We start from the raw sequence: 48,778 nt of genomic DNA, 5'->3' as shown, positions 1-48,778 counted from the left end.
CCGAACAGGACCGTGAAACGACTCCACGCCGATGATAGTGCGGATTGCCCGTGTGAAAGTAGGTAATCGTCAGGCTCCCCCACAAGCCAGAAACCCCACCCCCAGCGGTGGGGTTTTTGCGTTTACGGAAAGCTAACAGCCAATCACTATATAAGTGAGAGCTTTGCGATCGGAACGGTCAAGCAGGTCTTGACAAAACGACGTTGTTCCCCCATAATCGTTAGTTCTCTGCGGAGGGGTGCCCGAGTGGCTAAAGGGGGCAGACTGTAAATCTGTTGGCTTACGCCTACGTTGGTTCGAATCCAACCTCCTCCACCAGAATGCAAGTTGTAGCAGTTGTTGGGAATCCATGGCCTTGCGGGTGTAGCTCAATGGTAGAGCAGAAGCCTTCCAAGCTTACGACGAGGGTTCGATTCCCTTCACCCGCTCCAGCAACACAGATGTAACGCCCATGTGGCTCAGTGGTAGAGCACTCCCTTGGTAAGGGAGAGGTCGGCAGTTCGATCCTGCCCATGGGCACCAGAAGTACTCGGTGATTGTTTGCGCCCGGCGCAACGTACGGAAAATCCTCTTAGGAGTCGAAAATGGCCAAGGGTAAGTTTGAGCGGACCAAGCCGCACGTGAACGTGGGCACGATCGGTCACGTTGACCACGGCAAGACCACGCTGACGGCAGCGATCACGACGGTTCTGACGCAGAAGTTTGGCGGCGAGGCGAAGGCCTACGACCAGATCGACGCGGCGCCGGAAGAAAAGGCACGTGGCATTACCATCAATACCGCGCACGTCGAGTACGAAACGGCTAACCGCCACTACGCACACGTCGACTGCCCGGGCCACGCTGACTACGTGAAGAACATGATCACGGGCGCGGCACAGATGGACGGCGCGATCCTGGTGTGCTCGGCTGCTGACGGCCCGATGCCGCAAACGCGTGAGCACATCCTGCTGGCGCGTCAAGTTGGCGTTCCGTACATCATCGTGTTCCTGAACAAGTGCGACATGGTGGACGACGCCGAGCTGCTGGAGCTCGTCGAGATGGAAGTGCGCGAACTTCTGTCGAAGTACGACTTCCCGGGCGACGACACGCCGATCATCAAGGGTTCGGCCAAGCTGGCGCTGGAAGGCGACAAGGGCGAGCTGGGCGAAGTGGCGATCATGAACCTGGCCGACGCGCTGGACACGTACATCCCGACGCCGGAACGCGCGGTTGACGGTTCGTTCCTGATGCCGGTGGAAGACGTGTTCTCGATCTCGGGTCGTGGCACGGTGGTGACGGGCCGCGTCGAGCGTGGCGTGATCAAGGTCGGCGAGGAAATCGAGATCGTCGGTATCCGGGCAACGGCCAAGACGACCTGCACGGGCGTGGAAATGTTCCGCAAGCTGCTCGACCAGGGTCAGGCCGGCGACAACGTTGGTATCCTGCTGCGCGGCACGAAGCGTGAAGACGTGGAGCGTGGTCAGGTTCTGGCCAAGCCGGGTTCGATCAACCCGCACACCCACTTCACGGCTGAAGTGTACGTGCTCAGCAAGGACGAAGGCGGCCGTCACACGCCGTTCTTCAACAACTACCGTCCGCAGTTCTACTTCCGTACGACCGACGTGACGGGCTCGATCGAGCTGCCGAAGGACAAGGAAATGGTGATGCCGGGCGACAACGTGTCGATCACGGTGAAGCTGATCAACCCGATCGCGATGGAAGAAGGTCTCCGCTTCGCAATCCGCGAAGGTGGCCGTACGGTCGGCGCTGGTGTCGTCGCAAAGATCATCGAGTAACGCCAGACAGTTCTCGATAATCGGCTGTATCGGGGTTGGCGGTGTCGTCAACCCCACATGGTTTAGGGGTATAGCTCAACTGGCAGAGCGTCGGTCTCCAAAACCGAAGGTTGGGGGTTCGATTCCCTCTGCCCCTGCCAACTATCGCGTCGTAGTGGCGCTCGTTAAGGTGTTATGGCGAATCCTTCCGTCGAAACTGTGAATACATCCGGCGACAAGATGATGTTGATCGCCGGTGTGTTGCTGGTCTTGGCCGGGTTCGTGGGGTTCTTCTGGCTTAGTGGCCAGGAATGGTACATCCGCGGAGCCGCCTTGGCTGTTGGTGCGATCGCGGGTGTCGCAGTCGGGCTTCTCTCAGCGCCGGGCAAGGGTTTCATCGCTTTCGCCAGAGACTCGTACAAAGAAGTCCGTAAGGTCGTTTGGCCGACTCGCAAAGAAGCCACCCAAACGACGCTTGTAGTGTTCGGCTTCGTAGTCGTGATGGCCATCTTCCTCTGGATTTGTGATAAATCCATTGAGTGGGCGATTTTCTCGGCGATTCTGGGTTGGAAATGATATGAGTGATACTCCGGCATCCCCGAGCGGCAAACGTTGGTACGTGGTGCACGCATACTCAGGTATGGAGAAGAGTGTGCAGCGAGCGCTCCAAGAGCGCATTGAGCGGGCTGGCATGCAGGATCAGTTTGGCCAGATCCTCGTTCCCACAGAAGAAGTTGTTGAGGTAAAGGGCGGTCACAAATCAGTGACGGAACGCCGTTTCTTCCCCGGCTACGTTCTAGTCGAGATGGAAATGACGGATGAAACGTGGCACCTGGTGAAGAACACGGCCAAGGTGACCGGTTTTGTAGGGGGGGCGCGCAACCGCCCTAGTCCGATTTCCCCGCGGGAAGTCGAAAAAATCATGTCGCAAATGCAGGAGGGCGTGGAGAAGCCACGTCCGAAGACCCTGTTCGAAGTGGGCGAGATGGTGCGGGTAAAAGAAGGCCCGTTCACAGATTTCAACGGCAGCGTCGAAGAAGTGAACTACGAAAAGTCGCGAGTCCGTGTTTCCGTTACGATCTTCGGCCGGGCAACGCCGGTCGAGTTGGAATTCGGTCAGGTCGAAAAGTTGTAGTCCTAGTTTTACGGAACGCACCGCTGGGTGCGTTCCGTATTTCGCGCTTACGGTCCGCGTAATGGCCGTTGAGGAGCGTAATTAGCCAAGCGTCGGCGAACACGCGCTACTACTCACTGAGCGTCCGCACGTAGGTCGGCGTTCCAAAGAGGTTCTCGAAATGGCAAAGAAAATTATCGGCTTTATTAAGCTGCAGATTCCTGCAGGTAAAGCCAACCCGTCGCCGCCGGTTGGTCCGGCACTGGGTCAGCGCGGCCTAAACATCATGGAGTTCTGCAAGGCGTTCAACGCGCAGACTCAAGCAATGGAGCCGGGTCTGCCGATTCCTGTTGTGATCACGGCATTCGCAGACAAGAGCTTCACATTCGTTCTGAAGACGCCGCCGGCAACGGTTTTGATCAAGAAGGCAGCGAAGCTCGACAAGGGTTCAAGCAAGCCGCATACCGACAAGGTCGGCAAGATCACCCGCGCTCAAGCCGAAGATATCGCCAAGACCAAGATGCCCGATCTGACGGCTGCTGATTTGGACGCAGCGGTTCGTACGATCGCTGGTAGCGCCCGCTCGATGGGCATCACCGTGGAGGGCGTGTAAATGGCTAAGCTTTCGAAGCGTCTGCAAGCATTTGCAGCCAAAGTGGATCGTCAGAAGCTGTATCCGATCGAGGATGCTTTGTCGCTCGTGAAGGAATGTGCAAGCGCGAAGTTCGACGAGTCGATCGACGTCGCCGTGCAACTCGGCATCGACGCAAAGAAATCGGATCAAGTGGTTCGTGGCTCGGTCGTGCTGCCGGCTGGTACTGGTAAGTCGGTCCGTGTCGCTGTGTTCGCGCAGGGCGACAAGGCTGAGCAGGCTCGTGCGGCTGGTGCTGACGTCGTCGGTATGGAAGACCTCGCTGAACAGGTCAAGGCCGGCAACCTGAACTTCGACATCGTGATCGCTTCGCCGGACACGATGCGTATTGTCGGTACGCTCGGTCAGATCCTCGGCCCGCGCGGTCTGATGCCGAACCCGAAGGTCGGCACGGTCACGCCGGACGTCGCGACCGCGGTCAAGAACGCCAAGGCGGGTCAGGTGCAATTCCGTGTCGACAAGGCCGGTATCATCCACGCAACGATCGGCCGTGCTTCGTTCGAACCGGCAGCTCTGCGCAACAACCTGAACGCGCTGATCGAAGCGCTGCAAAAGGCGAAGCCGGCAACGAGCAAGGGTGTGTACCTCCGCAAGGTCGCTCTGTCGAGCACGATGGGTGTTGGCGTTCGCGTCGACCAAACGTCGATCGCTGCACAGTAATGAATTTGGCCGCTCCGGTGCGAATCGGAGCGGTTTTTATGGGCTTTGGGCGGTTGCGAGGTGGCAGTCTGCACTGCGCAACCGGTTGTCAAAGACCGTTGGCGGGCACGCAGCAGGTAGGCGGGTCCTTAATGTAAAGCCAACGCAGATGGCGAACCCGAAAAGGTTTTGTAGTGATGAAGCCGTCGGATGTCCGTGGGAATGCGGGCTTCGGACGGTCGAAATACTCCTGACTGGTCGGACGCCGTTATTGAATGCGGTACACATGGCGCACGCTGCGTGTATCGAATCTGGAGGTTAACCGTGCCACTCAACAAAGAAAGCAAGCAGGCCGTCGTCGCTGAGGTTGCCGCGCAAGTCGCGAAAGCTCAGACCGTGGTTCTGGCTGAGTATCGTGGAATCGCGGTTGGCGATCTGACCAAGCTGCGCGCGAAAGCGCGTGAGCAACAGGTTTACCTTCGCGTGTTGAAGAACACGCTGGCGCGTCGCGCCGTTGAGGGTACCCCGTTTGCTCCGCTGGCAGAGCAGATGACTGGCCCCCTGATCTACGGCATCTCCGAAGATGCAATTGCTGCTGCTAAGGTCGTCAATGACTTCAGCAAGAGCAATGACAAGTTGGTCATCAAGGCTGGTTCCTACGAAGGCAAGGTGATGGACAAGGCGGGCGTGCAAGCGCTGGCAAACATCCCGAGCCGCGAAGAACTGCTCTCCAAGCTGTTGTTCGTTATGCAGGCACCTGTTTCTGGCTTTGCGCGCGCTCTGGCCGCGCTTGCAGAAAAGAAACAAGGCGAAGAAACCGCTGCGTAATGCACTTCAGTCGAGCGTAATTGATCGCTGGCTGTATCCGAATTCAATTTAGGAGTATTTCAAATGGCAATCGCAAAAGAAGACATCCTCGAAGCCGTAGGCTCGATGTCGGTTCTGGAACTGAACGAGCTGGTCAAGGCGTTCGAAGAAAAGTTTGGCGTGTCGGCAGCTGCTGTTGCAGTGGCAGGCCCGGCAGGTGCAGCCGGCGGCGCAGCTGCTGCTGAAGAGCAGACCGAATTCACGGTCATCCTGGCTGAGACCGGTGCAAACAAGGTTTCGGTCATTAAGGCTGTTCGCGAACTGACGGGTCTCGGCCTGAAGGAAGCGAAGGATCTGGTCGACGGCGCACCGAAGCCCGTTAAGGAAGCGGTGCCCAAGGCTGCTGCTGAAGAAGCCAAGAAGAAGCTGGAAGAAGCCGGCGCGAAGGTTGAAATCAAGTAAGCTTCAGCGCGCTGTGCGAAGGCTGGCGGTTTTCCACCGCCGGCCTTTTTGTGCTTTGTGGAGGACGCGTTTTTGCAGGTGTATGCCAGCAGGAATGTGATTTCCAGAAGCCAAAGAGAAACGCCCTCGGTAATATTGACCGGCGTTTCTCTTTGTCTTCTGAAGCGACTGCAGAAGGCAAGTTTGGTCGGGTAGCGGGCAACACAGGCATCCGCTGCCGTCAGCCAGCGGTTGGTAGCGGCCAACCACCAAGCTTCTAGGCTCGTTCAAGCCATCGGACGGCCATCGGGTCTCAGTCGGTGAACACTCGGGTTGTCTCATCAAGGTATCCTGCCTCGACAACTATGCCCGCCGTGATTCGGAGATCGTATGCAATATTCCTTCACCGAGAAGAAGCGTATTCGCAAGAGTTTTGCGAAGCGCCCCATCGTTCACCAAGTACCTTTCCTGCTGGCTACCCAGCTTGAATCATTCAGCACGTTTCTGCAAGCAGATACGTCGTCTACTCAACGCAAGCCGGAAGGCCTGCAGGCCGCGTTCACTTCCGTTTTCCCGATCGTTTCGCACAACGGTTTCGCGCGTCTCGAGTTCGTCAGCTACATGCTGTCTCCGCCGGCATTCAACATCAAGGAATGCCAGCAGCGCGGTCTGACGTACTGCTCGGCGCTGCGCGCCAAGGTGCGTCTGGTGCTGCTCGACAAGGAATCGCCGAGCAAGCCGGTCGTCAAGGAAGTGAAGGAACAGGAAGTATACATGGGCGAAATTCCGCTCATGACACCGACCGGTTCGTTCGTCATCAACGGCACGGAACGTGTGATCGTTTCGCAGCTGCACCGTTCGCCGGGTGTGTTCTTCGAACACGACAAGGGCAAGACGCACAGCTCGGGCAAGCTGCTGTTTTCGGCACGTATCATTCCTTACCGTGGCTCGTGGCTCGACTTCGAGTTCGACCCGAAGGACGTGCTGTACTTCCGCGTCGACCGCCGCCGCAAGATGCCGGTCACGATCCTGTTGAAGGCAATCGGCCTGACGCCGGAACAGATCCTCGCAAACTTCTTCGTGTTCGACAATTTCACGCTGATGCCGGAAGGCGCGCAGATGGAATTCGTGCCGGAGCGTCTGCGCGGTGAAGTCGCGCGCTTCGATATCACGGACCGCGACGGCAACGTGATCGTCCAGAAGGACAAGCGGATCAACGCCAAGCATATTCGCGACCTGGACAACGCGAAAACCAAGTTCATCTCGGTACCGGAAGACTATCTGCTCGGCCGCGTGCTCGCGAAGAACGTGATCGACGGCGATACGGGTGAAGTCATCGCGAACGCGAACGACGAAATCACGGAATCCGTGCTCGAGAAGCTGCGCGAAGCGAAGATCAAGGACATCCAGACGCTCTATACGAACGATCTAGACCAGGGTCCGTACATCTCGTCGACGCTGCGTATCGACGAAACGGCCGACAAGATGGCCGCGCGCATCGCAATCTACCGCATGATGCGCCCGGGCGAGCCGCCGACCGAAGAAGCGGTCGAGGCGTTGTTCAACCGCCTGTTCTACAGCGAAGAAGCGTACGACCTGTCGAAGGTGGGTCGGATGAAGTTCAACCGCCGCGTCGGCCGTGACGAAATCGTCGGCCCGATGACGCTGCAGGACGACGACATCCTCGCGACGATCAAGATCCTCGTCGAACTGCGCAACGGCAAGGGCGAAGTGGACGACATCGACCACCTCGGTAACCGTCGTGTGCGTTGCGTCGGCGAACTCGCGGAGAACCAGTTCCGCGCGGGCCTCGTGCGTGTCGAACGTGCTGTGAAGGAACGCCTCGGCCAGGCCGAAAGCGAAAACCTGATGCCGCACGACCTGATCAACTCGAAGCCGATTTCGTCGGCGATTCGCGAGTTCTTCGGTTCGTCGCAGCTGTCTCAGTTCATGGACCAGACCAACCCGCTGTCGGAAATCACGCACAAGCGTCGTGTTTCCGCACTGGGCCCGGGCGGTCTGACGCGTGAGCGCGCAGGCTTCGAAGTCCGCGACGTGCATCCGACCCACTACGGCCGTGTGTGCCCGATTGAAACGCCGGAAGGACCGAACATCGGTCTGATCAACTCGCTCGCTCTGTACGCGCACCTGAACGAATACGGCTTCCTCGAAACGCCGTATCGCAAGGTTGCCGACGGCAAGGTGACCGACCAGATCGATTACCTGTCGGCGATCGAAGAAGGCCGTTACGTGATCGCCCAGGCGAACGCGGCGGTGGCCGACGACGGCACGCTGACCGACGAACTCGTGTCGTCGCGTGAAGCGGGCGAAACGCTGATGGTCACGCCGGACCGCATCCAGTACATGGACGTGGCGCCGTCGCAGATCGTGTCGGTCGCAGCTTCGCTGATCCCGTTCCTCGAGCACGACGACGCGAACCGCGCATTGATGGGCTCGAACATGCAGCGCCAAGCTGTGCCGTGTCTGCGTCCGGAAAAGCCGGTCGTCGGTACGGGCATCGAGCGCACCGTGGCGGTCGACTCGGGCACGACGGTTCAGGCACTGCGTGGCGGAGTGGTCGATTACGTCGACGCGGGCCGTATCGTGATTCGCGTGAATGACGACGAAGCGGTCGCAGGTGAAGTCGGTGTCGACATTTACAACCTGATCAAGTACACGCGTTCGAACCAGAACACGAACATCAACCAGCGTCCGATCGTGAAGATGGGCGACAAGGTTGCGCGCGGTGACGTGCTGGCTGACGGCGCATCGACCGATCTGGGCGAGCTCGCGCTCGGCCAGAACATGTTGATCGCGTTCATGCCGTGGAACGGCTACAACTTCGAAGACTCGATCCTGATCTCGGAGAAGGTGGTTGCGGACGACCGTTACACGTCGATCCACATCGAAGAACTGAACGTCGTTGCTCGCGACACGAAGCTCGGACCGGAAGAAATCACGCGCGACATCTCGAACCTCGCGGAAGTGCAGCTTGGCCGTCTCGACGAGTCGGGCATCGTTTACATCGGCGCGGAAGTCGAAGCGGGCGACGTGCTGGTCGGCAAGGTCACGCCGAAGGGCGAAACCCAGCTGACTCCGGAAGAGAAGCTGCTGCGCGCGATCTTCGGTGAGAAGGCGTCTGACGTGAAGGACACGTCGCTGCGTGTGCCGTCGGGCATGAGCGGTACCGTGATCGACGTTCAGGTGTTCACGCGTGAAGGCATCCAGCGCGACAAGCGCGCCCAACAGATCATCGACGATGAACTGAAGCGCTATCGTCTCGACCTGAACGACCAGCTGCGTATCGTGGAAGGCGATGCGTTCCAGCGTCTCGCGCGTATGCTCGAAGGCAAGGTCGCGAACGGCGGTCCGAAGAAGCTCGCGAAAGGCACGAAGATCGAGCGCGCTTACCTTGAAGATCTGGACCACTACCACTGGTTCGACATCCGCCTCGCGGATGAAGAAGCAGCAGCCCAGCTCGAGGCGATCAAGAACTCGATCGAAGAGAAGCGTCACCAGTTCGATCTCGCGTTCGAAGAGAAGCGCAAGAAGCTGACCCAGGGCGACGAACTGCCGCCGGGCGTGCTGAAGATGGTGAAGGTGTATCTGGCGGTGAAACGCCGTCTGCAGCCCGGCGACAAGATGGCAGGCCGTCACGGTAACAAGGGTGTCGTGTCGAAGATCGTGCCGATCGAAGACATGCCGTACATGGCCGACGGCCGTCCGGCTGACGTCGTTCTGAACCCGCTCGGCGTGCCGTCGCGGATGAACGTGGGTCAGGTTCTCGAAGTGCATCTGGGTTGGGCCGCGAAGGGTCTCGGCTGGCGTATCGGCGAAATGCTCCAGCGTCAGGCGAAGATCGCAGAACTGCGCGAATTCCTGATCAAGATCTACAACGAATCAGGCCGTGCCGAAGAGCTGGATAGCTTCAGCGACGACGAAATCCTCGAACTGGCGAAGAACCTGCGCGAAGGCGTGCCGTTCGCAACGCCGGTGTTCGACGGTGCGACGGAAGAAGAAATGTCGCGCGCGCTGGATCTGGCGTTCCCGGACGACATCGCTGAAAACCTCGGCATGACGCCGTCGAAGAACCAGGTGCGTCTGTTCGACGGCCGCACGGGCGAGATGTTCGAACGTACGGTGACGGTCGGCTACATGCACTACCTGAAGCTGCACCACCTGGTCGACGACAAGATGCACGCGCGTTCCACGGGCCCATACTCGCTCGTGACGCAGCAGCCGTTGGGCGGTAAGGCGCAGTTCGGTGGCCAGCGTTTCGGTGAGATGGAAGTGTGGGCGCTCGAAGCGTACGGCGCATCGTACGTGCTGCAGGAAATGCTGACGGTGAAGTCGGACGACGTGACCGGCCGGACCAAGGTTTACGAGAACCTGGTGAAGGGCGATCACGTGATCGATGCCGGCATGCCTGAGTCGTTCAACGTGTTGGTGAAGGAAATCCGGTCGCTGGGTATCGACATCGACCTGGACCGGAACTAATCGGACTACTGGAGAGAAGCGATGAAAGCTTTGCTCGATCTATTCAAGCAAGTCCAACAACCTGAAGTTTTTGACGCGATCAAGATCGGTCTGGCCTCGCCTGACAAGATCCGTTCGTGGTCGTTCGGTGAAGTCAAAAAGCCGGAAACCATCAACTACCGCACGTTCAAGCCGGAGCGCGATGGTCTGTTCTGCGCGAAGATCTTTGGTCCGATCAAGGACTACGAATGCCTTTGCGGCAAGTACAAGCGCCTGAAGCACCGCGGCGTGATCTGCGAGAAGTGCGGCGTCGAAGTGACGCTCGCGAAGGTGCGTCGCGAGCGCATGGGCCACATTGAACTGGCCTCACCGGTCGCGCACATCTGGTTCCTGAAGTCGCTGCCGTCGCGTCTGGGCATGGTGCTCGACATGACGTTGCGCGATATCGAGCGCGTGCTGTACTTCGAAGCATACGTGGTGATCGATCCGGGCATGACGCCGCTCAAAACGCGGCAGATCATGACCGAAGAGGATTACTACAACAAGGTCGAGGAATACGGTGACGAATTCCGTGCCGAAATGGGCGCGGAAGGTATTCGCGAGCTGCTGCGTGCGATCAACATCGACGAGCAGGTCGAAATGCTGCGCACGGAACTGCGCAACACCGGCTCGGAAGCGAAGATCAAGAAGTACGCGAAGCGCCTGAAGGTGCTTGAGGCGTTCCAGCGTTCGGGCATCAAGCCGGACTGGATGGTCCTCGAAGTGCTGCCGGTGCTGCCGCCGGAACTGCGTCCGCTGGTGCCGCTCGACGGCGGCCGTTTCGCGACGTCGGATCTGAACGACCTGTATCGCCGCGTGATCAACCGTAACAACCGGTTGAAGCGTCTGCTCGAGCTGAAGGCACCTGAAATCATCGTCCGCAACGAAAAGCGGATGCTGCAGGAAGCCGTCGACTCGCTGCTCGACAACGGCCGTCGCGGCAAGGCGATGACCGGTGCGAACAAGCGTCCGCTGAAGTCGCTCGCTGACATGATCAAGGGTAAGGGCGGTCGCTTCCGTCAGAACCTGCTCGGTAAGCGTGTCGACTACTCCGGCCGTTCGGTGATCGTGGTCGGCCCGACGCTGAAGCTGCATCAGTGCGGTCTGCCGAAGCTGATGGCACTCGAACTGTTCAAGCCGTTCATCTTCAACAAGCTCGAAGTGATGGGTGTCGCTACCACCATCAAGGCTGCGAAGAAGGAAGTCGAGAACCAGACGCCGGTGGTGTGGGACATCCTCGAAGAGGTGATCCGCGAACATCCGGTCATGCTGAACCGTGCGCCGACGCTGCACCGTCTCGGCATCCAGGCTTTCGAGCCCGTGCTGATCGAAGGTAAGGCAATCCAGCTGCACCCGCTCGTCTGCGCGGCGTTCAACGCCGACTTCGACGGTGACCAGATGGCCGTTCATGTGCCGCTGTCGCTCGAAGCGCAGATGGAAGCGCGCACGCTCATGCTCGCGTCGAACAACGTGCTGTTCCCGGCAAACGGGGATCCGTCGATCGTGCCGTCGCAGGACATCGTGCTCGGCCTGTACTACGCGACGCGCGAAGCGGTGAACGGCAAGGGCGAAGGCCTGACGTTCACGGGCGTGTCGGAAGTGCTGCGCGCGTACGAGAACAAGGAAGTCGAGCTTGCCTCGCGCGTCAACGTGCGGATCACCGAAATGGTCCACAACGAAGACAAGTCGGAAGGCGCGCCGGCGTTCGTGCCGAAGATCACGCTGTACGCGACCACGGTTGGCCGCTCGATCCTGTCGGAAATCCTGCCGCCGGGTCTGCCGTTCTCGGTGCTGAACAAGCCGCTGAAGAAGAAGGAAATCTCGCGTCTGATCAACACCGCGTTCCGCAAGTGCGGTCTGCGTGAGACGGTGATTTTCGCCGACCAGTTGATGCAGTCGGGCTTCCGTCTGGCAACGCGCGCTGGTATTTCGATCTGCGTCGACGACATGCTCGTGCCGCCGCAGAAAGAAACTATCGTCGGCGATGCCGCGAAGAAGGTGAAGGAATACGACCGTCAGTACATGTCGGGTCTCGTCACCGCCCAGGAACGCTACAACAACGTGGTCGACATCTGGTCGGCAACGTCGGAAGCAGTCGGCAAGGCGATGATGGAACAGCTGTCGACGGAACCGGTCACGGACCGTGACGGCAACCAGACGCGTCAGGAGTCGTTCAACTCCATCTACATGATGGCGGACTCGGGCGCTCGTGGTTCCGCGGTTCAGATTCGTCAGCTGGCAGGTATGCGCGGCCTGATGGCGAAGCCGGACGGCTCGATCATCGAGACGCCGATTACGGCGAACTTCCGCGAAGGTCTGAACGTGTTGCAGTACTTCATCTCGACCCACGGTGCACGTAAGGGTCTGGCTGATACGGCGCTGAAGACCGCGAACTCGGGTTACCTGACGCGTCGTCTGGTCGACGTGACGCAGGATCTGGTCGTCGTCGAGGAAGATTGCGGCACGTCGAACGGCGTGGCGATGAAGGCGCTGGTGGAAGGCGGTGAAGTGGTCGAAGCGCTGCGTGACCGTATTCTGGGTCGCGTGGCCGTGGCTGACATCGTCAACCCGGAATCGCAGGAAACGCTGTTCGAAGCGGGCACGTTGCTCGACGAAGACGCGGTCGAAGATATCGAACGCCTCGGCATCGACGAAGTGCGCGTGCGCACGCCGCTCACCTGCGAAACGCGCTACGGTCTGTGCGCGGCCTGCTACGGTCGCGACCTCGGCCGCGGCTCGCTGGTGAACGTCGGCGAAGCGGTCGGCGTGATCGCGGCGCAGTCGATCGGTGAACCGGGCACGCAGCTCACGATGCGTACGTTCCACATCGGTGGCGCGGCGTCGCGTGCGGCGGTGGCTTCGTCGGTCGAAGCGAAGTCGAACGGTACGGTGCGTTTCACGTCGACGATGCGTTACGTCACGAATGCGAAGGGCGAACAGATCGTCATCTCGCGTTCGGGCGAAGCGATGATCACCGACGATCACGGCCGCGAGCGCGAGCGTCACAAGGTGCCGTACGGCGCGACGCTGCTGCAGCTCGACGGTGCGCAGATCAAGGCCGGCACGCAACTGGCCACGTGGGATCCGATGACGCGTCCGATCATCACCGAGTACGGTGGTACGGTGAAGTTCGAGAACGTCGAGGAAGGCGTGACGGTCGCGAAGCAGATCGACGACGTGACGGGTCTGTCCACGCTCGTCGTGATCGACGTGAAGCGTCGTGGTTCGCAGGCGTCGAAGACGGTGCGTCCGCAGGTCAAGCTGCTCGATGCGAACGGCGAGGAAGTGAAGATCCCGAACACCGAGCACTCGGTGCAGATCGGCTTCCAGGTCGGCGCGCTGATCACCGTGAAGGACGGTCAGCAGGTGCAGGTCGGTGAAGTGCTTGCACGTATCCCGACCGAATCGCAGAAGACGCGTGACATTACCGGTGGTCTGCCGCGTGTGGCGGAACTGTTCGAAGCACGTTCGCCGAAGGACGCAGGTATCCTGGCGGAAGTCACGGGTACGACGTCGTTCGGTAAGGACACGAAGGGCAAGCAGCGTCTCGTTATCACGGACCTCGAGGGCAACCAGCACGAGTTCCTGATCGCGAAGGAAAAGCAGGTTCTGGTGCACGATGGTCAGGTCGTCAACAAGGGCGAAATGATCGTCGACGGACCGGCGGATCCGCACGACATCCTGCGTCTGCAGGGCGTCGAGGCGCTGTCGCGTTACATCGTGGACGAAGTGCAGGACGTGTACCGTCTGCAGGGCGTGAAGATCAACGACAAGCACATTGAAGTGATCGTGCGTCAGATGCTGCGCCGCGTGCAGATCACCGACAACGGCGATACGCGTTTCATCCCGGGCGAACAGGTCGAGCGATCGGACATGCTCGACGAGAACGACCGTATGATCGCGGAAGACAAGCGTCCGGCAACGTACGAAAACGTGCTGCTTGGTATCACGAAGGCGTCGCTGTCGACCGATTCGTTTATCTCCGCGGCGTCGTTCCAGGAAACGACCCGCGTGCTGACCGAAGCGGCGATCATGGGCAAGCGCGACGACCTGCGTGGCCTGAAGGAAAACGTGATCGTCGGCCGTCTGATTCCGGCCGGTACGGGTCTCGCGTTCCACAAGGCGCGCAAGAGCAAGGAACTGGCCGACCGCGAGCGTTTCGATCAGATCGCAGCGGAAGAGTCGTTCGAATTCGGTACGCCGGAAACCCCGGCCGCCGAACAGCAGCACTCGGGCGAGTAAGTGCTGGCGGCGCAAGCCGCCTTGCCTGACGCGCCACCAAAGCCGCTCAGTTTCGACTGAGCGGCTTTTTTTTGCTCATTTTTTGCGCGTGCATCGGCGCCATGCGCGGGAGCACCCCTAGGCCGGATGGCCAAGGTTGTCGCAAAGCGCGGGCGCGGCGCAAATGCGTTGGTAAAATTCGTCTCACCGCCTGCGTGCCGTTCCCTTCGCCGTCTCTGTCAAATACATGTCCCGTCCGCTCGAAATCCTCAACGAAGTCTTTGGTTATCCCGCGTTCAGAGGGCAGCAGGGCGAAATTGTCGAGCACGTCGCCGATGGCGGCGATTGCCTCGTGCTGATGCCGACGGGCGGCGGCAAATCGCTGTGCTATCAGATTCCGTCGCTAGTGCGGCGCGAACGCGGCTTTGGCACCGGCATCGTGGTGTCGCCGCTGATCGCGCTGATGCAGGATCAGGTGGCCGCGTTGACCGAAGTCGGCGTGCGGGCCGCGTATCTGAATTCGACGCTGTCGAGCTCGGAGGCGATGGCCACCGAACGGGCGCTTCGCGACGGCGACATCGATCTGCTCTACGTCGCTCCGGAGCGACTGATGACGTCGCGCTTCCAGGAACTGCTCGAGCGCACGCGCATCGGCCTTTTCGCGATCGACGAAGCGCACTGTGTGTCGCAATGGGGACACGATTTCCGGCCCGAATATATCCAGCTGTCGGTACTGCACGAGCGCTTTCCTAATGTGCCGCGCATCGCGCTGACGGCGACCGCCGACGCGATCACGCGCGACGAAATCATTCACCGTCTCGCGCTCGAGGACGCGCGCGTGTTCGTGTCGAGTTTCGATCGGCCGAACATCCGCTATCGCATCGCTGAAAAAGACAACGCGCGCACGCAGCTGCTCGACTTCATCCGCGCCGAGCACACGAGGGCCGACGGCACGACCGACGCGGGCGTCGTCTATTGCCTGTCGCGCCGCAAGGTCGAGGAGACCGCGGAGTGGTTGAAGGAAAAGGGCATGCGCGCGCTGCCATACCACGCCGGCATGGAATTCGAAGTGCGCCAGAAGCATCAGGAAATGTTCCAGCGCGAGGAAGGCATCGTGATGTGCGCGACGATTGCGTTCGGCATGGGCATCGACAAACCCGATGTGCGGTTCGTCGCGCATCTGGATTTGCCAAAGAGCGTGGAAGGGTACTACCAGGAGACCGGCCGGGCGGGCCGCGACGGCCTACCGTCGAATGCGTGGATGGCCTACGGGCTCGGCGACGTCGTGCAGCAGCGCAAGATGATCGACGAATCCGAAGCCGATGACGCCCACAAGCGCGTCCAGACCGGCAAGCTCGATGCGTTGCTCGGTTTGTGCGAAACGGCGACCTGCCGGCGGGTGCGCCTGCTCGCGTACTTCGGCGAAACGAGCCAACCGTGCGGAAACTGCGACAACTGCCTCGAGCCGCCTCCGACCTGGGATGCGACGCGCGAGGCGCAGATGGCGCTGTCGTGCGTGTTTCGCGCGCAGCGTGCGAGCGGCTTTCATTTCGGCGCCGGACACTTGATCGACATTTTGCGCGGCAACCGCAGCGAGAAAATCCTGCAGCGCGGGCACGAGAAGCTGACCACGTTTGGGATTGGCGCGGCACTCGGTGAGCCGGAATGGCGTGCGATCTTCCGTCAGCTAGTCGCATTCGGCTACCTGACGGTCGACCACGAGGGCTTCGGGTCGCTCGTGCTCACGGAGGCGAGCAAGCCGGTGCTCAAGGGCGAGCAGAAGGTGACGATGCGGCGCTACGTCAAGCCCACACGCACGCGTCAATCGTCGGGGCGCACGAGCGAACGCGCCGATCCGACCATTGGGATGGGCCCTCGCGAGCGGGCCCGCTGGGAGCGTCTACGCATGTGGCGCACCGAAACCGCGAAGAGCGACGGCGTGCCGGCTTATGTGATTTTCCATGACGCGACGCTTGCGGAAATTGCCCGTCTCGGCCCCGATTCGATCGAAGATCTGCGTGGGATTCCAGGCATGGGCGCCCGTAAACTCGACCGTTTCGGTTACGAACTGCTGAACGTCGTAGCGGCCGACTGACCCCATCTGGCTATTTCGCCGGATTGACAGCGATGCGAAACATCGCAACCTGTTGACTCCCTTAGTATTTTCGGAATATTATGCTAGGTTCCGGTTCTTGGGATGCGTGCGCGCGGCTTCAGTTCGTGCGTAGGTAGGCCAACCGGAAGTTCGATGCGCAGGCGTTTCCGCTTTGCCCGGAAACAGATGCGTCGATTTTGTTCAATTTCAGGAATAAACAATGCCAACCATCAATCAACTGGTTCGCAAAGGCCGCACGTCGGAAACGACGAAGAGCAAGAGCCCGGCTTTGCAGGACTGCCCCCAGCGTCGCGGCGTGTGCACCCGTGTGTACACCACGACGCCGAAGAAGCCGAACTCGGCACTCCGTAAGGTCGCCAAGGTTCGTCTGACGAATGGCTTCGAAGTCATTTCGTACATCGGTGGTGAAGGCCACAACTTGCAGGAACACTCGGTCGTGCTGATTCGCGGCGGCCGTGTGAAGGACTTGCCGGGTGTGCGTTACCACATGGTTCGTGGCTCGCTGGATACCCAGGGCGTCAAGGACCGTAAGCAGGCTCGCTCGAAGTATGGTGCGAAGCGTGCTAAGGCTGGCAAGTAATTAGTCGGTCAATCGTAGTTTCAGGTCGCCTGCAAAGGCGGTAATAGCGATGGTGCCGGAATCGCCGGTGCTGTCGAGTAAGTGGTCACCCGACCAGGCTGGTTAGTCTTACGGATGAATCGGGTTAGTTGGTGGCCGCGGGGCTGCAAGCAGCTCCAACTGAAAAAGTAAAGGAAGAAACATGCCGCGTCGTCGCGAAGTCCCCAAGCGGGAAGTGTTGCCGGATCCGAAGTTCGGCAACGTTGATGTAGCAAAATTCATGAACGTGCTGATGCTCTCCGGCAAGAAGTCGGTTGCCGAGCGTATCGTGTACGGCGCTTTCGAACAGATTCAGACCAAGGGTGGCAAGGACCCGCTGGAAGTGTTCACGGTGGCGCTCAACAACGTCAAGCCGGTGGTCGAAGTGAAGAGCCGCCGCGTTGGTGGTGCGAACTATCAGGTTCCGGTCGAAGTGCGCCCGTCGCGTCGTATGGCATTGGCGATGCGTTGGCTGCGTGAAGCCGCGAAGAAGCGCAGCGAGAAGTCGATGGCCCTGCGTCTGGCAGGTGAACTCTCCGAAGCGGCCGAAGGCCGTGGCGGCGCGATGAAGAAGCGCGACGAAGTTCACCGGATGGCAGAAGCCAACAAGGCGTTCTCGCACTTCCGTTTCTAAGCTTTCCCGACCCCGGGTTTAGCGGAAAAGCGGAAAGAAATTCCGGGCGGGTGCGCTTCAAAGGCGCCTCGCCCGTTTGTGTTACAGCGCGATGGGCATCTCACGCATCGCGTCATCCCAATAGAGGATCAAAGTGGCTCGCAAGACTCCTATCGAGCGCTACCGTAACATCGGTATTAGCGCTCACATCGACGCCGGCAAAACGACGACGACCGAGCGCATTCTGTTCTACACGGGCGTGAACCACAAGATTGGTGAAGTTCACGACGGCGCTGCCACCATGGACTGGATGGAGCAGGAACAGGAACGCGGCATCACGATTACTTCCGCTGCTACCACGGCATTCTGGAAGGGCATGGCGGGCGACCGCGCCGAACACCGTATCAACATCATCGACACCCCGGGCCACGTCGACTTCACGATCGAAGTCGAGCGCTCGATGCGTGTGCTCGATGGCGCGTGCATGGTGTACTGCGCTGTGGGCGGCGTGCAGCCCCAGTCGGAAACCGTGTGGCGTCAGGCTAACAAGTACAAGGTCCCCCGTCTCGCGTTCATCAACAAGATGGACCGTACCGGCGCGAACTTCTTCAAGGTCTACGACCAGCTCAAGCTGCGTCTTAAGGCGAACCCCGTTCCGGTCGTCGTGCCTATTGGCGCGGAAGAGAACTTCACGGGCGTCGTCGATCTGTTGAAGATGAAGGCGATCATTTGGGACGACGCGTCCCAAGGCACCAAGTTCTCGTACGAAGACATCCCGGCAGAACTCGTCGACACGTGCAACGAATGGCGTGAAAAGATGGTCGAGGCTGCGGCTGAGGCGAACGAAGACATGATGAACAAGTACCTCGAGTCAGGTGAGCTGACCGAAGAGGAAATCATCAAAGGTCTGCGCGACCGTACGATCGCTTGTGAAATCCAGCCGATGCTGTGCGGCACCGCGTTCAAGAACAAGGGTGTGCAGCGCATGCTGGACGCCGTGCTCGACTTCCTGCCGTCGCCGATCGACATTCCGCCGGTTACCGGCGAACTGGAAAACGGTGAAAAGGCTGAGCGCCGCGCGGCCGACGACGAAAAGTTCTCGGCACTGGCATTCAAGATCATGACCGACCCGTTCGTCGGCCAGCTGATCTTCTTCCGTGTGTACTCGGGCGTCGTCAATTCGGGCGACACGGTGCTGAACGCGACCAAAGACAAGAAGGAACGTCTGGGTCGTATTCTGCAGATGCACGCGAACCAGCGCGAAGAAATCAAGGAAGTGCGCGCTGGCGACATCGCTGCTGCGGTCGGCCTGAAAGAGGCGACCACGGGCGACACGCTGTGCGATCCGCAGAACCCGATCGTGCTCGAACGCATGATTTTCCCGGAGCCGGTGATTTCGCAGGCTGTCGAGCCGAAGACCAAGGCTGACCAGGAAAAGATGGGTCTGGCACTGAACCGCCTGGCTCAGGAAGATCCGTCGTTCCGCGTTCAGACGGACGAAGAATCGGGTCAAACGATCATTTCGGGTATGGGCGAACTGCACCTCGAAATTCTGGTCGACCGGATGAAGCGTGAATTCGGCGTGGAAGCGACCGTCGGCAAGCCGCAGGTGGCTTACCGCGAAACGATCCGCAGCACGGCGGCTGACGTTGACGGCAAGTTCGTCAAGCAGTCGGGCGGCCGCGGTCAGTACGGTCACGCAGTCATCACGCTCGAGCCGAACGAACAAGGCAAGGGTTACGAATTCCTCGACGAGATCAAGGGCGGCGTGATTCCGCGCGAATACATTCCGGCAGTCGACAAGGGTATCCAGGAAACGCTGAAGGCTGGCGTGCTGGCAGGCTTCCCGGTCGTTGACGTTAAGGTTCACCTGACGTTCGGTTCGTATCACGACGTTGACTCGAACGAAAATGCGTTCCGCATGGCCGGTTCGATGGCGTTCAAGGAAGCAATGCGTAAGGCAAGCCCGGTCATCCTCGAACCGATGATGGCTGTAGAAGTCGAAACGCCGGAAGATTACATGGGCAACGTGATGGGCGACCTGTCGGGCCGTCGCGGTATCGTTCAGGGCATGGAAGACATGGTTGGTGGCGGCAAGATCGTTCGCGCCGAAGTGCCGCTGTCGGAAATGTTCGGCTACTCGACGTCGCTGCGTTCGCTGACGCAGGGTCGTGCAACGTACACGATGGAGTTCAAGCACTACGCTGAAGCTCCGCGTAACGTGTCGGAAGCGATCATCAACGCGAAGTCGAAGTAATCGCGCGGCAAAGTCATTCAACGATTAACTTACTGAAAGAAGAGAAACATGGCTAAAGGTAAATTCGAACGGACCAAGCCGCACGTGAACGTGGGCACGATCGGTCACGTTGACCACGGCAAGACCACGCTGACGGCAGCGATCACGACGGTTCTGACGCAGAAGTTTGGCGGCGAGGCGAAGGCCTACGACCAGATCGACGCGGCGCCGGAAGAAAAGGCACGTGGCATTACCATCAATACCGCGCACGTCGAGTACGAAACGGCTAACCGCCACTACGCACACGTCGACTGCCCGGGCCACGCTGACTACGTGAAGAACATGATCACGGGCGCGGCACAGATGGACGGCGCGATCCTGGTGTGCTCGGCTGCTGACGGCCCGATGCCGCAAACGCGTGAGCACATCCTGCTGGCGCGTCAGGTTGGCGTTCCGTACATCATCGTGTTCCTGAACAAGTGCGACATGGTGGACGACGCCGAGCTGCTGGAGCTCGTCGAGATGGAAGTGCGCGAACTTCTGTCGAAGTACGACTTCCCGGGCGACGACACGCCGATCATCAAGGGTTCGGCCAAGCTGGCGCTGGAAGGCGACAAGGGCGAGCTGGGCGAAGTGGCGATCATGAACCTGGCCGACGCGCTGGACACGTACATCCCGACGCCGGAGCGCGCGGTTGACGGTTCGTTCCTGATGCCGGTGGAAGACGTGTTCTCGATCTCGGGTCGTGGCACGGTGGTGACGGGCCGCGTCGAGCGTGGCGTGATCAAGGTCGGCGAGGAAATCGAGATCGTCGGTATCCGGGCAACGGCCAAGACGACCTGCACGGGCGTGGAAATGTTCCGCAAGCTGCTCGACCAGGGTCAGGCCGGCGACAACGTTGGTATCCTGCTGCGCGGCACGAAGCGTGAAGACGTGGAGCGTGGTCAGGTTCTGGCCAAGCCGGGTTCGATCAACCCGCACACCCACTTCACGGCTGAAGTGTACGTGCTCAGCAAGGACGAAGGCGGCCGCCACACGCCGTTCTTCAACAACTACCGTCCGCAGTTCTACTTCCGTACGACCGACGTGACGGGCTCGATCGAGCTGCCGAAGGACAAGGAAATGGTGATGCCGGGCGACAACGTGTCGATCACGGTGAAGCTGATCAACCCGATCGCGATGGAAGAAGGTCTCCGCTTCGCAATCCGCGAAGGTGGCCGTACGGTCGGCGCTGGTGTCGTCGCAAAGATCATCGAGTAAAATCGTAGAGTGCTGTAGCAGTATCTAGCGCCCGGGCTCGGGCGCTCGCTCTCCGCCAGCGCCCGAGCCTACGTTCTTTTTCTATTCGGCGGTGCAATACCGCCTCGCTCTTTCTAAGGAATTTGTCATGCAGAACCAGAAAATCCGCATTCGCCTGAAGGCTTTCGACTATCGCCTGATCGATCAATCGGCAGCTGAAATCGTCGACACGGCAAAGCGGACTGGCGCAATCGTTCGTGGCCCGGTGCCCCTGCCGACCCGCATTCAACGCTTCGACATCCTGCGTTCGCCGCACGTCAACAAGACGTCGCGCGATCAGCTCGAAATCCGCACGCACCAGCGTCTGATGGACATCGTCGACCCAACGGACAAGACCGTTGACGCGCTCATGAAGCTTGATCTGCCGGCTGGCGTGGACGTTGAAATCAAGCTGCAATAAGGCCTCAGCCGTTGTCCGGCGATCCGGACACCGCTAAGTCTTTGATTGCTTGCGGAAAACGAAAAGGCTCGCTATACTAGTGAGCTTTTCGCGCATTTGCGTAAAAAGTCGGCGTGCCGCAGCATGGTCTCATGTCCGAAACGGCGCCGACATTTTGTAAATTAGCCCCGACCAATCGCAGTCGGGAATGGAGAAAACGATGAGCCTTGGACTCGTAGGTCGCAAGGTTGGCATGACCCGTATCTTCACGGCTGAAGGGGATTCGATTCCCGTCACCGTGCTGGACGTGTCCGACAACCGCGTGACGCAGATCAAGACTGTTGAAACCGACGGCTACACCGCCGTGCAGGTTGCCTTCGGTACGCGCCGTGCATCGCGCGTGACGAAGCCGTTGGCAGGTCATCTCGCCAAAGCTGGCGTTCAAGCCGGCGAAATCCTCAAAGAATTCCAGGTCGATGCCGCTAAGGCTGCCGAACTGTCGAACGGCACTGTGGTTGGTCCCGAGTTGTTCGAAGTGGGCCAGAAGGTCGACGTGCAAGGTGTGTCGATCGGTAAGGGCTACGCCGGTACCATCAAGCGTTACAACTTCTCGTCTGGCCGTGCATCGCACGGTAACTCGCGCTCGCACAACGTGCCGGGCTCGATCGGTATGGCGCAGGATCCGGGTCGTGTTTTCCCGGGTAAGCGCATGACCGGTCATATGGGTGATGAGAAGGTAACGGTGCAAAACCTCGAAATCGCTCGTATCGACGCTGACCGCAAGCTGCTGCTGGTCAAGGGCGCCGTTCCGGGTGCGAAGGGTGGCAAGGTATTCGTTACGCCGGCCGTGAAGACGCGTGCCGTGAAAGGAGCGAAATAATGGAACTTAAGCTCCTGAATGCCAATGGTCAGGAAGGTGCGGGCGTTAGCGCGTCGGACGTCGTGTTCGGCCGCGATTACAACGAAGCCCTGATTCACCAGGTGGTGGTTGCGTACCAGGCGAATGCACGTAGCGGCAATCGCGCGCAGAAGGATCGTGAGCAGGTCAAGCACACGACCAAGAAGCCGTGGCGCCAGAAGGGTACGGGCCGGGCTCGTGCCGGTATGTCGTCGAGCCCGCTGTGGCGCGGCGGTGGCCGTATCTTCCCGAATTCGCCGGAAGAAAACTTTTCGCACAAGGTCAACAAGAAGATGCATCGCGCAGGTCTCTGCTCGATCTTCTCGCAGCTGGCCCGCGAAGGCCGCATTTCGGTGGTCGACGAGCTGACGCTCGAAGCGCCGAAGACGAAGCTGCTGGCCGAAAAATTCAAGGCGATGGGTCTCGACTCCGTGCTGGTGATTACCGACACGGTTGACGAAAACCTGTACCTCGCGTCGCGCAACCTCGCCCACGTGGCGGTTGTCGAGCCGCGTTACGCCGACCCGCTGTCGCTGATCTACTTCAAGAAGGTCCTGATCACGAAGGCTGCGGTCGCCCAGATCGAGGAGTTGCTGTCATGAGCGAGATTCGCAAGAACGATCATCGTTTGATGCAGGTCCTGCTCGCGCCGGTGGTCTCCGAAAAGGCGACGCTGGTTGCCGACAAGAACGAGCAGGTAGTGTTCGAAGTCGCGCCGGATGCCACGAAGCAGGAAGTGAAAGCTGCAGTCGAGCTGCTGTTCAAGGTGGAAGTTGATTCCGTCAATGTGCTGGTCGCGAAGGGCAAAGCCAAGCGCTTTGGTCGCTTCATGGGCAAGCGCAAGGACGTGAAGAAGGCGTATGTCTGCCTGAAGCCCGGCCAGGAAATCAACTTTGAAGCGGAGGCCAAGTAATCATGGCAATCGTGAAAGTTAAGCCGACTTCGCCGGGCCGCCGCGCGATGGTCAAGGTGGTCAACAAAGAACTGCACAAGGGCAAGCCGTTTGCGGCACTGCTCGACACGCAGTCGTCGACTGCCGGCCGTAACAACAACGGGCACATCACCACGCGTCACAAGGGTGGTGGTCACAAGCATCACTATCGTGTCGTCGACTTCCGTCGCACGAAGGATGGTATTCCGGCAAAGGTCGAGCGTCTTGAGTACGACCCGAACCGTAGCGCGAACATCGCGCTGGTTCTGTACGCGGACGGCGAGCGCCGCTACATCATCGCTCCGAAGGGTGTCACCGTCGGTCAGCAACTGATGTCGGGTTCGGAAGCACCGATCCGCGCAGGTAACACGCTGCCGATCCGCAACATTCCGGTCGGTACGACCATTCACTGCATCGAAATGCTGCCGGGCAAGGGCGCGCAAATGGCGCGTTCGGCTGGCACGTCGGCGATGCTGCTTGCTCGCGAAGGCGTCTACGCGCAGGTTCGTCTGCGTTCGGGCGAAATCCGCCGCGTGCACGTTGAATGCCGCGCGACGATCGGTGAAGTGGGCAACGAAGAGCACAGCCTCCGTCAAATCGGTAAGGCTGGCGCGAACCGCTGGCGCGGCATCCGCCCGACCGTGCGTGGCGTTGCAATGAACCCGGTCGACCACCCGCACGGTGGTGGCGAAGGCAAGACTGCGGCAGGCCGCGATCCGGTGAGCCCGTGGGGCACGCCGACGAAGGGCTATCGCACCCGCAGCAACAAGCGCACGACGAGCATGATCGTCCAGCGCCGTCACAAGCGTTAAGGAGTAGGCAATGGCACGTTCTATTAAGAAAGGTCCGTTCTGCGACGCCCATTTGCTGAAGAAGGTTGAGGCGGCTGCAGCATCGCGTGACAAGAAACCGATCAAGACTTGGTCGCGTCGCTCGACGATCCTGCCGGACTTCATCGGCCTGACGATCGCCGTGCACAACGGCCGTCAACACGTTCCGGTGTATGTCACGGAAAACATGGTCGGCCACAAGCTTGGCGAGTTCGCACTGACCCGTACGTTCAAGGGTCACGCGGCCGACAAGAAGGCCAAGAAATAAGGGGCAATCAAGATGGAAGTGAAAGCAATTCATCGCGGTGCCCGCATCTCGGCGCAAAAAACGCGCCTTGTGGCTGACCAGATCCGCGGTTTGCCGGTCGACAAGGCGCTGAACGTTCTGACGTTCTCGCCGAAGAAGGCTGCGGGAATCGTGAAAAAGGTCGTGCTGTCGGCGATCGCGAATGCGGAGCACAACGAAGGCGCCGATATCGACGAGCTCAAGATCACGAGCATCTACGTCGACAAGGCAGCGTCGCTGAAGCGTTTTACCGCGCGCGCCAAGGGCCGTGGTAACCGCATCGAGAAGCAATCCTGTCACATCACTGTGACGGTCGGGAATTAAGGGGTCATACGATGGGACAGAAAATTCATCCGACTGGCTTCCGTTTGGCCGTCAGCCGCAATTGGGCTTCGCGTTGGTACGCGAACAACAACAATTTCGCGGCGATGTTGCAGGAAGACATCGGTGTTCGTGAATACCTGAAGAAGAAGCTGAAGAACGCGTCCGTCGGCCGCGTTGTGATCGAGCGTCCCGCAAAGAACGCGCGTATCACGATTTTCAGCTCGCGTCCGGGTGTCGTGATCGGTAAGAAGGGTGAAGACATCGAACTGCTGAAGTCCGAGCTGCAAAAGCGCATGGGCGTTCCGGTTCACGTCAACATTGAAGAAATTCGCAAGCCGGAAACCGACGCGCAACTGATCGCTGATTCGATCACGCAGCAGCTCGAGCGCCGGATCATGTTCCGTCGCGCGATGAAGCGTGCGATGCAGAACGCGATGCGTCTGGGTGCTCAAGGCATCAAGATCATGAGCGCAGGCCGTCTGAACGGTATCGAAATCGCTCGCACGGAATGGTATCGCGAAGGTCGCGTGCCGCTTCACACGCTGCGTGCAGATATCGACTACGCAACGTCGGAAGCAAAGACGACGTACGGCATCATCGGCGTGAAGGTGTGGGTCTATAAGGGCGATACGCTCGGCCGCAATGACGCACCGGTGGTCGAAGAAGTCGCTGAAGAAAAGCGTCCGCGCCGCAACGCACGTCCGGGTGGCGATCGCCGTCCGCGTCGTGATGGTGAAGGTGGTGGCCCGGCAGGTGCACGCCGTGGCGCTCCTCGTCGTACTGGCGGTGCCGGCGGCGACGGGAAGACTGGAGAATAACGATGCTGCAACCGAAACGCAGAAAGTATCGCAAAGAGCAGAAAGGTCGTAACACCGGCGTTGCTACCCGCGGCAACGCGGTGTCGTTCGGTGAGTTCGGCCTGAAGGCTGTCGGTCGCGGCCGTCTGACCGCGCGCCAGATTGAAGCGGCGCGTCGTGCAATGACGCGTCACATCAAGCGCGGTGGCCGCATCTGGATCCGGATCTTCCCGGACAAGCCGATCTCGACCAAGCCGGCGGAAGTGCGTATGGGTAACGGTAAGGGTAACCCGGAATACTACGTCGCTGAGATTCAACCGGGCAAGATGCTGTACGAAATGGACGGCGTAACCGAAGAACTGGCGCGCGAAGCGTTCCGTCTGGCTGCAGCCAAGCTGCCGCTGAAGACGACGTTTATCGTACGTCAGCTCGGCGCCTAAGGAGCAAATGATGAAGGCTTCCGAACTTCACCAGAAAGATCAGGCCGCGCTCAACAAGGAGCTGTCGGACCTGTTGAAGGCGCAATTCGGCCTGCGCATGCAACTCGCGACCCAGCAGCTCACGAACACGAGCCAACTGAAGAAGGTTCGTCGCGACATCGCACGTGTGCGGACCGTCCTGACTGAGAAGGCGAACCAGAAATGAACGATAGCGTAAAAACCTCGCTCAAGCGGACGCTGGTCGGCAAGGTCGTCAGCAACAAGATGGACAAGACGGTTACCGTGCTGGTCGAGCACCGCGTGAAGCACCCGATCTATGGCAAGTACGTCGTGCGTTCGAAGAAGTACCACGCGCATGACGATGCGAACTCGTACAACGAGGGTGACCTCGTTGAAATCCAGGAAACTCGTCCGATTTCGAAGACGAAGGCTTGGGTTGTGGCTCGCCTGGTCGAGGCTGCTCGCGTCATCTAATGTCGCAAAGCTGTAGAAGTAGTTGAAATCGCAGTAAGTTTCGCTTGCAAGACCGGGATTATTTGATATAATCTCGGTCTTCCCTCTTTATGGGAGCCCCGTCGCGGGCGAAGTTGGTGGGGGAAGCGGTCCGGGCGCCAGCCTGTGCCGAAGGATTCACCGGATTGCGATGGCGGGTTTCGTTTGCCGTCGCTGCTGTTCTAACCCAAGCAGCCGATCGGCTGACGGGACCAAGACTGACCGGGAAGCACCATGGTGGTGTGACCGGATTAAGTTGGGAAAGATAAACCATGATCCAGACCGAAACTCGGCTTGAAGTGGCCGACAACACGGGTGCACGTGAAGTCATGTGCATCAAGGTGCTCGGCGGCTCGAAGCGTCGTTATGCCAGCATTGGCGACATCATCAAGGTGACTGTCAAAGAGGCAACGCCGCGCGGGCGCGTGAAGAAAGGCGAAATCTACAACGCCGTGGTGGTTCGCACCGCCAAGGGCGTGCGCCGTCAGGACGGCTCGCTGATCAAGTTCGACGGCAATGCAGCTGTGTTGCTCAACACCAAGCTCGAACCGATCGGCACCCGTATTTTCGGGCCAGTCACGCGCGAGTTGCGTAGCGAACGATTCATGAAGATCGTTTCGCTGGCGCCTGAAGTGCTGTAAGGAGTCGCGATGAACAAGATTCGCAAGGGTGACGAAGTTATCGTCATCACCGGCAAAGATAAGGGCAAGCGTGGCGTTGTGCTGGCCGTTCACGGCGAGACCGTGACCGTCGAGGGCATCAATCTCGTCAAGAAGCACGTCAAGCCGAACCCGATGAAGGGTACGACGGGCGGCGTGGAAGCCAAGACGATGCCGCTGCAAATTTCGAACGTCGCATTGGTCGACGCGAATGGCAAGCCATCGCGTGTAGGCATCAAGGTCGAAGGAGACAAGAAAGTCCGTTTCCTGAAGACGACCGGTGCCGTGCTGAGCGCCTGACGCTGCGGAGTAAAAAATGGCTCGTTTGCAAGAGTTTTACAAAGAAAAGGTTGTACCCGGCCTCATCGAGAAGTTCGGTTACAAGTCCGTGATGGAAGTGCCTCGCATCACCAAGATCACCCTCAACATGGGTCTTGGCGAAGCCGTCGCCGATAAGAAGATCATCGAAAACGCCGTTGGCGATCTGACGAAGATCGCAGGCCAGAAGCCGGTGATCACGAAGGCACGCAAGGCAATTGCTGGCTTCAAGATCCGTCAGGGCTATCCGATCGGCGCCATGGTCACGCTGCGTGGTCAGGCAATGTACGAATTCCTCGACCGTTTCGTGACGGTTGCGCTCCCCCGTGTGCGCGACTTCCGTGGCGTGTCGGGTAAGGCGTTCGATGGTCGCGGCAACTACAACATCGGTGTGAAAGAGCAGATCATTTTCCCCGAAATCGATTACGACAAGATCGACGCACTGCGTGGGCTGAACATCAGCATCACGACGACTGCGAAGACTGACGACGAAGCAAAGGCTCTGCTCGCCAGCTTCAAGTTCCCGTTCAGAAACTGAGGTTACCGTGGCTAAACTGGCACTGATCGAACGTGAAAAGAAGCGTGCTCGCCTCGCCGCCAAGTACGCTCCCAAGCGTGCTGCACTGAAGGCAATCATTGGCGACACGAGCAAGTCGGAAGAAGAGCATTACGCAGCACGTCTGGAACTGCAGCAACTGCCGCGCAACTCTAACCCGACCCGTAAGCGCAACCGTTGCGCAATTACCGGTCGTCCGCGCGGCACGTTCCGTAAATTCGGCCTGGCGCGTAACAAGATTCGTGAAATCGCGTTCCGCGGCGAGATCCCTGGCCTGACCAAGGCGAGCTGGTAATAGGAGAAACATAAATGAGCATGAGTGATCCTATCGCCGATATGCTGACTCGCATCCGCAATGCGCAGATGGTCGAGAAGGTTTCGGTGACTATGCCCTCGTCGAAAGTCAAGGTTGCGATTGCGCAGGTCCTGAAGGACGAAGGTTATATCGACGATTTCGCAGTGAAGTCCGAAGGTGCGAAGTCGGAATTGAACATCGTGTTGAAGTATTACGCTGGCCGCCCGGTCATCGAGCGCATCGAACGCGTCTCGAAGCCTGGTCTGCGTGTGTACCGCGGCCGTAACGACATCCCCGTGGTCATGAATGGCCTGGGCGTGGCAATCGTATCGACGCCCAAGGGCGTGATGACGGACCGCAAGGCACGTGCAACGGGCGTTGGCGGCGAAGTCATCTGCTACGTCGCTTAAGGCCGAAAGGAGAGAAACATGTCTCGAGTAGGTAAGAGCCCGATCGCGCTGCAAGGCGCGGAAGTGGCCCTGAGCGCCGACAGCATCACTGTCAAGGGTCCGCTGGGTACGATTTCGCAGGCTGCCAACAGTCTCGTGAAAGTGGTGAACGACAACGGCACGCTGAAGTTCGAGCCGGTCGACGAAAGCCGCGAAGCGAATGCGATGTCGGGCACGATGCGCGCACTGGTTGCGAACATGGTGTACGGCGTGACGAAGGGTTTCGAGCGCAAGCTGACGCTGGTTGGCGTCGGTTATCGCGCACAGGCGCAAGGCGACAAGCTGAACTTGTCGCTGGGTTTCTCGCACCCGGTGGTGCACCAGATGCCGACTGGCGTCAAGGCAGAAACCCCGTCGCAAACCGAAATCGTGATCAAGGGGATCAACAAGCAACAAGTCGGTCAAGTCGCTGCAGAAGTGCGCGGCTACCGTCCGCCGGAGCCTTATAAGGGCAAGGGCGTGCGTTACGCCGATGAGGTTGTGATCCTCAAAGAAACGAAGAAGAAGTAAGGGTGCGCAATCATGGATAAGACTCAATCTCGCCTGCGCCGCGCTCGTCAGACGCGTATCAAGATCGCTGAGCTGCAGGTCGCGCGTCTCGCCGTGCATCGCACGAACACGCACATCTATGCGCAAGTGTTCTCGCCGTGCGGCACCAAGGTGCTCGCCAGCGCGTCGACGCTCGAAGCCGAAGTGCGTGCGCAACTGGCCGATCAATCGGGCAAGGGCGGCAACGTTGCTGCTGCAACCCTGATCGGCAAGCGCATTGCAGAAAAGGCTAAGGCTGCCGGCATCGAATCCGTCGCCTTCGACCGTTCGGGTTTCCGTTACCACGGCCGCGTGAAAGCGCTGGCTGATGCGGCGCGCGAAGCCGGACTCAAGTTCTAAGGGAAGAATTCGTCATGGCAAAGATGCAAGCTAAAGTTCAGGCTGACGAACGCGACGACGGCCTTCGTGAAAAGATGATTTCGGTCAACCGCGTGACCAAGGTCGTGAAGGGTGGCCGTATTCTCGGCTTCGCTGCACTGACCGTGGTTGGCGACGGTGATGGCCGCGTCGGTATGGGCAAGGGCAAGGCGAAGGAAGTGCCGGTCGCTGTCCAGAAGGCGATGGAACAGGCTCGCCGCAACATGTTCAAGGTGCCGCTGAAGAACGGTACCCTGCAACACGAAGTGCATGGTAAGCACGGCGCATCCACGGTTCTCCTCGCTCCGGCGAAGGACGGTACCGGCGTGATCGCTGGCGGTCCGATGCGCGCAGTGTTCGACGTGATGGGCGTGCAGAACGTCGTGGCCAAGAGCCACGGTTCGACGAACCCGTATAACCTCGTTCGTGCGACGCTCGACGGCCTGCGCAAGCAGTCCACGCCGGCCGACATCGCTGCGAAGCGCGGCAAGTCCGTCGAAGAAATTCTGGGCTAAAGGTGGACACCATGTCTGATAAAACTGTCAAGGTCCTGCTCGTCAAGAGCCTGATCGGCACCCGTGAATCGCACCGCGCAACGGTGCGTGGCTTGGGCCTGCGCCGACTCAACTCGGTTAGCGAGTTGCAGGATACGCCGGCTGTGCGCGGCATGATCAACAAGGTTTCGTACCTCGTTAAGGTCATCAGCTAAGCGGCTGACCAGGACTCAAGGAGTTGATAATGGAATTGAATAACCTGAAGCCGGCTGAAGGCGCGAAGCACGCAAAGCGTCGCGTTGGTCGCGGCATCGGCTCCGGCCTCGGCAAGACCGCTGGCCGTGGTCACAAGGGTCAGAAGTCGCGTTCGGGCGGCTTTCACAAGGTTGGCTTCGAAGGCGGTCAAATGCCACTGCAACGTCGCCTGCCGAAGCGTGGCTTCACCTCGCTGACGAAGGAATTCGTCGGTGAAGTGCGTCTCTCGGATCTGGAGAAGCTGCCGGTCGACGAAATCGATCTGCTGGCTCTCAAGCAAGCCGGCCTGGTCGGCGAACTGATCCGTAGCGCCAAGATCATCGGGACGGGCGAGCTCAAGCGCAAGGTCGTTGTGAAGGGTCTGGGTGCGACGAAGAGCGCACGCGCTGCCATCGAAGCAGCCGGTGGCTCGTTTGCCGAGTAACGCGCAAGTTATTTGCCGTCACTAGCATTTGCATCGGAGAAGGTACTTGGCTAACAGCCCGAGTCTCGCAAAACCCGGTCGCAGCGCGGCGAAGTTTGGCGATCTGCGTCGGCGAGCAGTGTTCCTGCTGCTGGCGCTGGTCGTCTACCGCATCGGCGCGCATATTCCGGTGCCGGGTATTGACCCGGACCAACTGGCGAAGCTGTTCCAAAGCCAGTCGGGCGGCATCCTTGGCATGTTTAACATGTTCTCGGGTGGCGCACTTTCGCGGTTCACCATTTTCGCGTTGGGGATCATGCCGTACATTTCGGCGTCGATCATCATGCAGTTGCTGGCGATTGTCTCGCCGCAACTCGAAGCGCTGAAAAAGGAAGGGCAGGCAGGTCAGCGGAAGATTACGCAATACACGCGGATCTTCACGGTCGTGCTGGCGACATTTCAGGCGTTCGGTATTGCCGTGGCGCTGGAAAATCAGCCTGGCCTCGTGATCGATCCGGGGATGGTATTCCGGTTGACGACGGTCGTGACGCTTGTGACCGGCACGATGTTCCTGATGTGGCTGGGTGAGCAAATCACGGAGCGCGGGCTTGGCAATGGTATCTCGATCATCATTTTTGGCGGTATTGCGGCGGGCTTCCCGAACGCAATCGGTGGTCTCTTTGAACTAGTGCGAACTGGCTCGATGAGTATCATCTCGGCGATTATCGTCGTCGCGCTGATTGCGGCTGTGACGTATCTGGTGGTGTTCATCGAACGCGGCCAGCGCAAGATTCTTGTGAATTACGCAAAGCGGCAGGTAGGCAACAAGATTTACGGCGGCCAGTCTTCTCATTTGCCGCTGAAGCTGAACATGTCGGGCGTGATTCCGCCGATCTTCGCATCGTCGATCATTCTCTTCCCGGCAACTATCCTGAACTGGTTCAGTTCGGGCTCGCGTACCAGCTGGTTCGCAGACACGTTGCACAATGTGGCCGAAGCCCTGAAGCCCGGTCAACCCGTGTACGTGTTGCTGTACGCGTTGGCGATCGTTTTCTTCTGCTTCTTCTACACCGCATTGGTGTTCAACAGCAGGGAAACGGCCGACAACCTGAAAAAGAGTGGCGCTTTCGTCCCTGGCATCCGCCCGGGCGATCAAACGGCGCGATATATCGACCGCATCCTTACGCGTCTCACGCTGGCCGGTGCGATCTACATCGTGTTCGTTTGCCTGCTGCCCGAATTTCTGGTGCTGCGCTGGAACGTGCCGTTTTATTTTGGTGGAACGTCGCTGCTGATCATTGTCGTCGTCACAATGGATTTCATGGCGCAGGTGCAGTCGTACGTTATGTCGCAACAGTATGAATCGCTGCTGAAGAAAGCTAATTTCAAAGGCGGCGGCGTCCCGATGCGTTGAAAGGACTTATGGCCAAAGACGATGTGATCCAGATGCAGGGCGAAGTAATTGAGAACCTGCCTAACGCTACCTTCAGGGTGAAGCTGGAAAACGGCCATGTCGTGTTGGGACACATATCCGGCAAGATGCGGATGCACTACATCCGAATCCTGCCGGGCGACAAGGTGACGGTTGAATTGACGCCTTACGATCTGTCGCGTGCGCGGATCGTGTTCCGGGCGAAGTGATTTGAAAAAAGGGTAATATCATGAAAGTGATGGCATCGGTTAAGCGCATTTGCCGCAATTGCAAGATCATCAAGCGCAAAGGCGTTGTGCGCGTGATTTGCAGCTCTGATCCGCGCCACAAACAGCGTCAAGGCTGAACGCCGCGCTTTTGCTTGCGCTTTTTGTTTGAGGAAAAACAATGGCTCGTATCGCAGGGGTTAACATCCCGAATCACCAGCATACTGAAATCGGCCTGACGGCTATTTACGGTATCGGTCGCACGCGCTCGCGCGACATTTGCGTCGCTGCTGGTGTGGCATTTTCGAAGAAGGTCAAAGACCTGACTGACGCAGACCTCGAAAAGCTGCGTGAAGAAGTCGGCAAGTTCATCGTTGAAGGCGATCTGCGCCGTGAAACGACGATGAACATCAAGCGCCTGATGGATCTCGGCTGCTATCGTGGCGTGCGGCATCGTAAGGGTCTACCCCTGCGCGGCCAGCGTACGCGTACGAATGCCCGTACGCGCAAGGGTCCGCGTCGTGCAGCGCAATCGCTGAAGAAGTAAGCGGAACTGACAGTTACAGGAAAACGTAATGGCTAAGGCTTCGAACAACTCCGCGGCGCAACGCGTTCGCAAGAAGGTCAAGAAGAACGTCGCCGAGGGCGTGGTTCACGTTCACGCGTCGTTCAACAACACCATCATCACGATCACCGACCGTCAAGGCAACGCGCTTGCCTGGGCAACGTCGGGTGGTCAGGGCTTCAAGGGTTCGCGTAAGTCGACTCCTTTTGCAGCTCAGGTCGCAGCTGAATCGGCTGGCCGCGTGGCGATGGAATACGGCGTGAAGAACCTCGAAGTGCGGATCAAGGGCCCCGGTCCTGGCCGCGAATCGGCGGTGCGCGCGTTGCATGGTCTTGGGATCAAGATCACCGCGATCTCCGACGTGACGCCGGTCCCGCACAACGGCTGCCGTCCGCCGAAGCGTCGTCGTATCTAAGACGACGGTTTCGCGAGCGCCTGTTGCCGCCTTGCGCGGCGGCGGGCTGCGCGCATTATTTAAATGACTAAGCCCACCGTTCGAACCAAAGGGTTCGGACTAGCGCGAGTGGAAGCATTCGCGTGATAAATCACAGAAGGAATCAACGTGGCACGTTATATCGGCCCCAAGGCCAAGCTGTCCCGCCGTGAAGGCACTGACCTCTTCCTGAAGAGCGCACGCCGCTCGCTCGCTGACAAGTGCAAGCTGGACAGCAAGCCCGGCCAGCACGGCCGTACCTCGGGCGCGCGTACGTCCGACTATGGCACGCAGCTGCGCGAGAAGCAAAAAGTAAAGCGTATCTACGGTGTCCTCGAGCGCCAGTTCCGTCGCTACTTCGCTGAAGCAGACCGTCTGAAGGGCAACACGGGTGAAAACCTGCTGCAACTGCTCGAGTCGCGTCTGGACAACGTCGTGTATCGGATGGGCTTCGGCTCGACGCGTGCTGAAGCACGTCAGCTGGTCGGCCACAAGGCGATCACGGTGAACGGCGTCGTGACGAACATCCCGTCGATGCAAGTCAAGGCTGGCGACGTCGTCGCCGTGCGCGAACAGAAGCGCAAGCAGGCTCGCATCATCGAGGCGTTGTCGCTCGCTGAACAAGGCGGCATGCCGAGCTGGGTTGCGGTCGACGCGAAGAAGTTCGAAGGTACCTTCAAGCAGAAACCGGAACGCAGCGACATCGCTGGCGACATCAACGAAAGCCTGATCGTCGAATTGTATTCGCGGTAATCGGATTGACGGCCGGGGCGCCCTGATTGCGTTGCGCAAGGGGGCGTCTCGGCTGTTTATTTTCAGGTTGTTACCGGTCAGCCTTATCGGTGTAACGAGCCGAGGGTATTGAAAAGGAAAACCTATGCAAACCAGTTTGTTGAAGCCCAAGATCATTGCAGTTGAATCGCTTGGCGAGAGCCACGCGAAAGTGGTCATGGAACCGTTTGAACGCGGTTATGGCCACACCTTGGGTAACGCGCTTCGGCGCGTGCTGTTGTCGTCGATGGTTGGCTATGCCCCGACCGAGGTGACGATTGCAGGCGTCGTGCACGAGTACTCGACGCTCGACGGTGTGCAAGAGGATGTGGTCAACCTGTTGTTGAACCTGAAGGGCGTCGTCTTCAAGCTGCATAACCGTGACGAAGTGACGGTTACGCTGCGCAAGGAAGGCGAAGGCGTGGTTACCGCCGGCGATATCGAACTCGCACACGATTGTGAAGTAATCAATCCGGATCACGTGATTGCGCATCTGTCGAAGGGTGGCAAGCTCGACGTGCAGATTAAGATTGAAAAGGGCCGCGGCTATGTGCCGGGCAATGTGCGTCGCTACGGTGAAGAGTCGGCCAAGATCATCGGCCGAATCGTGCTGGACGCGTCGTTTTCGCCGGTTCGTCGCGTGAGCTACGCGGTCGAAAGCGCTCGCGTCGAGCAGCGCACCGACCTCGACAAGCTCGTGATGAACATCGAAACCAACGGTGTGATTTCGCCGGAAGAAGCGATCCGCCAATCGGCGCGCATTCTGGTCGATCAGCTGTCGGTCTTCGCGGCGCTGGAAGGCACCGAAGCAGCGGCGGAAGCGCCGTCGCGCGCACCGCAGATCGATCCGATCCTGCTGCGCCCGGTCGACGATCTGGAACTGACGGTTCGTTCCGCGAACTGCCTGAAGGCCGAGAACATCTACTACATCGGCGACCTGATCCAGCGTACCGAGAACGAGCTGCTCAAGACTCCGAATCTGGGTCGCAAGTCGCTGAATGAGATCAAGGAAGTTCTGGCATCGCGCGGACTGACGCTCGGCATGAAGCTCGAGAACTGGCCGCCGGCAGGTCTCGACAAGTAAGCGGACAACTCGGTCGGGTGTAACCCGCGAATTGCACTGCTGCACTAGACTGGCAAAGACGCGGATTTTCCTTTAAAATCCGCGTCTTGTCTTTTTTAACTACCGGCCCGTGCGCTCACTGTGTGCTGCCAATGCTGCAGAACGAGTGCGATAGAAGAGCTGGACCAAAACTTTGAACTGAAGGAATTAACATGCGTCACCGTCATGGTCTGCGGAAACTGAACCGCACGAGCAGCCACCGTCTGGCAATGCTCCGTAACATGTCCAACTCGCTGATCGAGCACGAAGTCATCAAGACCACCCTGCCGAAGGCGAAGGAACTCCGTAAAGTCGTCGAGCCGTTGATCACGCTCGGCAAGAAGCCGTCGCTCGCAAACCGTCGTCTGGCTTTCAACCGCCTGCGCGACCGTGACTCGGTCACGAAGCTGTTCGACGTGCTCGGCCCGCGCTACGCAAACCGTCCGGGCGGTTACCTGCGCGTGCTGAAGTTCGGCTTCCGCGTCGGTGACAACGCGCCGATGGCACTGGTCGAACTGCTCGACCGTCCGGAAGTTGAAGAAACGGAAGTGCAAGAAGCTGAGTAAGCTTTTTGGTTTCGACGAAAAGCCAGGCGCATCGCCTGGCTTTTTTGTTTCTGTCGGCGATTTTTTCATCGATGCCGAAAGCCGTGTCGCGGTGACCAAATGCCGCGGCCGCGCCGCGGGGCGCTCTGCGGGGCGACATGGCCAGGTGATACGATATCGGGATCGAAATCCTGCGCCGCCGGAGCCTGGTGTGAGTGTGAATGTGACCTTGGTGCTGACGACGGTGCCGGATGTGGCCGTCGCGGAAAAGCTCGCCGCCGACGCGCTCGCCGCGCGCCTTTGTGCATGCGTCACGCAGCTGGGCAGCGTGCATTCGAGCTATCACTGGCAGGGCGCGATCGAAACCGCGCAGGAAATCCAGTTGCTGTTCAAGACCAGCGCCGCTCGCGCGCTCGAATTGGAACAATACCTTCAGGCTCACCATCCCTACGACACGCCGGAAATACTCTCCTGGCAAGCGACGGCCTCGGCCGCCTACGGCCAGTGGATCACTGCTGAAACCCAACGCCCTCTTCATGTTTAACGGTCTCGACCAGCGCGCGCGCGCTGCGCTGCGCACTGCATTCTTTCTGCTCAGCTGCGCGTTCCTCGCGCAATTCGCCACGCTCGCACGGGCCGCGGACGACTTCCTCGACCCGTCGGTCGCATTCCGGTTCAGTGCGACCGAGCAGCCCGGGCAAGTCGTCGTCACATACAAGATTGCGGACGGTTACTACATGTACCGCGAGCGCTTCGCTTTCGCGACCCGGAATGGCACCGCGACGCTTGGCGAGCCTCAACTGCCCGACGGTCACGTGAAGTTCGATCAGACGTTCAACAAGAATGTCGAGACGTATCGCAACGAGCTGACGATTCATATTCCGGTCAAGCAGGCTGCCGGACCGTTCGATCTCGCGGTGACGTCGCAGGGCTGCGCCGACGCTGGCATCTGCTACCCCCCGATGGAGCGCGTTTATCACGTGAGCGGCGTGGCGCTGCAGTCGGCTGGCGGCGCGGCAGCGGGTCCAACCGCGCAACAATCCGCGCACACTGAGGACGAGCCGTGGTACGAACGCGCGACCAGCGCCGACTACGCGCAGACGCTGCTACAGCGAGGCGGTTTCTTTGCGATCGTAGGGCTTTATTTTGTTGCGGGCGCAATTCTGAGCCTGCTGCCGTGCTCGTATCCGATGATTCCGATCCTGTCTGCGATCATCATCGGTGAGGGGGCGCGCGTCACACGTGGGCGTGGTTTCGCGCTGTCGCTCGCATATGTAATCGGGATGGCGCTCGTCTACACGGTGCTGGGCGTCGCGGCGGCACTCGTCGGGCAGAGTCTCGGCGCATGGCTGCAGAATCCGTGGGTGCTCGGCGCGTTCGGCGGCCTTCTGACGATTTTCGCGCTGCTGCTGATCGCTGGTGTGGATCTCGAACTGCCGCCGCGCTGGCGCGATCGGATGTCGAGCGTGTCAGCGGGACGCTCGGGCGGCAAATTTACCGCGGTCGCCGTGATGGGCGCGCTGTCGGCGCTGGTTGTCGGCGCCTGCATGACCGCGCCGCTTTTCGCGGTGCTCGCGTTCATCGCGCACACCGGCAATGCCGTGCTCGGTGGCGCGGCGCTGTTCTCGATGGGGATCGGCCTCGGGCTGCCGCTACTGATCATCGGCCTCGGCGCGGGCACGCTGCTGCCGCGCGCGGGCAAGTGGATGGACAGCGTAAAGGTGTTTTTCGGCGTGGTTCTGCTCGCCGCGGCGCTGTGGATCATTTGGCCGGTGCTCGGCGGCCCGGCGACGATGCTGTTGAGTGCCCTCTGGCTGCTGATCGCTGCGGTCGCCCTCGGCCTGTTTTCCAGGTCGGCCGCGGGTGGCTCGATATGGCACCGGCTAGGCCGGTCGGTCGGCGTCGTGATGGCGGTCTGGGCGGCCGCGCTTGTGATTGGCCTCGCCGCGGGATCATCGGACCCACTGCGCCCGCTGGCCGTGCTCGCTGCTCGCGCCGGCAGTCAGGCGGGCATCGCGAAAGATGGTTCTAGCGAGGCCGCAACGGCGTCGCAAAGCGATTTGACGTTCGCACCGGTTCGTTCATCGGCGCAGCTTGACCAGGCCGTCAAAACGGCGGCACAGCCTGCCATGCTCGATTTTTACGCGGACTGGTGCGTGAGCTGCAGGGAAATGGAGAAATTCACCTTCAGCGACCCGCGCGTTCAGGCGAAGCTGAAGCAGATGAATCTGCTGCGCGCCGACGTCACTGCGAACAATACCGACGATCAGGCGCTGCTCAAGCGCTTCAACCTGTTCGGGCCGCCGGGGATTATTTTCTTCGATCAGGATGGCAAGGAGGTGCTGCGGGTGGTCGGCTACGAATCGGCGGATAAATTCCTGCGCACACTGGATCGAGCGAGCGCGTCGGGGGTGTAATCGAACGCCGGGGGGGCGTTGCAGGCCGCGGCGGCGAGAATGAGCAGCACAAAAAAACGGAGGCGAAACCCTAAGGTTCGCCTCCGTTTTCTTCTCACGGCAGCCGCGTGCCAAGCCTCGTGCTGATTTATTTCTGCGAACGCAGGATCTTCGCGGCATCTAGCGCGAAATACGTCAGCACGCCGTCCGCGCCGGCACGCTTGAACGCCAGCAGCGATTCCATCATGACCTTGTCGTGATCGAGCCAGCCGTTCTGCGCGGCGGCCTTCAGCATCGCGTATTCGCCGCTTACCTGGTACACGTAGGTAGGAAACTGGAACTCGTCCTTCACGCGACGCACGATGTCCAGATACGGCATGCCCGGTTTGACCATCACCATGTCCGCGCCTTCATTGATGTCGGCCTGCACTTCGCGCAGCGCCTCGTTCGAATTGGCCGGGTCCATCTGGTAGGTCATCTTGTTGCTCTTGCCGAGGTTCGTCGCGGAACCGACGGCATCGCGGAACGGGCCGTAGAACGCTGAAGCGTACTTCGCCGCGTACGCCATGATGCGCGTGTGGACGTGGTCCTCGCTCTCGAGCATTTCGCGGATCGCACCAATGCGGCCGTCCATCATGTCCGACGGCGCGACGATATCGACCCCGGCTTCCGCCTGCGCACGCGCCTGCTCGACGAGGATCTCGACGGTCTCGTCGTTCATCACGTAGCCAGCTTCGTCGAGCACGCCGTCCTGACCGTGGCTCGTGTACGGATCGAGCGCGACGTCGGTGAGTACGCCGAGCTCCGGAAAATTCTTCTTCAATTCACGCACCGCGCGCGGGATCAAACCCGCCGGGTTGGCCGCTTCGCGGCCGTCGGGCGTCTTCAGCGAGGGCTCGATCGCGGGAAACAGCGACAGCACCGGCACGCCCAGTTCGACGCACTGCTCCGCGACGCCCATGAGCAGATCGACCGACACGCGCTCGACGCCCGGCATCGACGGCACGGCTTGTCGAACGTTGGTGCCTTCGACGATGAATACGGGGTAGATCAGGTCGTTAGTGGTGAGGATGTTTTCGCGCATCATGCGGCGCGAGAAGTCGTCACGGCGCATGCGGCGCGGACGGTAGTGCGGGTAGAAGCTCATATCGAATCGAAGATCGTGGATAGGTGGAGTGGACAAACGGCACCTGGCTCCGCTCCCGGAAACTTTTCGAGACAATGGTATATCATACCGATCGAGCAAGGCGCCTAGCGCTGACCTCCCCGCTTCTCCTCCCTGAGCGGGTGCCTGTCGTTTTTCGATTAGGCTGTTTGACCCGCCGTTCAAGCGGCGGGTTTTTTTATGGGTGGCCAGAAATGCGCTCTGATACGGGTATTCAATGCGACTCCCGCGTCACACGCGCGGCGGGACTCGGGCATCGACAGTGACTCAGCCCGCGGCCGGCTTTTCACCTGCTTCGTCCACTGCGCCCGGGATCAGCCAGCTCTCGATCAGTTCATGCGCTTCGTCTAGGCCCGTGCGTTTGAGCGCGGAAAAGAGCTGTGCGCTCAACTCACCGCGATAGCCCGCCGCCCGATATTCGGCGAGTCCCTTCTGCGCGGTGCGCAATGCGTTCGTGCTTTCCTGCCGCGTCAATTTGTCGCATTTGGTGAGCAGCGTATGGATCGGCTTGCCGGTCGGCGCGAACCACTCGATCATGCGTCGATCGAGATCCGTCAGTGGGCGGCGCGAATCCATCATCAGGATCATGCCGCGCAGTTGCGAGCGCGATTGCAGATACGAAGACAGCAGCGCTTCCCAGTGCGCCTTCGCCGCTCCCGGCACTTCCGCATAGCCGTAGCCCGGCAGGTCGACCAGATAGCCGGCCGGTTCATCCGGCTTGCCAACCGAAAAATAATTGATGTGCTGCGTGCGGCCAGGCGTCTTACTCGCGAACGCGAGTCGCTTCTGATTGCAGAGCACGTTGATCGCCGTCGACTTGCCTGCGTTCGAGCGTCCCGCGAAAGCGATCTCGGGCTGCGCGGTGGCCGGCAGGTCACGCAGATGATTGACGGTGGTATAGAAGCGGGATTCGTGGAGCAGGAAGGGCATGGTGGAAGCCAGATTGGAGACGCCGCGGGGCCCGCAGCGGGAACGGGGTCAAGCCCGACTGGCGTCTAAGCGATTAGCGAGTTATTGTACAATACGATGGTTTACTGAATACCTTGGGAGCCCGCCCCACGTGCCTTGGCGGCTCCTGGCGGTCACTCGGTCGCCGTCGTCGTACTTTGCAGAACCTCTAAAATCCCACAAGACGAGACAGGGTGTGCGAATGAATCGACTGTGCAAGACTCTGATGGTGCTTCATGTAACGGCAGGTCTTTCAGGTTTGGCAATTCAGGCACGAGCAGCAGATCCGGCAAAGCCGGACATCAATCGGGGGCAGGCAATCGCGGTACAAGTGTGCGCGTCATGTCACGGGGCAGACGGCAACAGTGCCGGCGGTGCATATCCGAAGCTGGCGGGCCAGCATCCGGAGTATCTCGTCAAGCAGCTCAGAGATTTCAAGACGCAACCGGGCGCCAAACAGGCCGCGCGCAATAATGCGATCATGGCAGGCATGGCTGCCGCGCTCTCCGATCAGGACATGATCAACGTTGCGGCTTACTTCTCGACGCAGACACCCAAGCCGGGCTATGCGCACAATAAGAACACGGTCGCGGTGGGGCAGCAGATCTATCGCGGCGGGATTGCCGACCGGGGCGTGCCGGCCTGCGCGGCCTGCCACGGCCCCACGGGACAGGGCATTCCGATCCAGTATCCGCGCCTGTCGGGACAGTGGGCCGAGTACTCGGTGACGCAGCTGACCGCGTTCACGCAAGGTCCGGGCGCTCGTAATAACAGCGACGCGATGCATGCGATAGCATCACGTTTGTCGGACAACGAGATCAAGGCGGTTGCCGACTACATCGCGGGTCTGCATTAAGCGGTTCGCCTGCGCGAGTCCAACCGGCCCGGCGAGGTCGGTGAAAAACAAGAAAAGGGTGAGGGTGTCGTAGCTGCGACAGCCCTTCACCCTTTTTTGCTGTTCAGTCGGAGTTTGAATGAGCGTCACCACGTCGGGTCTGCAGTCGAAGTCGGGCAATCGCGTCATGCGCAGCACCATCGAGCTCCTGAGCTCCATGCGTTTCGCCATTGCGCTGCTCGTGATTCTGTCGATCGCCAGCATCATCGGTACCGTCCTCACGCAGGACGATCCATATCCCAACTACGTCAACCAGTTCGGTCCGTTCTGGGCGGACATCTTCCGCGCGCTGAGCCTGTACACGGTGTACAGCTCGTGGTGGTTCATGCTGATTCTTGGCTTCCTGATGGTGTCGGTGTCGCTATGCGTGATCCGCAATGCGCCGAAGATGCTCGCCGATGCGAAGAGCTGGAAGGACAAGGTTCGCGAAGGCAGCCTGCGTGCGTTCCATCACAAGGGCGAGTTCGCCGTGCACGGCACGCGCGCGCAGACTGCGGCAGTGCTCGCGAAACTGTCGGCGAAGCTCGGCTACAAGTTCGTCACGCGTGAGTCGGACGGCGCGACGCTGATCGCCGCGAAGCGTGGCGCGCTGACGAAGTTCGGCTACATCTCCGCGCACATCGCGATCGTCGTGATCTGCCTCGGCGGCCTGCTCGACAGCAATCTGCCGATCAAGCTGCAAATGTGGCTGTTCGACAAGTCGCCGATCAACTCGAACACCGCGATCAACGAGATTTCGCCCGACCATCGGCTGTCGGAGTCGAACCCGACGTTCCGCGGCTACGCGTGGGTGCCCGAGGGGCAGCACGTGTCGACCGCGATCCTGAATCAGCCCAACGGTTCGCTGATCCAGGACCTGCCGTTTTCGATCGAACTGAACAAGTTCATCGTCGATTACTACACGACCGGCATGCCGAAGCTGTTCGCGAGCGACATCGTCGTGGTCGATCACAAGACCGGCGCGCGCGTGCCGGCGCGCGTCGAGGTCAACAAGCCGTTCGAATACGACGGCGTGTCGATTTATCAATCGAGCTTCCAGGATGGCGGCTCGCAGATGCAGATGACCGCCTTCCCGATGTCCGGCCCGAGCGCGAAGCCCGCGCCGTTTGGCGGCACGATCGGCGGCAGCGCGCCGCTGAGCTCCGCCACGCCGCTCGCCGATGGCCAGACCGTCGAATTCACGGACTTCCGCGCGATCAACGTCGAAAACATCTCGAACGCCAATGGCCAGAACGATGCGCGCGGGGTCGCCGCGCAGCACTCGCTGAAGGAAGCGTTCGACGAGCGTCTCGGCTCCGGCGCGAAATCCTCGAAGCCGCTCGATCTGCACAACGTCGGCCCGTCGGTGCAATACAAGATTCGCGGCAAGGACGGCCAGGCGCGCGAGTACAACAACTACATGCTGCCCGTCGACGTCAACGGCGAGAAGATGTTCCTCGCCGGCATGCGCCTGAATCCAGACGATCCGTTCCGCTACCTGCGAATTCCCGCCGACAGCGGCGGCACGCTGAAGGAATGGATGAACCTGCGCGCCACGCTCGAAGACCCGAACCAACGCGCCATCGCCGCTCATCAGTTTGCGCAGCGCTCGGTGCCAGGCTCGAACGCGGAGTTGCAGCAGCATCTGGAGGAAAGCGCGTTGCGCGTGCTGACCCTTTTTGCGGGCGCGGACGCCAGCGTGAAGATGCCGAACGGCGAAACGCTCGGCGGCTTCCAGGCGGTGGCTGGCTTTATCGACCGCTCGGTACCGAAGGGCGAGCAGGAAAAGGCCGCGGGCTTGCTGCTTCGGATGCTCGAAGGCGTCACATGGGACTTGTGGCAACTGTCGCGCCAGCGGCTCGGCGAGCCCGCCGCGCCGGCCAATGCCGACACGAGCCGCTTCATCCAAAGTTCGCTTAATGCGATATCCGACAGCTTTCTGTATGGATCGCCGGTCTATTTGCAGCTTGACTCATTCAAGCAGGTGCAAGCTTCGGTATTTCAGTTGACGCGCGCGCCGGGCAAAAAAGTCGTGTATCTTGGCAGCCTGCTTCTCGTATTGGGCATCTTCTCGATGTTCTACGTCCGCGAACGCCGTCTGTGGTTCTGGCTGAAGGATACGGACCACGGCACGAACGTCGTGATGGCGATGTCGAGCGCGCGTAAGACGCTAGACTTCGAGAAGGAGTTCGTCCAGACGCGCGACGCCGTGAGCGCCGCACTGGGCGCGAAACTCATCGACGCAGCCGATGCCAGCCCGGCCGCTCAGGCCGCAGCCCCGTCGGCAAGCTCACAGGATTCGACCCGGTAAGATCATGGACTTGACTCAGGTTTCCTCCTCCTCCTCTGCTTCACGCGCCGACAAGGCGTTTGCGAGCAGCACGCCCGAACTCCAGCAATTCGACGAACGGCCGTTCCTGAAACGCCTGGGTATCTTTGACTGGCTGTTCGCGCTCGCGCTGGTCGGTGGCGCCGGGTTCGCGCTGTCGCGCTATTACCCGTTCATGAATTACTACGACAAACTGGTGCTGGCCTGCTCGGTGCCGGTTTTCGTGGCGCTGGGCTGGCGCTGGAAGCCGGTGCGTCCGCTGATGGTGGGAATCGCCGCGCTGTCCCTGCTTGCGATCCAGATATACCAAGGCGATCTGAGCCGCGCCGACAACGCGTTCTTCCTCAAATATTTCCTGTCGAGCCAGTCCGCGATCCTGTGGATGAGCGCGCTGTTCGTCTTCGCGACCGTGTTCTACTGGATCGCGCTGCTGTCGCGCTCGCCGACCGGCGCCGCGATCGGCTCGAAGATGACGTGGGTGGCGGTGCTGATGGGCTTCGTCGGCATGATGGTGCGGTGGTACGAGTCGTACCTGATCGGCTCGGACGTCGGCCATATTCCGATTTCGAACCTGTATGAAGTATTCGTGCTGTTCAGCCTGATCACCGCGCTGTTCTATCTGTACTACGAGCAGCACTACAACACGCGCGCGCTCGGCGCGTTTGTGCTGCTCGTGATCAGCGCGGCCGTCGGCTTCCTGATGTGGTACTCGGTCTCGCGCGACGCGCAGCAGATCCAGCCGCTCGTGCCGGCGCTGCAAAGCTGGTGGATGAAGATTCACGTGCCGGCGAACTTCATCGGCTATGGCAGTTTCGCGCTGTCGGCGATGGTCGGCGTTGCATATCTGGCGAAGGAACGCGGCGTGCTCGCGGATCGTCTCCCGGCGCTCGACGTGCTCGACGACGTGATGTACAAGTCGATAGCGGTCGGCTTCGCGTTCTTCACGATCGCGACGATTCTCGGCGCCCTGTGGGCCGCCGAAGCGTGGGGCGGCTACTGGAGCTGGGACCCCAAGGAGACGTGGGCGCTGATCGTCTGGCTGAACTACGCGGCCTGGCTGCACATGCGTCTGATGAAGGGCCTGCGCGGCGCGGTCGCCGCATGGTGGGCGCTGACCGGCCTGCTGGTCACGAGCTTCGCGTTCCTCGGCGTGAACATGTTCCTGTCGGGCTTGCATAGCTACGGCAAGCTGTAAGATCCGCCGCGCTGAACCGACTAAGAACCGCCGCGTGCTTTTGCACCGGCGGTTTTTTCATGGCGGACGGAATATTCGTCGCGCCCCGGTGTTCACCCATCGAGCACCCGAGCAGGTACCCGTGGATGACAGGCGCCCCCAAACGGGCGATCATCAATATGGCACCGCAACGCGCACGACGCGGCGGGCCGGCAAGGAGCAGCACGATGTGGATCAAGCGAAGCGACAGAATTCAACTGACCGGAGATGACATCGCGCGCAGCGAAATCGCGCCGCGGCACGTGTTCGAGAACCGCCGACGCATCCTGCAGGCAGCCGGCGCGATGGCGCTCGGCAGCCTGATCGGCGTGAGCGATGAGGCGCTCGCGACATACTCGTCCCCCGATCCGAAGGCGCAGAAGCTCGCGGCGAAAACCAACACCAGGTTCGTCGCGCTCGACAAGATCACGCCGTACAAGGACATCACCACCTACAATAATTTCTACGAGTTCGGCACCGACAAATCCGACCCCTCGCAGCACGCGGGCACGCTGCGGCCGCATCCGTGGAAGGTGAGCGTAGAGGGCGAGATTAAGAATCCGAAGGTCTACGACATCGACGACCTGCTGAAGCTCGCACCGCTCGAGGAACGTGTGTACCGGCATCGCTGCGTCGAAGGCTGGTCGATCGTGGTGCCGTGGATCGGCGTCTCGCTTTCCGAGTTAATTAAACGCGTCGAGCCGACCGGCAATGCGAAGTACGTGCAATTCATCACGCTCGCCGATCCATCGCAGATGCCCGGGCTGTCGCAGCCCATACTCGAGTGGCCGTACTCCGAAGGCCTGCGGATGGACGAAGCGATGCATCCGCTGACGCTGCTGACGATGGGCCTCTACGGCCAGGTGCTGCCGAACCAGAACGGCGCGCCGATTCGCGTCGTGGTGCCATGGAAGTACGGCTTCAAGAGCGCGAAGTCGCTGGTGAAGATCCGTTTCGTCGACAAGCAGCCGCCGACCAGCTGGAACACCTACGCATCGAACGAATATGGGTTTTATTCGAACGTGAATCCGAACGTCGATCATCCGCGCTGGAGCCAGGCGACCGAACGGCGCATCGGCGAAGACGGCTTTTTTACGCCGAAGCGCAAGACGCTGATGTTCAACGGTTACGGCGATCAGGTTGCATCGCTCTATCAAGGCATGGACCTGAAGAAGAACTTTTAAGGCGAGCGCGATGGCTTCCGATACGCAAACTGTCACCCGCAGCGCGCCAGCGACACGGCGCACGGCGCCGATGTCGGCGGCCAGGCGGCGGGCCGCGGGCAGCGCGCGCTGGGTCGTACCGGCGAAAGTCGCGGTCTTCGCCGCGGCGCTCTATCCGCTCGCACGCCTCGTGCTGTTTGGCCTGACCGACCGGCTCGGCGCGAATCCGATCGAATTCATCACGCGCTCGACGGGCCTGTGGACGCTCGTGTTCCTGTGCATCACGCTAGCGGTGACGCCGCTGCGCCGTCTGACCGGCGTCGCCGCGCTCGTGCGTTTCCGCCGGATGGTCGGGCTCTTTACGTTCTTCTACGCGACGCTGCATTTCACCACGTACCTGTGGTTCGACAAGTGGTTCGACGTGGCGGAGATTCTGAAGGACATCGGCAAGCGGCCGTTCATCACGGTGGGCTTCGCCGCGTTCGTGCTGCTGATCGCGCTTGCGGTGACGTCGCCGCGCGCAATGGTGCGCAAGCTCGGACGTCGCTGGCAGACGCTGCATCGCGCGATCTACGCGATCGGCGCGCTCGCGATCCTGCATTTCTGGTGGATGAAGGCGGGCAAGCACGATCTGCTGCTGCCGGAGATTTACGGCGCGGTGATGATTGCGCTGCTGGGATGGCGGCTGGTGGTCTGGATACGCGAGCGAAGGATGACGACGCGCCGACGGTGATTGCGCGAAACTTTCGCGTCACGCACGCGGCTGCAAAGAAAAATGGCGATGCCGAGGAGGCATCGCCATTTTTTTCGTTGCTGCGCTTTATTTACCGTTGGCTGTACAGCCAGCTCTGACGTTTACGCCGGCAGAATCGCTTCGCCCGCAAACAGCTGCCTGATCTCTTCGCGTGCGCGAACTACGTGCGCTCGTGTACCATCCACCATCACCTCGGCGGCGCGCGCACGGGTGTTGTAGTTCGAGCTCATCACGAAGCCATAGGCACCGGCCGAACGGATCGCGAGCAGATCGCCGGGTTCGACAGCGAGCAGCCGTTCGCGGCCGAGCCAGTCGCCGCTTTCGCAGACCGGGCCGACCACGTCATAGACGTGCGCAGGGACGTCGCGCTTCACGACCGGCTCGATTGCGTGATACGCGTCGTACATCGCGGGGCGTGCGAGATCGGTCATCGCCGCGTCGACGATCGCGAAGTTCTTGTCCTCGCCCGGCTTCAGAAACTCGAGACGAGTGAGCAGCACACCCGCGTTGCCGACCAGCGAGCGACCGGGCTCGAAATAGACTTCGCGGTGACCGTGGCCGCGCGCTTCGATGCGATCGAGCAACGTGCGCACGAACTCGCCGATTTCCGGCGGCGTTTCGTCGTCGTAGGTGATACCGAGGCCGCCGCCGACGTCGATATGGCGAATCGTCACGCCGTCCTGCTCGATCTGCTCCACGAGCTCCAGCACTTTGTCGATTGCGTCGAGGTAAGGCGCGACTTCGGTGATTTGCGAGCCGATATGGCAGTCGATGCCGACCACCTCGAGATTCGCCATCGCCGCGGCCGCCTGATAAGTGGCGCGTGCATCTTCGAACGCGACGCCGAACTTGTTCGTCTTCAGGCCGGTGGAAATGTACGGATGCGTTTTCGCGTCGACGTCGGGATTCACGCGCAGCGACACTGGCGCCTTCTTGCCCATCTCGCCCGCCACAGCGTTGAGGCGGTCGAGCTCGGGAATCGATTCGACGTTGAAGCATTTGACGCCCGCCGCGAGCGCGTCGCGCATTTCGCTCGCCTGCTTGCCGACGCCCGAAAACACGGTGTTTTCCGCTTTGCCGCCGGCCGCGAGCACGCGCGCGAGTTCGCCGCCCGACACGATGTCGAAGCCCGCGCCGAGGCGCGCGAATACGTTCAGCACCGCGAGATTGCTGTTGGCCTTGACGGCCACGTGCACGCTCGCGCGACGCCCGGCGCAGGCGCCCGCATAGGCGTTCCACGCCGCGGTGAGCGCGGCGCGCGAATAGACGTACAGCGGCGTGCCGAACTGCTCGGCGAGGGAAACGGCGGACACGCCTTCGGCGTGCAATACGCCGTCGACGTAGTCAAATGCGGATCGAGTCATGCGAAAGTCTTATTGAGCGGAAGGGACGGCAGAGGCGGGCAGCGGTACTGCGGGAGCCGATGCCGCCGAAGCGGGCGGCGTCTTGAGTTGGTCTTCGGGGGCGAGCGTGAGCGGCGTGCCCGAGGTGTCCGGGATCGAATCCGCGTCGGCCGCGCTGCCGGTAGCCGGTTGCGTTTGATCGGTCGACGGCGTTTGCGTGCGATGAGCCGGCGGGGCAGGCAGCGGTGGTACGGTTGGCAGATAGAGCGCGCCGCGTTGGCCGCAGCCGGTAAGCGCACATCCTGCGAGAATGGCTAAAACCGCTACAATCGCGCGGCCGGGCGCTGCCGCGCGCATCCGAGTTACGACTCGCATGACTGTCCCTGAATGAATAATCGATGGAGTTTAGCATGTCCGATAGTGATTACCTGACCCGTGCGGAAGCCGTACTGGCCGCCATCGAGAGCGCGCTCGACGACATCGACGCCGACATCGAACTCGAGCGCAGCGGCAACGTTCTGACGCTCGAATTCGAGAACCGCACGAAGATCATCGTCAACCTTCAGCCCCCGATGAGCGAGATCTGGATCGCGGCGAAGGCCGGCGGTTTCCACTTCCGTTTCGTCGACGGCGAATGGCGCGACACGCGCAGCGGCTCGGAGTTTTTCGCGGCGCTGTCGCAGTATGCGACCGAGCAGGCTGGCGAGCCGGTGCAGTTCGCCGCGCAATGAGCACGGCGCGACAAGCGCGAAGCACGAGACGCTCTCAAAACAAAACCGCCGCGTAATCAACGCGGCGGTTTTTTCTTTTCTAACGGTACGT

The 48,778-nt window shown here is 60.3% G+C and carries 55 protein-coding genes and 4 tRNA genes; 55 read left to right on the top strand and 4 right to left on the bottom strand.

Going from position 1 to position 48,778, the window contains the following annotated elements; translation table 11 throughout:
* Positions 1-232 precede the first annotated feature (232 nt).
* From VSR82_RS30500 to dsbD, 49 genes are all read left to right on the top strand, one after another.
* Positions 233-318 (top strand) — tRNA-Tyr (locus VSR82_RS30500).
* 39 nt (positions 319-357) lie between these two features.
* Positions 358-431, top strand: a tRNA-Gly gene (locus VSR82_RS30495).
* Positions 432-447: 16 nt separating this feature from the next.
* Positions 448-522: transfer RNA gene (locus VSR82_RS30490), tRNA-Thr, on the top strand.
* Between the two features lie 62 nt (positions 523-584).
* Complete coding sequence (gene tuf / locus VSR82_RS30485; RefSeq protein ID WP_013090760.1) at positions 585-1,775, top strand: elongation factor Tu; 1,191 nt, start codon at positions 585-587, stop codon at positions 1,773-1,775.
* Between the two features lie 64 nt (positions 1,776-1,839).
* Positions 1,840-1,915: transfer RNA gene (locus VSR82_RS30480), tRNA-Trp, on the top strand.
* 34 nt (positions 1,916-1,949) lie between these two features.
* Complete coding sequence (gene secE, locus VSR82_RS30475; RefSeq protein WP_410850202.1) at positions 1,950-2,330, top strand: preprotein translocase subunit SecE; 381 nt, start codon at positions 1,950-1,952, stop codon at positions 2,328-2,330.
* Between the two features lies 1 nt (position 2,331).
* A complete protein-coding gene (nusG, locus tag VSR82_RS30470) occupies positions 2,332-2,889 on the top strand; it encodes a transcription termination/antitermination protein NusG (protein WP_075303275.1) in 558 nt (185 codons plus the stop codon).
* A gap of 160 nt (positions 2,890-3,049) precedes the next feature.
* Positions 3,050-3,481, top strand: a complete 432-nt coding sequence (rplK, locus tag VSR82_RS30465; RefSeq protein WP_008922976.1) for a 50S ribosomal protein L11 — start codon at positions 3,050-3,052, stop codon at positions 3,479-3,481.
* Positions 3,482-4,180, top strand: a complete 699-nt coding sequence (gene rplA, locus VSR82_RS30460) for a 50S ribosomal protein L1 (protein WP_013090766.1) — start codon at positions 3,482-3,484, stop codon at positions 4,178-4,180.
* Between the two features lie 303 nt (positions 4,181-4,483).
* Entirely contained in the window at positions 4,484-4,987 is a 504-nt protein-coding gene (rplJ, locus tag VSR82_RS30455; protein ID WP_115781228.1) for a 50S ribosomal protein L10, read from the top strand.
* 63 nt (positions 4,988-5,050) lie between these two features.
* Positions 5,051-5,428, top strand: a complete 378-nt coding sequence (gene rplL, locus VSR82_RS30450) for a 50S ribosomal protein L7/L12 (RefSeq protein ID WP_018420143.1) — start codon at positions 5,051-5,053, stop codon at positions 5,426-5,428.
* A gap of 369 nt (positions 5,429-5,797) precedes the next feature.
* A complete protein-coding gene (rpoB, locus tag VSR82_RS30445; protein ID WP_410850203.1) occupies positions 5,798-9,904 on the top strand; it encodes a DNA-directed RNA polymerase subunit beta in 4,107 nt (1,368 codons plus the stop codon).
* 21 nt (positions 9,905-9,925) lie between these two features.
* The gene (gene rpoC / locus VSR82_RS30440) at positions 9,926-14,164 is read left to right on the top strand and encodes a DNA-directed RNA polymerase subunit beta' (protein ID WP_429461695.1); all 4,239 of its coding nucleotides are present in this window, start codon (positions 9,926-9,928) and stop codon (positions 14,162-14,164) included.
* 226 nt (positions 14,165-14,390) lie between these two features.
* Complete coding sequence (gene recQ / locus VSR82_RS30435; protein WP_429461697.1) at positions 14,391-16,238, top strand: DNA helicase RecQ; 1,848 nt, start codon at positions 14,391-14,393, stop codon at positions 16,236-16,238.
* A 220-nt stretch (positions 16,239-16,458) separates the two neighbouring features.
* A complete protein-coding gene (gene rpsL / locus VSR82_RS30430; protein WP_006053290.1) occupies positions 16,459-16,839 on the top strand; it encodes a 30S ribosomal protein S12 in 381 nt (126 codons plus the stop codon).
* Between the two features lie 181 nt (positions 16,840-17,020).
* Positions 17,021-17,491 (top strand): 30S ribosomal protein S7, encoded by a 471-nt coding sequence (rpsG, locus tag VSR82_RS30425; protein WP_006053291.1) that lies wholly within the window; start codon positions 17,021-17,023, stop codon positions 17,489-17,491.
* Between the two features lie 133 nt (positions 17,492-17,624).
* The gene (gene fusA / locus VSR82_RS30420; protein ID WP_368587865.1) at positions 17,625-19,727 is read left to right on the top strand and encodes an elongation factor G; all 2,103 of its coding nucleotides are present in this window, start codon (positions 17,625-17,627) and stop codon (positions 19,725-19,727) included.
* A gap of 48 nt (positions 19,728-19,775) precedes the next feature.
* Positions 19,776-20,966: an elongation factor Tu gene (tuf, locus tag VSR82_RS30415; protein ID WP_013090760.1), complete on the top strand. Its 1,191-nt coding sequence runs from the start codon at positions 19,776-19,778 to the stop codon at positions 20,964-20,966.
* 127 nt (positions 20,967-21,093) lie between these two features.
* On the top strand, positions 21,094-21,405 hold the full coding sequence (gene rpsJ / locus VSR82_RS30410) for a 30S ribosomal protein S10 (RefSeq protein WP_006998489.1): 312 nt from the start codon (positions 21,094-21,096) through the stop codon (positions 21,403-21,405).
* Positions 21,406-21,604: 199 nt separating this feature from the next.
* Positions 21,605-22,264, top strand: coding sequence for a 50S ribosomal protein L3 (gene rplC, locus VSR82_RS30405; protein WP_368584403.1), 660 nt, complete (start codon positions 21,605-21,607; stop codon positions 22,262-22,264).
* The gene (gene rplD, locus VSR82_RS30400) at positions 22,264-22,884 is read left to right on the top strand and encodes a 50S ribosomal protein L4 (protein WP_008923346.1); all 621 of its coding nucleotides are present in this window, start codon (positions 22,264-22,266) and stop codon (positions 22,882-22,884) included. The genes rplC and rplD overlap by 1 nt, the downstream gene beginning before the upstream one ends.
* The gene (gene rplW / locus VSR82_RS30395) at positions 22,881-23,195 is read left to right on the top strand and encodes a 50S ribosomal protein L23 (protein ID WP_008923345.1); all 315 of its coding nucleotides are present in this window, start codon (positions 22,881-22,883) and stop codon (positions 23,193-23,195) included. The genes rplD and rplW overlap by 4 nt, the downstream gene beginning before the upstream one ends.
* Positions 23,196-23,197: 2 nt before the next feature.
* On the top strand, positions 23,198-24,025 hold the full coding sequence (gene rplB / locus VSR82_RS30390) for a 50S ribosomal protein L2 (protein ID WP_008923344.1): 828 nt from the start codon (positions 23,198-23,200) through the stop codon (positions 24,023-24,025).
* A 10-nt stretch (positions 24,026-24,035) separates the two neighbouring features.
* Positions 24,036-24,311, top strand: a complete 276-nt coding sequence (gene rpsS / locus VSR82_RS30385; RefSeq protein WP_006998484.1) for a 30S ribosomal protein S19 — start codon at positions 24,036-24,038, stop codon at positions 24,309-24,311.
* A 12-nt stretch (positions 24,312-24,323) separates the two neighbouring features.
* Positions 24,324-24,653: a 50S ribosomal protein L22 gene (gene rplV / locus VSR82_RS30380; RefSeq protein WP_007730533.1), complete on the top strand. Its 330-nt coding sequence runs from the start codon at positions 24,324-24,326 to the stop codon at positions 24,651-24,653.
* An 11-nt stretch (positions 24,654-24,664) separates the two neighbouring features.
* Positions 24,665-25,471 carry a 30S ribosomal protein S3 gene (gene rpsC, locus VSR82_RS30375; protein ID WP_008923343.1) on the top strand — a complete coding sequence of 269 codons (807 nt, stop codon included), beginning with the start codon at positions 24,665-24,667 and terminating at the stop codon, positions 25,469-25,471.
* A 2-nt stretch (positions 25,472-25,473) separates the two neighbouring features.
* Positions 25,474-25,890 (top strand): 50S ribosomal protein L16, encoded by a 417-nt coding sequence (gene rplP / locus VSR82_RS30370; RefSeq protein WP_008923342.1) that lies wholly within the window; start codon positions 25,474-25,476, stop codon positions 25,888-25,890.
* Positions 25,891-25,900: 10 nt separating this feature from the next.
* Positions 25,901-26,095, top strand: a complete 195-nt coding sequence (gene rpmC, locus VSR82_RS30365; protein WP_007180130.1) for a 50S ribosomal protein L29 — start codon at positions 25,901-25,903, stop codon at positions 26,093-26,095.
* Positions 26,092-26,364, top strand: coding sequence for a 30S ribosomal protein S17 (gene rpsQ / locus VSR82_RS30360; protein ID WP_368584396.1), 273 nt, complete (start codon positions 26,092-26,094; stop codon positions 26,362-26,364). The genes rpmC and rpsQ overlap by 4 nt, the downstream gene beginning before the upstream one ends.
* Before the next feature lie 290 nt (positions 26,365-26,654).
* Positions 26,655-27,023: a 50S ribosomal protein L14 gene (gene rplN, locus VSR82_RS30355; protein WP_006998478.1), complete on the top strand. Its 369-nt coding sequence runs from the start codon at positions 26,655-26,657 to the stop codon at positions 27,021-27,023.
* 9 nt (positions 27,024-27,032) lie between these two features.
* On the top strand, positions 27,033-27,341 hold the full coding sequence (gene rplX / locus VSR82_RS30350; RefSeq protein ID WP_008923340.1) for a 50S ribosomal protein L24: 309 nt from the start codon (positions 27,033-27,035) through the stop codon (positions 27,339-27,341).
* Between the two features lie 16 nt (positions 27,342-27,357).
* Positions 27,358-27,897, top strand: a complete 540-nt coding sequence (rplE, locus tag VSR82_RS30345; protein ID WP_008923339.1) for a 50S ribosomal protein L5 — start codon at positions 27,358-27,360, stop codon at positions 27,895-27,897.
* Positions 27,898-27,904: 7 nt separating this feature from the next.
* Positions 27,905-28,210 (top strand): 30S ribosomal protein S14, encoded by a 306-nt coding sequence (rpsN, locus tag VSR82_RS30340; protein ID WP_090802162.1) that lies wholly within the window; start codon positions 27,905-27,907, stop codon positions 28,208-28,210.
* 14 nt (positions 28,211-28,224) lie between these two features.
* Positions 28,225-28,620 carry a 30S ribosomal protein S8 gene (gene rpsH, locus VSR82_RS30335; RefSeq protein WP_006052216.1) on the top strand — a complete coding sequence of 132 codons (396 nt, stop codon included), beginning with the start codon at positions 28,225-28,227 and terminating at the stop codon, positions 28,618-28,620.
* Positions 28,621-28,638: 18 nt separating this feature from the next.
* Positions 28,639-29,169, top strand: a complete 531-nt coding sequence (rplF, locus tag VSR82_RS30330) for a 50S ribosomal protein L6 (RefSeq protein WP_368584394.1) — start codon at positions 28,639-28,641, stop codon at positions 29,167-29,169.
* A 12-nt stretch (positions 29,170-29,181) separates the two neighbouring features.
* Positions 29,182-29,547 (top strand): 50S ribosomal protein L18, encoded by a 366-nt coding sequence (rplR, locus tag VSR82_RS30325; protein ID WP_008923336.1) that lies wholly within the window; start codon positions 29,182-29,184, stop codon positions 29,545-29,547.
* A 14-nt stretch (positions 29,548-29,561) separates the two neighbouring features.
* Positions 29,562-30,080 (top strand): 30S ribosomal protein S5, encoded by a 519-nt coding sequence (rpsE, locus tag VSR82_RS30320; protein WP_004197945.1) that lies wholly within the window; start codon positions 29,562-29,564, stop codon positions 30,078-30,080.
* Positions 30,081-30,091: 11 nt separating this feature from the next.
* Positions 30,092-30,274 (top strand): 50S ribosomal protein L30, encoded by a 183-nt coding sequence (gene rpmD / locus VSR82_RS30315; protein WP_429461701.1) that lies wholly within the window; start codon positions 30,092-30,094, stop codon positions 30,272-30,274.
* 29 nt (positions 30,275-30,303) lie between these two features.
* Complete coding sequence (rplO, locus tag VSR82_RS30310) at positions 30,304-30,738, top strand: 50S ribosomal protein L15 (protein ID WP_368584393.1); 435 nt, start codon at positions 30,304-30,306, stop codon at positions 30,736-30,738.
* Positions 30,739-30,784: 46 nt separating this feature from the next.
* Complete coding sequence (gene secY / locus VSR82_RS30305) at positions 30,785-32,131, top strand: preprotein translocase subunit SecY (RefSeq protein ID WP_013090753.1); 1,347 nt, start codon at positions 30,785-30,787, stop codon at positions 32,129-32,131.
* An 8-nt stretch (positions 32,132-32,139) separates the two neighbouring features.
* Positions 32,140-32,358 carry a translation initiation factor IF-1 gene (gene infA / locus VSR82_RS30300; RefSeq protein ID WP_004521905.1) on the top strand — a complete coding sequence of 73 codons (219 nt, stop codon included), beginning with the start codon at positions 32,140-32,142 and terminating at the stop codon, positions 32,356-32,358.
* A 20-nt stretch (positions 32,359-32,378) separates the two neighbouring features.
* Positions 32,379-32,495, top strand: a complete 117-nt coding sequence (rpmJ, locus tag VSR82_RS30295; RefSeq protein WP_004199844.1) for a 50S ribosomal protein L36 — start codon at positions 32,379-32,381, stop codon at positions 32,493-32,495.
* Positions 32,496-32,536: 41 nt separating this feature from the next.
* Positions 32,537-32,902: a 30S ribosomal protein S13 gene (rpsM, locus tag VSR82_RS30290; RefSeq protein WP_008923332.1), complete on the top strand. Its 366-nt coding sequence runs from the start codon at positions 32,537-32,539 to the stop codon at positions 32,900-32,902.
* Positions 32,903-32,930: 28 nt separating this feature from the next.
* The gene (gene rpsK, locus VSR82_RS30285) at positions 32,931-33,335 is read left to right on the top strand and encodes a 30S ribosomal protein S11 (protein WP_006052224.1); all 405 of its coding nucleotides are present in this window, start codon (positions 32,931-32,933) and stop codon (positions 33,333-33,335) included.
* Positions 33,336-33,482: 147 nt separating this feature from the next.
* Positions 33,483-34,106 (top strand): 30S ribosomal protein S4, encoded by a 624-nt coding sequence (gene rpsD / locus VSR82_RS30280; protein WP_013090752.1) that lies wholly within the window; start codon positions 33,483-33,485, stop codon positions 34,104-34,106.
* 124 nt (positions 34,107-34,230) lie between these two features.
* On the top strand, positions 34,231-35,208 hold the full coding sequence (locus tag VSR82_RS30275) for a DNA-directed RNA polymerase subunit alpha (RefSeq protein ID WP_040050462.1): 978 nt from the start codon (positions 34,231-34,233) through the stop codon (positions 35,206-35,208).
* Positions 35,209-35,399: 191 nt separating this feature from the next.
* The gene (gene rplQ, locus VSR82_RS30270; RefSeq protein ID WP_013090750.1) at positions 35,400-35,792 is read left to right on the top strand and encodes a 50S ribosomal protein L17; all 393 of its coding nucleotides are present in this window, start codon (positions 35,400-35,402) and stop codon (positions 35,790-35,792) included.
* A 190-nt stretch (positions 35,793-35,982) separates the two neighbouring features.
* A complete protein-coding gene (gene cutA, locus VSR82_RS30265) occupies positions 35,983-36,315 on the top strand; it encodes a divalent-cation tolerance protein CutA (RefSeq protein ID WP_410842521.1) in 333 nt (110 codons plus the stop codon).
* On the top strand, positions 36,308-38,188 hold the full coding sequence (dsbD, locus tag VSR82_RS30260) for a protein-disulfide reductase DsbD (protein ID WP_498858302.1): 1,881 nt from the start codon (positions 36,308-36,310) through the stop codon (positions 38,186-38,188). The genes cutA and dsbD overlap by 8 nt, the downstream gene beginning before the upstream one ends.
* A gap of 127 nt (positions 38,189-38,315) precedes the next feature.
* Here dsbD and hemB read toward each other — a convergent pair whose 3' ends face one another.
* Together hemB and yihA are read right to left on the bottom strand one after the other, a co-directional pair.
* Entirely contained in the window at positions 38,316-39,314 is a 999-nt protein-coding gene (gene hemB, locus VSR82_RS30255) for a porphobilinogen synthase (protein WP_429461706.1), read from the bottom strand.
* Between the two features lie 285 nt (positions 39,315-39,599).
* Positions 39,600-40,262, bottom strand: a complete 663-nt coding sequence (gene yihA, locus VSR82_RS30250; RefSeq protein WP_410850210.1) for a ribosome biogenesis GTP-binding protein YihA/YsxC — start codon at positions 40,260-40,262, stop codon at positions 39,600-39,602.
* A 220-nt stretch (positions 40,263-40,482) separates the two neighbouring features.
* Here yihA and VSR82_RS30245 point away from each other — a divergent pair, with 220 nt between their 5' ends.
* From VSR82_RS30245 to msrQ, 5 genes are all read left to right on the top strand, one after another.
* Positions 40,483-41,136, top strand: a complete 654-nt coding sequence (locus VSR82_RS30245) for a c-type cytochrome (protein ID WP_026228372.1) — start codon at positions 40,483-40,485, stop codon at positions 41,134-41,136.
* A 118-nt stretch (positions 41,137-41,254) separates the two neighbouring features.
* On the top strand, positions 41,255-43,465 hold the full coding sequence (locus VSR82_RS30240; RefSeq protein WP_429461708.1) for a cytochrome c biogenesis protein ResB: 2,211 nt from the start codon (positions 41,255-41,257) through the stop codon (positions 43,463-43,465).
* Positions 43,466-43,469: 4 nt separating this feature from the next.
* The gene (gene ccsB, locus VSR82_RS30235) at positions 43,470-44,678 is read left to right on the top strand and encodes a c-type cytochrome biogenesis protein CcsB (RefSeq protein WP_429461710.1); all 1,209 of its coding nucleotides are present in this window, start codon (positions 43,470-43,472) and stop codon (positions 44,676-44,678) included.
* Between the two features lie 206 nt (positions 44,679-44,884).
* Positions 44,885-45,880, top strand: coding sequence for a protein-methionine-sulfoxide reductase catalytic subunit MsrP (gene msrP, locus VSR82_RS30230; RefSeq protein ID WP_429461712.1), 996 nt, complete (start codon positions 44,885-44,887; stop codon positions 45,878-45,880).
* Positions 45,881-45,890: 10 nt separating this feature from the next.
* A complete protein-coding gene (gene msrQ, locus VSR82_RS30225; RefSeq protein ID WP_429461714.1) occupies positions 45,891-46,592 on the top strand; it encodes a protein-methionine-sulfoxide reductase heme-binding subunit MsrQ in 702 nt (233 codons plus the stop codon).
* Between the two features lie 122 nt (positions 46,593-46,714).
* Here the strand turns inward: msrQ and lysA are convergent, their stop codons facing one another.
* Positions 46,715-47,977 carry a diaminopimelate decarboxylase gene (gene lysA, locus VSR82_RS30220; RefSeq protein WP_429461716.1) on the bottom strand — a complete coding sequence of 421 codons (1,263 nt, stop codon included), beginning with the start codon at positions 47,975-47,977 and terminating at the stop codon, positions 46,715-46,717.
* A gap of 9 nt (positions 47,978-47,986) precedes the next feature.
* The gene (gene lptM / locus VSR82_RS30215; protein ID WP_368584382.1) at positions 47,987-48,331 is read right to left on the bottom strand and encodes an LPS translocon maturation chaperone LptM; all 345 of its coding nucleotides are present in this window, start codon (positions 48,329-48,331) and stop codon (positions 47,987-47,989) included.
* Positions 48,332-48,366: 35 nt separating this feature from the next.
* Between lptM and cyaY the strand changes: the two genes are divergently transcribed.
* The gene (gene cyaY / locus VSR82_RS30210; RefSeq protein WP_176110110.1) at positions 48,367-48,687 is read left to right on the top strand and encodes an iron donor protein CyaY; all 321 of its coding nucleotides are present in this window, start codon (positions 48,367-48,369) and stop codon (positions 48,685-48,687) included.
* The last annotated feature ends 91 nt before the right edge of the window (positions 48,688-48,778 follow it).

Source organism: Burkholderia sp. JPY481, from assembly GCF_038900515.1.
GTDB lineage: Bacteria > Pseudomonadota > Gammaproteobacteria > Burkholderiales > Burkholderiaceae > Paraburkholderia > Paraburkholderia youngii.
This window is presented reverse-complemented; position numbering and strand designations above follow the sequence as displayed.

What these genes read in the sequence shown, in the direction of transcription:
- tuf (WP_013090760.1), top strand. Translation starts at nt 585, where the DNA reads ATGGCCAAGGGTAAGTTTGAGCGGACCAAGCCGCACGTGAACGTGGGC.
- secE (WP_410850202.1), top strand. Translation starts at nt 1,950, where the DNA reads ATGGCGAATCCTTCCGTCGAAACTGTGAATACATCCGGCGACAAGATG.
- nusG (WP_075303275.1), top strand. Translation starts at nt 2,332, where the DNA reads ATGAGTGATACTCCGGCATCCCCGAGCGGCAAACGTTGGTACGTGGTG.
- rplK (WP_008922976.1), top strand. Translation starts at nt 3,050, where the DNA reads ATGGCAAAGAAAATTATCGGCTTTATTAAGCTGCAGATTCCTGCAGGT.
- rplA (WP_013090766.1), top strand. Translation starts at nt 3,482, where the DNA reads ATGGCTAAGCTTTCGAAGCGTCTGCAAGCATTTGCAGCCAAAGTGGAT.
- rplL (WP_018420143.1), top strand. Translation starts at nt 5,051, where the DNA reads ATGGCAATCGCAAAAGAAGACATCCTCGAAGCCGTAGGCTCGATGTCG.
- rpoB (WP_410850203.1), top strand. Translation starts at nt 5,798, where the DNA reads ATGCAATATTCCTTCACCGAGAAGAAGCGTATTCGCAAGAGTTTTGCG.
- rpoC (WP_429461695.1), top strand. Translation starts at nt 9,926, where the DNA reads ATGAAAGCTTTGCTCGATCTATTCAAGCAAGTCCAACAACCTGAAGTT.
- recQ (WP_429461697.1), top strand. Translation starts at nt 14,391, where the DNA reads ATGTCCCGTCCGCTCGAAATCCTCAACGAAGTCTTTGGTTATCCCGCG.
- rpsL (WP_006053290.1), top strand. Translation starts at nt 16,459, where the DNA reads ATGCCAACCATCAATCAACTGGTTCGCAAAGGCCGCACGTCGGAAACG.
- rpsG (WP_006053291.1), top strand. Translation starts at nt 17,021, where the DNA reads ATGCCGCGTCGTCGCGAAGTCCCCAAGCGGGAAGTGTTGCCGGATCCG.
- tuf (WP_013090760.1), top strand. Translation starts at nt 19,776, where the DNA reads ATGGCTAAAGGTAAATTCGAACGGACCAAGCCGCACGTGAACGTGGGC.
- rpsJ (WP_006998489.1), top strand. Translation starts at nt 21,094, where the DNA reads ATGCAGAACCAGAAAATCCGCATTCGCCTGAAGGCTTTCGACTATCGC.
- rplC (WP_368584403.1), top strand. Translation starts at nt 21,605, where the DNA reads ATGAGCCTTGGACTCGTAGGTCGCAAGGTTGGCATGACCCGTATCTTC.
- rplD (WP_008923346.1), top strand. Translation starts at nt 22,264, where the DNA reads ATGGAACTTAAGCTCCTGAATGCCAATGGTCAGGAAGGTGCGGGCGTT.
- rplW (WP_008923345.1), top strand. Translation starts at nt 22,881, where the DNA reads ATGAGCGAGATTCGCAAGAACGATCATCGTTTGATGCAGGTCCTGCTC.
- rplB (WP_008923344.1), top strand. Translation starts at nt 23,198, where the DNA reads ATGGCAATCGTGAAAGTTAAGCCGACTTCGCCGGGCCGCCGCGCGATG.
- rpsS (WP_006998484.1), top strand. Translation starts at nt 24,036, where the DNA reads ATGGCACGTTCTATTAAGAAAGGTCCGTTCTGCGACGCCCATTTGCTG.
- rplV (WP_007730533.1), top strand. Translation starts at nt 24,324, where the DNA reads ATGGAAGTGAAAGCAATTCATCGCGGTGCCCGCATCTCGGCGCAAAAA.
- rpsC (WP_008923343.1), top strand. Translation starts at nt 24,665, where the DNA reads ATGGGACAGAAAATTCATCCGACTGGCTTCCGTTTGGCCGTCAGCCGC.
- rplP (WP_008923342.1), top strand. Translation starts at nt 25,474, where the DNA reads ATGCTGCAACCGAAACGCAGAAAGTATCGCAAAGAGCAGAAAGGTCGT.
- rpmC (WP_007180130.1), top strand. Translation starts at nt 25,901, where the DNA reads ATGAAGGCTTCCGAACTTCACCAGAAAGATCAGGCCGCGCTCAACAAG.
- rpsQ (WP_368584396.1), top strand. Translation starts at nt 26,092, where the DNA reads ATGAACGATAGCGTAAAAACCTCGCTCAAGCGGACGCTGGTCGGCAAG.
- rplN (WP_006998478.1), top strand. Translation starts at nt 26,655, where the DNA reads ATGATCCAGACCGAAACTCGGCTTGAAGTGGCCGACAACACGGGTGCA.
- rplX (WP_008923340.1), top strand. Translation starts at nt 27,033, where the DNA reads ATGAACAAGATTCGCAAGGGTGACGAAGTTATCGTCATCACCGGCAAA.
- rplE (WP_008923339.1), top strand. Translation starts at nt 27,358, where the DNA reads ATGGCTCGTTTGCAAGAGTTTTACAAAGAAAAGGTTGTACCCGGCCTC.
- rpsH (WP_006052216.1), top strand. Translation starts at nt 28,225, where the DNA reads ATGAGCATGAGTGATCCTATCGCCGATATGCTGACTCGCATCCGCAAT.
- rplF (WP_368584394.1), top strand. Translation starts at nt 28,639, where the DNA reads ATGTCTCGAGTAGGTAAGAGCCCGATCGCGCTGCAAGGCGCGGAAGTG.
- rplR (WP_008923336.1), top strand. Translation starts at nt 29,182, where the DNA reads ATGGATAAGACTCAATCTCGCCTGCGCCGCGCTCGTCAGACGCGTATC.
- rpsE (WP_004197945.1), top strand. Translation starts at nt 29,562, where the DNA reads ATGGCAAAGATGCAAGCTAAAGTTCAGGCTGACGAACGCGACGACGGC.
- rpmD (WP_429461701.1), top strand. Translation starts at nt 30,092, where the DNA reads ATGTCTGATAAAACTGTCAAGGTCCTGCTCGTCAAGAGCCTGATCGGC.
- rplO (WP_368584393.1), top strand. Translation starts at nt 30,304, where the DNA reads ATGGAATTGAATAACCTGAAGCCGGCTGAAGGCGCGAAGCACGCAAAG.
- infA (WP_004521905.1), top strand. Translation starts at nt 32,140, where the DNA reads ATGGCCAAAGACGATGTGATCCAGATGCAGGGCGAAGTAATTGAGAAC.
- rpmJ (WP_004199844.1), top strand. Translation starts at nt 32,379, where the DNA reads ATGAAAGTGATGGCATCGGTTAAGCGCATTTGCCGCAATTGCAAGATC.
- rpsM (WP_008923332.1), top strand. Translation starts at nt 32,537, where the DNA reads ATGGCTCGTATCGCAGGGGTTAACATCCCGAATCACCAGCATACTGAA.
- rpsK (WP_006052224.1), top strand. Translation starts at nt 32,931, where the DNA reads ATGGCTAAGGCTTCGAACAACTCCGCGGCGCAACGCGTTCGCAAGAAG.
- VSR82_RS30275 (WP_040050462.1), top strand. Translation starts at nt 34,231, where the DNA reads ATGCAAACCAGTTTGTTGAAGCCCAAGATCATTGCAGTTGAATCGCTT.
- rplQ (WP_013090750.1), top strand. Translation starts at nt 35,400, where the DNA reads ATGCGTCACCGTCATGGTCTGCGGAAACTGAACCGCACGAGCAGCCAC.
- dsbD (WP_498858302.1), top strand. Translation starts at nt 36,308, where the DNA reads ATGTTTAACGGTCTCGACCAGCGCGCGCGCGCTGCGCTGCGCACTGCA.
- hemB (WP_429461706.1), bottom strand. Translation starts at nt 39,314, where the DNA reads ATGAGCTTCTACCCGCACTACCGTCCGCGCCGCATGCGCCGTGACGAC.
- yihA (WP_410850210.1), bottom strand. Translation starts at nt 40,262, where the DNA reads ATGCCCTTCCTGCTCCACGAATCCCGCTTCTATACCACCGTCAATCAT.
- VSR82_RS30245 (WP_026228372.1), top strand. Translation starts at nt 40,483, where the DNA reads ATGAATCGACTGTGCAAGACTCTGATGGTGCTTCATGTAACGGCAGGT.
- VSR82_RS30240 (WP_429461708.1), top strand. Translation starts at nt 41,255, where the DNA reads ATGAGCGTCACCACGTCGGGTCTGCAGTCGAAGTCGGGCAATCGCGTC.
- ccsB (WP_429461710.1), top strand. Translation starts at nt 43,470, where the DNA reads ATGGACTTGACTCAGGTTTCCTCCTCCTCCTCTGCTTCACGCGCCGAC.
- msrP (WP_429461712.1), top strand. Translation starts at nt 44,885, where the DNA reads ATGTGGATCAAGCGAAGCGACAGAATTCAACTGACCGGAGATGACATC.
- msrQ (WP_429461714.1), top strand. Translation starts at nt 45,891, where the DNA reads ATGGCTTCCGATACGCAAACTGTCACCCGCAGCGCGCCAGCGACACGG.
- lysA (WP_429461716.1), bottom strand. Translation starts at nt 47,977, where the DNA reads ATGACTCGATCCGCATTTGACTACGTCGACGGCGTATTGCACGCCGAA.
- lptM (WP_368584382.1), bottom strand. Translation starts at nt 48,331, where the DNA reads ATGCGAGTCGTAACTCGGATGCGCGCGGCAGCGCCCGGCCGCGCGATT.
- cyaY (WP_176110110.1), top strand. Translation starts at nt 48,367, where the DNA reads ATGTCCGATAGTGATTACCTGACCCGTGCGGAAGCCGTACTGGCCGCC.